This window comes from Tomitella biformata AHU 1821, from assembly GCF_000524475.1.
GTDB lineage: Bacteria > Actinomycetota > Actinomycetes > Mycobacteriales > Mycobacteriaceae > Tomitella > Tomitella biformata.
Window position 1 is genome coordinate 1 of sequence record NZ_BAVQ01000006.1, and the last position, 54,935, is coordinate 54,935.

58 protein-coding genes, 1 tRNA gene, 1 other RNA gene, 1 pseudogene and 1 riboswitch (1 of these 62 running past the window's edge) are annotated in these 54,935 nt (G+C 67.1%); of the genes and pseudogenes, 28 read left to right on the top strand and 33 right to left on the bottom strand.

Annotation, left to right across the window (positions count from 1 at the left end):
* Positions 1 to 533: 533 nt before the first annotated feature.
* A complete protein-coding gene (locus tag TBIF_RS04030; RefSeq protein ID WP_024793579.1) occupies positions 534 to 1,520 on the top strand; it encodes an NAD(P)/FAD-dependent oxidoreductase in 987 nt (328 codons plus the stop codon).
* 93 nt (positions 1,521 to 1,613) lie between these two features.
* Here the strand turns inward: TBIF_RS04030 and TBIF_RS04035 are convergent, their stop codons facing one another.
* Together TBIF_RS04035 and TBIF_RS04040 are read right to left on the bottom strand one after the other, a co-directional pair.
* Positions 1,614 to 2,468, bottom strand: coding sequence for an alpha/beta fold hydrolase (locus TBIF_RS04035; protein ID WP_038169745.1), 855 nt, complete (start codon positions 2,466 to 2,468; stop codon positions 1,614 to 1,616).
* 2 nt (positions 2,469 to 2,470) lie between these two features.
* Entirely contained in the window at positions 2,471 to 2,950 is a 480-nt protein-coding gene (locus TBIF_RS04040; protein ID WP_024793581.1) for a cupin domain-containing protein, read from the bottom strand.
* Between the two features lie 126 nt (positions 2,951 to 3,076).
* Here TBIF_RS04040 and TBIF_RS04045 point away from each other — a divergent pair, with 126 nt between their 5' ends.
* Positions 3,077 to 3,541: a cupin domain-containing protein gene (locus TBIF_RS04045; RefSeq protein WP_038169783.1), complete on the top strand. Its 465-nt coding sequence runs from the start codon at positions 3,077 to 3,079 to the stop codon at positions 3,539 to 3,541.
* 140 nt (positions 3,542 to 3,681) lie between these two features.
* Here the strand turns inward: TBIF_RS04045 and TBIF_RS04050 are convergent, their stop codons facing one another.
* From TBIF_RS04050 to TBIF_RS22820, 5 genes are all read right to left on the bottom strand, one after another.
* On the bottom strand, positions 3,682 to 4,929 hold the full coding sequence (locus TBIF_RS04050; protein ID WP_024793583.1) for an ABC transporter substrate-binding protein: 1,248 nt from the start codon (positions 4,927 to 4,929) through the stop codon (positions 3,682 to 3,684).
* A 62-nt stretch (positions 4,930 to 4,991) separates the two neighbouring features.
* Complete coding sequence (locus tag TBIF_RS04055; RefSeq protein ID WP_024793584.1) at positions 4,992 to 5,744, bottom strand: SDR family NAD(P)-dependent oxidoreductase; 753 nt, start codon at positions 5,742 to 5,744, stop codon at positions 4,992 to 4,994.
* Positions 5,745 to 5,808: 64 nt separating this feature from the next.
* Positions 5,809 to 6,120 (bottom strand): hypothetical protein, encoded by a 312-nt coding sequence (locus TBIF_RS25615; protein WP_158506312.1) that lies wholly within the window; start codon positions 6,118 to 6,120, stop codon positions 5,809 to 5,811.
* On the bottom strand, positions 6,120 to 7,358 hold the full coding sequence (locus TBIF_RS04060; protein ID WP_024793585.1) for a CaiB/BaiF CoA transferase family protein: 1,239 nt from the start codon (positions 7,356 to 7,358) through the stop codon (positions 6,120 to 6,122). The genes TBIF_RS25615 and TBIF_RS04060 overlap by 1 nt, the downstream gene beginning before the upstream one ends.
* Complete coding sequence (locus TBIF_RS22820) at positions 7,355 to 7,879, bottom strand: gamma carbonic anhydrase family protein (protein WP_024793586.1); 525 nt, start codon at positions 7,877 to 7,879, stop codon at positions 7,355 to 7,357. Before TBIF_RS22820 ends, TBIF_RS04060 begins: the two co-directional genes overlap by 4 nt.
* Positions 7,880 to 8,050: 171 nt before the next feature.
* On the opposite strand from TBIF_RS22820, the gene TBIF_RS04070 reads away from it, so the two are divergent.
* Positions 8,051 to 8,662: a TetR/AcrR family transcriptional regulator gene (locus TBIF_RS04070; RefSeq protein WP_024793587.1), complete on the top strand. Its 612-nt coding sequence runs from the start codon at positions 8,051 to 8,053 to the stop codon at positions 8,660 to 8,662.
* Between the two features lie 156 nt (positions 8,663 to 8,818).
* Here the strand turns inward: TBIF_RS04070 and TBIF_RS04075 are convergent, their stop codons facing one another.
* Together TBIF_RS04075 and TBIF_RS04080 are read right to left on the bottom strand one after the other, a co-directional pair.
* Positions 8,819 to 9,583, bottom strand: a complete 765-nt coding sequence (locus tag TBIF_RS04075; RefSeq protein ID WP_024793588.1) for an ABC transporter ATP-binding protein — start codon at positions 9,581 to 9,583, stop codon at positions 8,819 to 8,821.
* A complete protein-coding gene (locus TBIF_RS04080; RefSeq protein WP_024793589.1) occupies positions 9,580 to 12,348 on the bottom strand; it encodes a branched-chain amino acid ABC transporter permease/ATP-binding protein in 2,769 nt (922 codons plus the stop codon). The genes TBIF_RS04075 and TBIF_RS04080 overlap by 4 nt, the downstream gene beginning before the upstream one ends.
* A 910-nt stretch (positions 12,349 to 13,258) precedes the next feature.
* Here TBIF_RS04080 and TBIF_RS04085 point away from each other — a divergent pair.
* From TBIF_RS04085 to TBIF_RS04100, 4 genes are all read left to right on the top strand, one after another.
* Positions 13,259 to 14,329 (top strand): ABC transporter substrate-binding protein, encoded by a 1,071-nt coding sequence (locus TBIF_RS04085; protein ID WP_307810585.1) that lies wholly within the window; start codon positions 13,259 to 13,261, stop codon positions 14,327 to 14,329.
* Between the two features lie 308 nt (positions 14,330 to 14,637).
* The gene (locus TBIF_RS04090) at positions 14,638 to 15,099 is read left to right on the top strand and encodes a VOC family protein (protein WP_024793591.1); all 462 of its coding nucleotides are present in this window, start codon (positions 14,638 to 14,640) and stop codon (positions 15,097 to 15,099) included.
* A 171-nt stretch (positions 15,100 to 15,270) separates the two neighbouring features.
* A complete protein-coding gene (locus TBIF_RS25280; protein ID WP_148302153.1) occupies positions 15,271 to 15,789 on the top strand; it encodes a hypothetical protein in 519 nt (172 codons plus the stop codon).
* A 5-nt stretch (positions 15,790 to 15,794) separates the two neighbouring features.
* Positions 15,795 to 16,262: a nuclear transport factor 2 family protein gene (locus tag TBIF_RS04100; protein ID WP_024793593.1), complete on the top strand. Its 468-nt coding sequence runs from the start codon at positions 15,795 to 15,797 to the stop codon at positions 16,260 to 16,262.
* A 98-nt stretch (positions 16,263 to 16,360) separates the two neighbouring features.
* Here the strand turns inward: TBIF_RS04100 and TBIF_RS04105 are convergent, their stop codons facing one another.
* From TBIF_RS04105 to TBIF_RS04115, 3 genes are read right to left on the bottom strand one after another with little or no spacing between them, the layout of a single operon-like run.
* Entirely contained in the window at positions 16,361 to 18,604 is a 2,244-nt protein-coding gene (locus TBIF_RS04105) for a heavy metal translocating P-type ATPase (protein ID WP_024793594.1), read from the bottom strand.
* A gap of 31 nt (positions 18,605 to 18,635) precedes the next feature.
* Entirely contained in the window at positions 18,636 to 18,851 is a 216-nt protein-coding gene (locus TBIF_RS04110; protein ID WP_024793595.1) for a heavy-metal-associated domain-containing protein, read from the bottom strand.
* Between the two features lie 33 nt (positions 18,852 to 18,884).
* Complete coding sequence (locus TBIF_RS04115; RefSeq protein ID WP_148302154.1) at positions 18,885 to 19,226, bottom strand: metal-sensitive transcriptional regulator; 342 nt, start codon at positions 19,224 to 19,226, stop codon at positions 18,885 to 18,887.
* A gap of 428 nt (positions 19,227 to 19,654) precedes the next feature.
* Between TBIF_RS04115 and TBIF_RS04120 the strand changes: the two genes are divergently transcribed.
* A complete protein-coding gene (locus TBIF_RS04120) occupies positions 19,655 to 20,494 on the top strand; it encodes an SDR family oxidoreductase (protein ID WP_024793597.1) in 840 nt (279 codons plus the stop codon).
* 132 nt (positions 20,495 to 20,626) lie between these two features.
* Here TBIF_RS04120 and TBIF_RS04125 read toward each other — a convergent pair whose 3' ends face one another.
* From TBIF_RS04125 to TBIF_RS04135, 3 genes are read right to left on the bottom strand one after another with little or no spacing between them, the layout of a single operon-like run.
* Positions 20,627 to 21,028: a DUF302 domain-containing protein gene (locus TBIF_RS04125; protein ID WP_024793598.1), complete on the bottom strand. Its 402-nt coding sequence runs from the start codon at positions 21,026 to 21,028 to the stop codon at positions 20,627 to 20,629.
* 11 nt (positions 21,029 to 21,039) lie between these two features.
* Positions 21,040 to 21,309: a metal-sensitive transcriptional regulator gene (locus TBIF_RS04130; RefSeq protein ID WP_024793599.1), complete on the bottom strand. Its 270-nt coding sequence runs from the start codon at positions 21,307 to 21,309 to the stop codon at positions 21,040 to 21,042.
* A gap of 50 nt (positions 21,310 to 21,359) precedes the next feature.
* Positions 21,360 to 23,480: an MMPL family transporter gene (locus TBIF_RS04135; RefSeq protein ID WP_024793600.1), complete on the bottom strand. Its 2,121-nt coding sequence runs from the start codon at positions 23,478 to 23,480 to the stop codon at positions 21,360 to 21,362.
* Between the two features lie 114 nt (positions 23,481 to 23,594).
* Here TBIF_RS04135 and tgt point away from each other — a divergent pair, with 114 nt between their 5' ends.
* Together tgt and TBIF_RS24780 are read left to right on the top strand one after the other, a co-directional pair.
* A complete protein-coding gene (tgt, locus tag TBIF_RS04140) occupies positions 23,595 to 24,860 on the top strand; it encodes a tRNA guanosine(34) transglycosylase Tgt (RefSeq protein WP_024793601.1) in 1,266 nt (421 codons plus the stop codon).
* Positions 24,861 to 25,019: 159 nt separating this feature from the next.
* Positions 25,020 to 25,373: a response regulator transcription factor gene (locus TBIF_RS24780; protein ID WP_235174487.1), complete on the top strand. Its 354-nt coding sequence runs from the start codon at positions 25,020 to 25,022 to the stop codon at positions 25,371 to 25,373.
* Here the strand turns inward: TBIF_RS24780 and TBIF_RS04150 are convergent.
* On the bottom strand, positions 25,370 to 26,092 hold the full coding sequence (locus TBIF_RS04150) for a queuosine precursor transporter (RefSeq protein ID WP_038169788.1): 723 nt from the start codon (positions 26,090 to 26,092) through the stop codon (positions 25,370 to 25,372). The two genes, TBIF_RS24780 and TBIF_RS04150, sit on opposite strands and share 4 nt — an antisense overlap.
* Positions 26,093 to 26,213: 121 nt before the next feature.
* On the opposite strand from TBIF_RS04150, the gene TBIF_RS22825 reads away from it, so the two are divergent.
* Both TBIF_RS22825 and TBIF_RS26415 read left to right on the top strand, forming a co-directional pair.
* The gene (locus TBIF_RS22825; protein WP_024793604.1) at positions 26,214 to 26,612 is read left to right on the top strand and encodes a DUF4190 domain-containing protein; all 399 of its coding nucleotides are present in this window, start codon (positions 26,214 to 26,216) and stop codon (positions 26,610 to 26,612) included.
* Positions 26,613 to 26,725: 113 nt separating this feature from the next.
* Positions 26,726 to 27,124 (top strand): DUF4190 domain-containing protein, encoded by a 399-nt coding sequence (locus TBIF_RS26415; RefSeq protein ID WP_024793605.1) that lies wholly within the window; start codon positions 26,726 to 26,728, stop codon positions 27,122 to 27,124.
* A gap of 110 nt (positions 27,125 to 27,234) precedes the next feature.
* On the opposite strand, the gene gluQRS is transcribed toward TBIF_RS26415, so the two are convergent.
* Positions 27,235 to 28,176, bottom strand: a complete 942-nt coding sequence (gluQRS, locus tag TBIF_RS04165; protein WP_024793606.1) for a tRNA glutamyl-Q(34) synthetase GluQRS — start codon at positions 28,174 to 28,176, stop codon at positions 27,235 to 27,237.
* A gap of 165 nt (positions 28,177 to 28,341) precedes the next feature.
* Between gluQRS and TBIF_RS04170 the strand changes: the two genes are divergently transcribed.
* Positions 28,342 to 29,106, top strand: coding sequence for an aquaporin (locus TBIF_RS04170; protein WP_024793607.1), 765 nt, complete (start codon positions 28,342 to 28,344; stop codon positions 29,104 to 29,106).
* 68 nt (positions 29,107 to 29,174) lie between these two features.
* Here the strand turns inward: TBIF_RS04170 and TBIF_RS04175 are convergent, their stop codons facing one another.
* Entirely contained in the window at positions 29,175 to 30,752 is a 1,578-nt protein-coding gene (locus tag TBIF_RS04175) for a long-chain-fatty-acid--CoA ligase (protein ID WP_024793608.1), read from the bottom strand.
* A gap of 49 nt (positions 30,753 to 30,801) precedes the next feature.
* Complete coding sequence (locus TBIF_RS04180; protein ID WP_024793609.1) at positions 30,802 to 32,076, bottom strand: glycoside hydrolase family 183 protein; 1,275 nt, start codon at positions 32,074 to 32,076, stop codon at positions 30,802 to 30,804.
* Positions 32,077 to 32,109: 33 nt separating this feature from the next.
* Between TBIF_RS04180 and TBIF_RS04185 the strand changes: the two genes are divergently transcribed.
* Positions 32,110 to 32,547 (top strand): hypothetical protein, encoded by a 438-nt coding sequence (locus TBIF_RS04185; protein ID WP_024793610.1) that lies wholly within the window; start codon positions 32,110 to 32,112, stop codon positions 32,545 to 32,547.
* A 59-nt stretch (positions 32,548 to 32,606) separates the two neighbouring features.
* Here TBIF_RS04185 and TBIF_RS04190 read toward each other — a convergent pair.
* A tRNA-Ser gene (locus TBIF_RS04190) sits at positions 32,607 to 32,694 on the bottom strand.
* Between the two features lie 191 nt (positions 32,695 to 32,885).
* Between TBIF_RS04190 and ffs the strand changes: the two genes are divergently transcribed.
* Positions 32,886 to 32,982, top strand: an RNA gene (ffs, locus tag TBIF_RS24785) — signal recognition particle sRNA small type.
* 29 nt (positions 32,983 to 33,011) lie between these two features.
* Complete coding sequence (locus TBIF_RS04195; RefSeq protein ID WP_024793611.1) at positions 33,012 to 34,289, top strand: aspartate aminotransferase type Ic; 1,278 nt, start codon at positions 33,012 to 33,014, stop codon at positions 34,287 to 34,289.
* 4 nt (positions 34,290 to 34,293) lie between these two features.
* Here TBIF_RS04195 and TBIF_RS04200 read toward each other — a convergent pair whose 3' ends face one another.
* Complete coding sequence (locus tag TBIF_RS04200; RefSeq protein WP_024793612.1) at positions 34,294 to 34,512, bottom strand: hypothetical protein; 219 nt, start codon at positions 34,510 to 34,512, stop codon at positions 34,294 to 34,296.
* Between the two features lie 188 nt (positions 34,513 to 34,700).
* On the opposite strand from TBIF_RS04200, the gene TBIF_RS04205 reads away from it, so the two are divergent.
* Positions 34,701 to 35,924, top strand: a complete 1,224-nt coding sequence (locus TBIF_RS04205) for a L,D-transpeptidase (RefSeq protein WP_024793613.1) — start codon at positions 34,701 to 34,703, stop codon at positions 35,922 to 35,924.
* 22 nt (positions 35,925 to 35,946) lie between these two features.
* Here TBIF_RS04205 and TBIF_RS04210 read toward each other — a convergent pair whose 3' ends face one another.
* Together TBIF_RS04210 and TBIF_RS04215 are read right to left on the bottom strand one after the other, a co-directional pair.
* Positions 35,947 to 37,341 carry an amidohydrolase family protein gene (locus TBIF_RS04210; protein WP_024793614.1) on the bottom strand — a complete coding sequence of 465 codons (1,395 nt, stop codon included), beginning with the start codon at positions 37,339 to 37,341 and terminating at the stop codon, positions 35,947 to 35,949.
* Positions 37,338 to 38,513: a CoA transferase gene (locus TBIF_RS04215; protein WP_024793615.1), complete on the bottom strand. Its 1,176-nt coding sequence runs from the start codon at positions 38,511 to 38,513 to the stop codon at positions 37,338 to 37,340. Before TBIF_RS04215 ends, TBIF_RS04210 begins: the two co-directional genes overlap by 4 nt.
* Before the next feature lie 84 nt (positions 38,514 to 38,597).
* Between TBIF_RS04215 and TBIF_RS04220 the strand changes: the two genes are divergently transcribed.
* Positions 38,598 to 39,620 carry an enoyl-CoA hydratase/isomerase family protein gene (locus TBIF_RS04220; RefSeq protein ID WP_024793616.1) on the top strand — a complete coding sequence of 341 codons (1,023 nt, stop codon included), beginning with the start codon at positions 38,598 to 38,600 and terminating at the stop codon, positions 39,618 to 39,620.
* A 12-nt stretch (positions 39,621 to 39,632) separates the two neighbouring features.
* On the opposite strand, the gene TBIF_RS04225 is transcribed toward TBIF_RS04220, so the two are convergent.
* Together TBIF_RS04225 and TBIF_RS04230 are read right to left on the bottom strand one after the other, a co-directional pair.
* Positions 39,633 to 40,628, bottom strand: coding sequence for a MaoC family dehydratase (locus TBIF_RS04225; protein ID WP_038169751.1), 996 nt, complete (start codon positions 40,626 to 40,628; stop codon positions 39,633 to 39,635).
* A 2-nt stretch (positions 40,629 to 40,630) separates the two neighbouring features.
* A complete protein-coding gene (locus TBIF_RS04230; RefSeq protein WP_024793618.1) occupies positions 40,631 to 41,479 on the bottom strand; it encodes an HpcH/HpaI aldolase/citrate lyase family protein in 849 nt (282 codons plus the stop codon).
* Between the two features lie 111 nt (positions 41,480 to 41,590).
* On the opposite strand from TBIF_RS04230, the gene TBIF_RS04235 reads away from it, so the two are divergent.
* The 3 genes from TBIF_RS04235 to TBIF_RS04245 are packed head-to-tail and all read left to right on the top strand — an operon-like array spanning position 41,591 to position 43,957.
* Positions 41,591 to 42,742: an acyl-CoA dehydrogenase family protein gene (locus TBIF_RS04235; RefSeq protein ID WP_024793619.1), complete on the top strand. Its 1,152-nt coding sequence runs from the start codon at positions 41,591 to 41,593 to the stop codon at positions 42,740 to 42,742.
* A gap of 10 nt (positions 42,743 to 42,752) precedes the next feature.
* The gene (locus TBIF_RS04240; protein ID WP_024793620.1) at positions 42,753 to 43,487 is read left to right on the top strand and encodes a GntR family transcriptional regulator; all 735 of its coding nucleotides are present in this window, start codon (positions 42,753 to 42,755) and stop codon (positions 43,485 to 43,487) included.
* A 17-nt stretch (positions 43,488 to 43,504) separates the two neighbouring features.
* On the top strand, positions 43,505 to 43,957 hold the full coding sequence (locus tag TBIF_RS04245) for a MaoC family dehydratase (RefSeq protein WP_024793621.1): 453 nt from the start codon (positions 43,505 to 43,507) through the stop codon (positions 43,955 to 43,957).
* 135 nt (positions 43,958 to 44,092) lie between these two features.
* On the opposite strand, the gene TBIF_RS04250 is transcribed toward TBIF_RS04245, so the two are convergent.
* The 7 genes and pseudogenes from TBIF_RS04250 to TBIF_RS26130 all read right to left on the bottom strand — a co-directional run.
* Positions 44,093 to 44,593 carry a hypothetical protein gene (locus TBIF_RS04250; RefSeq protein WP_038169753.1) on the bottom strand — a complete coding sequence of 167 codons (501 nt, stop codon included), beginning with the start codon at positions 44,591 to 44,593 and terminating at the stop codon, positions 44,093 to 44,095.
* A gap of 112 nt (positions 44,594 to 44,705) precedes the next feature.
* A complete protein-coding gene (locus TBIF_RS04255) occupies positions 44,706 to 45,206 on the bottom strand; it encodes a cyclophilin-like fold protein (RefSeq protein ID WP_200182788.1) in 501 nt (166 codons plus the stop codon).
* Positions 45,207 to 45,353: 147 nt separating this feature from the next.
* On the bottom strand, positions 45,354 to 46,580 hold the full coding sequence (locus TBIF_RS04260) for an MFS transporter (protein WP_200182789.1): 1,227 nt from the start codon (positions 46,578 to 46,580) through the stop codon (positions 45,354 to 45,356).
* Positions 46,581 to 46,647: 67 nt separating this feature from the next.
* On the bottom strand, positions 46,648 to 47,721 hold the full coding sequence (locus TBIF_RS04265) for an alkene reductase (protein ID WP_024793625.1): 1,074 nt from the start codon (positions 47,719 to 47,721) through the stop codon (positions 46,648 to 46,650).
* Between the two features lie 40 nt (positions 47,722 to 47,761).
* Positions 47,762 to 48,535: a glucose 1-dehydrogenase gene (locus TBIF_RS04270; protein ID WP_024793626.1), complete on the bottom strand. Its 774-nt coding sequence runs from the start codon at positions 48,533 to 48,535 to the stop codon at positions 47,762 to 47,764.
* Between the two features lie 44 nt (positions 48,536 to 48,579).
* The gene (locus TBIF_RS04275) at positions 48,580 to 49,353 is read right to left on the bottom strand and encodes an SDR family NAD(P)-dependent oxidoreductase (RefSeq protein ID WP_024793627.1); all 774 of its coding nucleotides are present in this window, start codon (positions 49,351 to 49,353) and stop codon (positions 48,580 to 48,582) included.
* 52 nt (positions 49,354 to 49,405) lie between these two features.
* Positions 49,406 to 49,601: pseudogene (locus TBIF_RS26130) on the bottom strand (IMP dehydrogenase); the annotation flags it as partial.
* Between the two features lie 159 nt (positions 49,602 to 49,760).
* Between TBIF_RS26130 and TBIF_RS04285 the strand changes: the two are divergent.
* The 3 genes from TBIF_RS04285 (at position 49,761) to TBIF_RS04295 (ending at position 52,018) form a co-directional block, all read left to right on the top strand.
* Positions 49,761 to 50,657: a helix-turn-helix transcriptional regulator gene (locus TBIF_RS04285; protein ID WP_024793629.1), complete on the top strand. Its 897-nt coding sequence runs from the start codon at positions 49,761 to 49,763 to the stop codon at positions 50,655 to 50,657.
* A 23-nt stretch (positions 50,658 to 50,680) separates the two neighbouring features.
* The gene (locus TBIF_RS04290) at positions 50,681 to 51,040 is read left to right on the top strand and encodes a cyclophilin-like fold protein (protein WP_024793630.1); all 360 of its coding nucleotides are present in this window, start codon (positions 50,681 to 50,683) and stop codon (positions 51,038 to 51,040) included.
* A gap of 81 nt (positions 51,041 to 51,121) precedes the next feature.
* The gene (locus TBIF_RS04295) at positions 51,122 to 52,018 is read left to right on the top strand and encodes an LLM class flavin-dependent oxidoreductase (protein WP_024793631.1); all 897 of its coding nucleotides are present in this window, start codon (positions 51,122 to 51,124) and stop codon (positions 52,016 to 52,018) included.
* 71 nt (positions 52,019 to 52,089) lie between these two features.
* Here TBIF_RS04295 and TBIF_RS04300 read toward each other — a convergent pair whose 3' ends face one another.
* Entirely contained in the window at positions 52,090 to 52,596 is a 507-nt protein-coding gene (locus tag TBIF_RS04300; RefSeq protein ID WP_148302156.1) for a DUF3293 domain-containing protein, read from the bottom strand.
* 132 nt (positions 52,597 to 52,728) lie between these two features.
* Positions 52,729 to 52,843, top strand: a riboswitch (SAM riboswitch).
* 111 nt (positions 52,844 to 52,954) lie between these two features.
* Here TBIF_RS04300 and TBIF_RS04305 point away from each other — a divergent pair.
* The 4 genes from TBIF_RS04305 to TBIF_RS04320 all read left to right on the top strand — a co-directional run.
* Positions 52,955 to 53,335, top strand: a complete 381-nt coding sequence (locus TBIF_RS04305) for a hypothetical protein (protein ID WP_024793633.1) — start codon at positions 52,955 to 52,957, stop codon at positions 53,333 to 53,335.
* A 22-nt stretch (positions 53,336 to 53,357) separates the two neighbouring features.
* Entirely contained in the window at positions 53,358 to 53,999 is a 642-nt protein-coding gene (locus TBIF_RS04310) for a vWA domain-containing protein (protein ID WP_024793634.1), read from the top strand.
* A 199-nt stretch (positions 54,000 to 54,198) separates the two neighbouring features.
* Positions 54,199 to 54,426, top strand: coding sequence for a hypothetical protein (locus TBIF_RS04315; RefSeq protein ID WP_148302157.1), 228 nt, complete (start codon positions 54,199 to 54,201; stop codon positions 54,424 to 54,426).
* Positions 54,427 to 54,444: 18 nt separating this feature from the next.
* Positions 54,445 to 54,935, top strand: partial view of an arginase family protein gene (locus TBIF_RS04320; protein WP_024793636.1) — the 5' portion only. It continues 457 nt past the right edge of the window; the window shows 491 of its 948 coding nt (coding positions 1-491); it begins with the start codon at positions 54,445 to 54,447; the stop codon falls past the right edge of the window.

Sequence of the window (54,935 nt, forward strand, 5' to 3'; positions counted from 1 at the left end):
AAACCGTCACCGGTGCACAAATCATGTTCAATCCACACCCGAACTTCATCACTCATCCGACTTGCCTTCCTCATTCATGGAAACTATCTCGAATTAAAGCCCTAATACTGTGTTCTGGTGGCGCCTTTCCGCTCAAGTGGAATAGTTGAGTCGGCATAGGTGAACTGTTTTGGAACGCGTCGTAGGGGTTTCTCTACGGCGATATGATTCGCCCGTTTGAAAGTGGGCATTCGTCGCTGCCAGAGGCATCCGCCATCGATTCTGAAATCTACTATTCGCGAACTGTTTAACAGTGTCCACGTGCGATTCCATCAAGCGGAACCTCCGCTGACCGGATGCGGGGGAGAGGATCTAGGGTTGAAACATCACAACCGATAGCTGCCAGGTCACGCCCTCCGGCGAAGTCTCGAGCGGCTATCGGGAGCCCTCGCAACCGCGCGATCACCGTATGGCCGCGGTGCCTCGGCGGCGTCTCCGGCGACGTCCTCGCGGCGGGTCGGGCGTTCCCACCACAATTCTTAGGAGGTCGGCCAATGGCCGAGACCGTGACCACAGACATCCTCATCGTCGGCGCGGGCCCCACCGGGCTCTTCGGCGCCTACTGCGCGGGCTTCCGGGGACTGCAGACCGTCGTCGTAGACGCGTTGCCGCAGTGTGGTGGACAGATCGCCGCGCTGTACCCGGAGAAGGAGATCCGGGATATCGCGGCGGTCCCCGGTGCCCGCGGCCGCGACGTCGTGAAGGCCCTCAAGGAGCAGGCCGACACCTATTCTCCGACCTATCTGCTGGGCCGGCAGGCGGTCGAGTTCCGGCACTCGCCGGAGGGCCGGCCCCAGGTGACGCTCTCCGATGGCACGGTGATCGACGCGGGCGCGGTGGTGTTGACCGCGGGGATCGGCACCTTCACCGCTCGGGCGTTGCCGGCGGGCGAGGAATACCTTGGCCGGGGCCTGAGCTACTTCGTTCCCGATCCCACCGAGTACGCCGATCGCGACGTGCTGGTGGTGGGCGGTGGGGACAGCGCGGTCGACTGGGTGCTCGCCCTGAAGTCGATCGCGCGCTCCGTCACGCTGGTCCACCGGCGGAGCGCGTTCCGGGCGCACGCGGCGAGCGTCCGGGAGGTCCACGAGGGCGGGGCCGAGATCATCACGGACGCGCAGGTCTCCGCGCTGGTGGGGGATGGGGACTCGATCCTCGAGGCACACGTGAGGGTGGACGGCGAGGACGAGGCGCGGGTGCTCAAGGTGAACGCGGTGGTCGCCGCACTCGGCTTCATCAGCAACCTGGGGCCCCTGGTCGGCTGGGGCATCGAACTCGAGCGGCGCACCATCGTCGTCGACACCCGCATGCGCACCAACGTCGAGCACGTCTACGCGGCCGGCGACGTCACCGCCTACCCCGGCAAGGTCCGGCTCATGGCTGTCGGCTTCGGCGAGGTCGCCTCCGCGATCAACAACGCGGCCGTCGACCTGGACCCGACGCTCTCCCTGTTCCCGGGGCACTCGACCGACTTGGAATGATCGGCTCGGTTGCGAATGGTAGTGGTGTGAACGGTCTTGCCCCGGTGATCCACAGGATCGCCGGGGCAAGACCGTCAAGTTGAAAGTTGAGCGCTAGCGGTCGCGGAGCAGGTAGGACAGCACGACGCTCTCGAACTCGTTCTTGCGCTCGATCATGGCCCAGTGCCCGCAGTCGTAGAACACGTGCAGCTCGCACTTCGGGATCAGCCGCATCGGGACCAGCGCACTGTCGAGCGGGGTCACTCGGTCATCGCGGCCGAACGTGATGAGGGTGGGCGCCTGGATCTTGGTCAGCAACTCCACCTGCTGGGGGGCGGAGGCGGCCCGGTTGCGCATCCCGGCCAGCGACTGGGAGTTGAACAGCTTCTTGATGTCGGCGAGGGCCCCCGGATCGGTCGCAGCTTGCCACCGCATCTCGACGAACTCCTCGGTCAGGATGGCGGGGTCGTAGACCATGGACTCCATCCAGGCCATCAGCCGCTCCCGGGTGGGGTCCTCCACGAACTGCACGAGCAGCTTGATGCCCTCGGGGGGCGAGGGACTGAAGACGGGGATCCCCACGCCGCCGATCGTGACCAGGCGCGAGACGCGCTCGGGATGCTTGGCGGCCAGGTTCGCCGCGACGCTGCCGCCCATGGAGTTACCCCCGACCGGCACGGACCCGAGGGCCAGGCCGTCGAGGAAGTCGAGGACGGCGGGCAGCGCGGCGATCATCGGATTGCTGTCGCACGAGTAGCTCTTGCCGAAGCCGGGGAAGTCCAGGACATAGGTGGTGAAGTGCGGGGCGAAGGCTGGCAGGTTGTCGCGGTAGTTCGCCCAACCGCTCACCCCGGGGCCGGATCCGTGCAGCAGCAGGAGGGGCGGGCCCTCGCCGGCCTGGTGGTAGTGGAGCTCGCCGCGGGGCGTCTGCAGTGTCCTGGTGGTGGCCTCGTACGTCAGGTCTCCCATGGTCACGCCTGCCCTTCCTTGCGGTGAGTCCAGCCGAAGTCGTGCCAGAACGTCTCGAGCTCGGTGACGGACCGGGGCCACGTCTCGATGTAGGTGACGCCCTCGGGGCCGGCGGTCATCGTGTAGGCCGTGCCCGCGCGGCTGATGAAGAACTCGCCCGGTCGCACCTTGGCGGTGCGCAACTCGTCGCCCTCGTCATACTCGATGCTGTATTCGCCAGCCAGGACGAAGAGCATCTCGTCCATGTTGTGGTGGTGGCGGGGCACAACGAAGCCCGGCAGCACGCGCAGCGGATTCCGATTGAACCGGGACATTTCGATGGGCTTGGTTGTCACAAACATGTTCCCGCTGAAAGTTGCCACGAAATCAACGGGCGAGTCGGCCAGCGTGCCGCCGTCGTTCCAGTAGTAACTTGGTAGCACGTTGAGGCCGATCGGGACCCAGTCCGAATCGTCTACCAGGTCACCAAAAATAAGTGTCATGCCAAAATCGTAGGTGCCGCTCGTTCCTGGCGTCGCCGCGCGATTCCGCTTGATGGAATGAACGTCCTTTCCGGACAACGGAATCCGCTGAAGACAGCGCAGGCTGCGTTCGACAGGCTGAAGACTATGGCAATCGAATACTTCAACCTGCTGGCGGCAGAAGAGGGATGGGGCGACCTCTCGGTAGACCCGACCATGCCCAGTTACCTCTGGAACGACGGCGGTTCGCTTGCCGACGCCCCTGTGGATATGGAAAAGACCTTCAAGGGCAACATGCGGGTGTGCAGACAGGTTGACAGCGATTTCAACCTGAACGGTCTGCGCTGCGCCCCGGGTTTCTCGGTGCCCCGCCACCACCACAATCTTGATGAGCTCATCATCGTCCTTGGCGGTGAGTTTCATGTGGCCTGGGGTAAAGATGGGGAAGAGGGCAGCAAGACCATCGGCGCGGGCGAGTTCTGGATCAGCAGGGCCGGCACCCCGTACATCATGACGGCGGGCCCCGAGGGCGTCACCTACCTGGAGACCTGGCCCTCACCCATGTCGGAACTCTCGACGTCGTGGCACGACGAGGGTTGGGCACACCGCTAGAACCTGTGTCCTTGTGGCTGTAGCCAGAGGATGATCTACCTCCGCATGGCCCTGACATAGTCGGGGCCTTGCCCTACGACACGACCGGATTTCCGGTCGTGTCGTAGGGCAAGGTGGAGTTGGATCAGTAGAGCAGGGCTTTATCCGATGCCAACCGTCGATGGTTCTACTTGGTTGCTGTCTTCCATCGTCATGGTAACCAGGCCGTCTCCGCAGATCGAGGTGTATCCGGGGGCGGACTTGCCGTCGCAGGTGAAGGTCAATCCGCCTGCTGCCGGCAGTACGGCATCCGTCGTGGACTTGATCGCCGCGTCCAAGGCTTCAGAGGAGGTGTCAGTCCCCTGAACGGACTGGGTAGCCCGCACGAACCCCAGCATTGCCTGGTAGCCGGTGACGGCATAACCTTCGGTGGGGGTCCCAGGGGTGTACGTGTTCATGATGGCGCGGTAGAGCACGCTTTCGGGATGATCTGATGACGTGTCAGCTGAGCTGAAGATTTTCGTGCCGTCCATGCCTGATCCAAGGGACTGGATTACCTCAGGATCGGCGCATGCCTGCGTAGTCAGGTTCTCGGCTTCCGAGCCCAACGCGGCAAGTGATTTCATGACTGAGATACATACGGTGGAGTCTCCGTAGATGATGACGCCCTCAGGATTCGTATCCAGACCGGCGAATACCTGTGGTGTCGCGTCCGGGGTGCCGAGCGGGATAGGCACAATATTGAGATTGACACCCTTCGTCTCGAAGGCAGGCCCGCCAATGGATTTGAGTGCGCCCGTGGCGGCAGGGACGTCGATGGCGTACGCGGTCACATTTTTCATGCCGGCGTCCGCGGCATAGGTGGCCATTGCCAGAGAAGAGAGTGAGCCCGCGGTCCAGACGTAGACTTTGTCAGCGCTGACTTCGGCCACGCTGCCCGCGATAGCGGTGACGTACGGGATGCCGGCGCCGGTAATGATGGGGGCCATGATGTTGCCGAACCCAGTGCCGGTGACAACGACGACGGGCACCTTCGCCTCGACCATCTGGTTCGCGCAGTCTCTCGCGGACACTGGCTCTTCCAGAGAGTTGCAGCTGACTACTTCGATTGGTCGGCCGCCAAGTCCGCCGAGATTCTCGTTCGCGTACTTTACGACGGCCTCGGCGGCCTCCCGGCTCTCCGGCTGGGAGATCGTCGTGCCACCTACATTGGCGATGAGGCCGATCTTCACACTCTCGCCGGAAGCGGATTGTCCGGGAAAGGCATCAGACGGTAGTCCCGAAGTGGACGTGAGGTCCACACTGGGGCCGTCGCTACTGCTACTACAGGCGGTCAGCGTTGTCAGGGCGATAATCGAGGCAATTGCGGCGATCCCCCCTGCGGTTCGCAGGGCATGGGTGGTTTTCATCGGATGTCCTAATCTTCATTTGTGAGCGAGTCTGATGGATTATTCGGTTGGTCCAGGTGTCATTACCCGCCCACCATGAGCAGGCCGCCGTCCACGGAATGGAACTGACCTGTGATGAATTTGGAGCCGTCACTGGAAAGGAACACGAGGACGGGCCCAAGGTCGACGAGGGGGTCACCGAGTTTGCCGCCGAGTGGAATCGCGGACTTCAATTGCTCGTCGATCATCGCGCCTGCATCGGGGCCCAGGAACTTGCGCAATTTGTCGGCTCCCGGAGTTTGGACCGCCGGTGCGATGGTGTTTACGGTGACGTTGTCCACTGCCCAGGATTTAGCTGCGGATCGCGTCCAAGAGTGCACCGCGGCCTTCGATGCTGCATAGGTCGCCGAGACCGGGCTACCGGTGACACCCTCACTGGACCCGAAGTTGATGATCCTTCCGCCGCTGCCCCGCATCGCTGCATGGGCAGCCTGATTCGTCAGAACTGTTCCACTGAAATTGATGTTCATCATCTTGTGGAGGTTCTCGGTGCCGATATTTCCGGGGATGCCGGCCTCCCACAGTCCGGCCGCGTGGATCAGGACGTCCAGGCCACCGAGTTCTTTGATGGCTTCGGCGAAGGCAGCGTCGACAGAATCGGGATCTGTGACGTCACAGCGGACCCATGATGCGCCAAATTCGTTCGCAGGTTCAGTGTTGTTGAAAGTCGCGGCGACTTTGGCACCGGCTAGGGTAAGTGCCTCGACTGTGGCCGCACCGATGCCGGTGGCAGCACCGGTGACAAGGATTCTTTTGTTGTGGAGTGACTGGACCATTCTTGGCTTCTTTCCCTGAGAGCTAAGGTCTGCGACAGAGTTGGGGGAGCTGAAAATCCCTTCCCTAGTCTGACGCGGGGAGAGGTTTGGCTTGGGTCACCAAATCCATTGGTGCGCCGTCGAGTTGGAGTTTTCCGGTGCCCTGGCGGACGCACAACACTTCGACGGACGTGTCTGCGCATCGGTATCGTTTACCGAGAACGATCAGCCCTTCGCCATCGATTGCAGTGTGTTGCGGGTTGCCTAGAACCTCGGCATCGGCGGCTAGCATCGGGACGCCCCCGCACGTGATGACTCCGTGTCCACCCCTAGTGACGATCACTTGTGCGGCGCTTTCGGTACTGCCAAGCCGTGAACCCGGCTTGAGTTTGGTCATCAGATGACCTTGAGTTCACGAAGCGCCGTAATCTCGTCCCAGTCCATCTTGAGTACCTCAAGCAGGATCGTTTCCGTGTGCTCGCCATACTCGGGTGCCGGATAGCGGATGCTGGCGGGGGTTTCGGACAGGGTGATCGGGAAGCCTGGCACGCGAAGGGGACCGACCGCCGGATGGTCGAACGATGTCACGTACTCGTTCGCAATCGCCTGCGGATCATTCGCGGCGTCCGCGGTGGAGTTGATTCCGGTGATGGGGAGATCACCTACCTCGCGGAACCGGGATAGCCACTCCGCGCGGGGACGAGTGGCAAATATCTCGTCGAGCAACGGAACGCAGGCGCCGGCGTTCTGGCAGCGGACAACGTGGTCGGTGAATCTCGGATCAGCGGTCAGCGTTTCTGGGTTTCCGAGGGCTTTCAGGAAGTCCGACCAGTGTGGGTCGGACTGCACCATCGCCAGCGTGATCCAGGAATCGTCTGCGCAGAGATAGTGGTTCCATAACGGATTCCCCGGTTCCAGACGGTTTGCGATTGCTCCCCCGGAGTGCTGGATGAACGGCATCGGAGCCTCGACACCATCTACCGTCATAATCGCCCGAGCGAGCGGGAGTGCCCGCAGGGCGAGCATGCTGCCGAACAGTGACGTGTCGACACGCTGGCCCACACCATGTCGTTCCTTTGCCACCACGGCTGCGAGCACGCCGTAGGCGAGCATGATGGCACCCATCTGATCCGCCAGGCCACCGTCGGGAACCGTCAGTTCGTTAGTGCCGGGTGCGAGCAGAATCCCAGACCGTGCCTGCCCGAGCAGATCGTATGCGCGAGAGGTTCGCTCGGGTCCCTTGTGCCCGTAGGCACTGGCCGAACCGTAGATCAATCCGGGGTTCTCGGCGCGCAGAGTGTCGTAATCCAGACCCAGGCTCTCGGCGATGGTGGGCCGGAAGTTTTGGATGAACACATCCGATTCCGCGATCAGCTTCTTGAGAAGGTCCACACCCTCGGGCTTCTTGAGGTCAATAGTGATACCTCGTTTGTTCCGATTGTTGACCTCGAAATACGGCGACGGGCCGTTCTCGAAGGCGAGCATCGCTCGTCCGGAGTCCCCGCCGTTGCGCGACTCGACCTTAATGACGTCGGCACCGAGGTCGCCGAGCATTGCGCCGGCGACCGGTCCCTGCTGCCACACTGTCCAGTCGATGACACGAAGGCCGGAGAGAGGGCCAACCTTGGTGGTCATGCCCGGCTCCAAATGCCCTGTGCCCGATAGGACTCGAGGAGCTGCACCATGCCTTCGAGATAGGGGCCCACCGTCCGCATGGCATGGTCGGGGTTGTCGACCTCAATCTTCGAATGGACTTTTGCCGGGGAGCCCACCGCGAAGGAGTATTCCGGTATTTCCTTTCCATCGAGGATTACCGATCCGGCGGCAAGGGTGCTGTAGGCGCCGATCCGCGACATCGGCATCAGTGCGGCGGTGTTCCCGATCAGGGTGTCGTGGCCGACGAAGCCCTCAATGGTGCAGCTATGGCCGATCATCACGTTGTCCTCGATGTGCGCGGCAGTGTGCAGCACCGTGTTGTCTTCGATGTGCACATTGTTGCCAATGTAGATCGGTGTGGTATCCGATCGGATGACCACTCCGGGCCAGATGGTGCAGTTCTCGCCGATGACCACGTCACCGATGAGATAGACGTTGTCGGCTACCAGTGCGGATGCGGCCACCTGGGGCGACTTTCCGTTGTACGAAAGCGTGATCACGGTGGATTCCTCGATTCATAGTGCGGGATACCCCACAAGAAGGTTTACTAAGTGAGCTGCATCACTCACGACTATGACACTAGTGCCATACTGGGTGAGAGGTCAAGGGCTTGGTCAGAAGTGGCGTTGCACGCTGCAGCGTTGACGACACGAAGCGGCTATTGTCGTCGTGTGCAGACAAATCCGACCCGTGAGCGAGACCCGGGTGCCAAAGTTGCGCGAATAGTCGACGCTGCCCTCGACCTTTTCCAGCGGCAGGGATTCCGCGAAACAACTGTGGATCAGATAGCGGAGGTCGCCAGCGTTGGCCGGCGTACTTTTTTCCACCACTTTCCCTCCAAGGAAGCGGTCTTGTTTGACCACCTGCGCGTCCGGCGGGAGACGGCGATAGAACTACTGCGGGGGAGGCCGGTCGACGAACCTCCGCTGACCAGCTTGTACATGGTGTTCCGAGAGCAGGCTGAAAAAGGCTACGAGCCACGCGTACTCAATACGATCCGCACCGTGATCGCGGCGCAGCCACAGCTGGCGAATCAGCAATTTTGGACCGGTACCCGCGCCTTCGAGACGAATCTGGCTGCGGTGCTGGCTGAGCGAGGTGTCTCCGAGCTGTCGGAGCTGGAGACCCTCGCGCTCACACAGATGGCCGTCGCCTGGTTCACCACTGCTGGACAGACATATCTGATCGAGGGCCAGGGATCTCTGCTGGAATGCTTCGATGAGGTTGTCGGGGCCTGTGGTCGGGCGAGCGTGCGGGAGTTTCCCGGCTGGCAAGAGGATTGATCGTGGTCCCACCGGGGTGTTCGCGGAGGTAGTGGCGAGCGCTCGATTCGGCCCATCATGTCAATGGGCCTGATTGGAAAGGCATGTGCCTCCGTGGTGCCGCGCACGTTGCGCGGCACCACGGAGGCAGGCCCTGATCTGGCGGTAATGCCCTGGTCAGGCGATAAGACCCTGGGCAGGGGCGCCGTCGGGCACGGCCGCGGCATCGTGCGCGCCCAGGTAGGCCTCCTCGACCAAGCGGGGGTTCTCGGCCAGTTCGGCCGCAGCCCCGCGCAGCGCGATGGATCCGTGTCGCAGCACGATGGCGGTGTCGGCCACCGCGAGTGCGAGCTGCACATGCTGCTCGACGAAGACCACCGCCGTGCCAGTGTCATCGGCGACGGTCCGCAGCACGGGCAGAAGCCGTTCCACGATAGCGGGGGCCAGCCCCATGCTGAGCTCGTCGATGAGCAGGACCTTGGGGTGCTGGGCCAGCGCGCGGCCGATCGCCAGCATCTGCTGCTCACCGCCAGAAAGAGCCCCGGCTTGGACCTTTAGCCGCTCGCGCAGCGACGGGAAGTGACCGAGGATGGAGTCGCGTTCGGCGGACCAGGCCTTGCGGGAGTTGACCGCCAGTCGGAGGTTCTCCTCCACGGTCAGGCTGGTGAACAGCGATCGGTCGTCAGGCACCAGCGCCAGTCCCGCGTTCGCGGCGGCGCAGCCGTCGCCGGTCCGCACGGCCTTTCCCGCGATCTCCACCGTTCCGCCCAGTGTGGGCAGGAAGCCGGCGAGGGTGAGGAGCACGGTGGTCTTGCCCGCGCCGTTGGGGCCGAGAAGGGTGAGTACCTCACCCTCGCGGACGTCCAGGTTGAAATCGCGGACGCACGGCCGGCCCCGGGTGTAGCCGGCGTCCACCTCGCTGCAGTTCAAGATGCTTGTCATGCGTTCAATTCCTGTCCCGTGTGGGTGGTGCCGAGGTATGCCCGGGTGACGGCCGGGTTCTTGCGGATCTCGTCAGGGGTGCCGATCGCGATCACCTTGCCGAGGTCGAGGACGACAATCCGGTCGCAGACCGTGAGCACCAGCTCCATGTCGTGGTCGACCATCACCACGGTGGTGCCGGAGTCGCGGATCGCGCGGAGGCGGTCGCCCAGCCACAGGCTCTCGTTGCTGTCGAGGCCGGCGGCGGGCTCGTCGAGCAGGACCACGCGCGGCCGGCCAGCGAGGGCTCGGGCGACGGAGACGAGCTGACGCTGCCCCTGCGAGAGTTCCTTGACGGGTCGATCGGCCACGCCGTCCAGGTGCAGCGTGTGGAACAGCTTGTCCATCCCGGCCGGGTCGATCGGCGGCTGGTCCGGGCCGCGGCCCAGGGATGCGGTGGCCCCGACCGAGACGTTCTCGCGCACAGAGAGGTCGTCGTAGAGGTCGATGCCCTGGAAGGTGCGGCCCAGTCCGGATCGGCTGCGCTGGTAAGCCTTTCGACCGTCGAGGCTCATGTCCTCGAGCAGCACCTGGCCGGTTGCGTCGGCGAATCCGCTGATCGCGTCGATGAAGGTGGTCTTGCCGGCACCGTTGGGGCCGATCAGACCGATGATCTCGCCGTCGCGTACGTCGAAGGAGACATCGTCGAGCGCGGTGATGCCGCCATAGCGGACGCCGATTCCCTGGGCGGACAGGATGACCTCGCCCAGCTCCCGTGCCGGGCCGGCATAGGGGGCGGTGTCATCGAGGCTGAACTCGCCGACGCCCGCGCGGTGGTCGTCACCGGTCCGCGTGATCTTCCGTCGGACCTTGTCCACCAGCTTGTGGAGCTCGGAGATGATGCCCTCCGGGTTCATGATGATGGTGATGACCAGGGCGACGCCGGTGATCACCGCGTAGTAGTCGCCGAGGTCGACCACCCGGTCGAAGAAGATGAACACGATGCCGCCCGCGCCCATGATGCCGGCGAGGATGCCGCCGGAGACGGAGGTGACGCCGGCAAGGTAGACCATGGCGAACAGCGCGATCCCGCCCATTGCGGTGAACGACTCCGGCACGGCCAGCGTCTGCTGGTACGCCATCAGGGAGCCGCCGATCCCGGCGATGAACGCCCCGATCGCGAACGCGATCAACTTGGTGCGGGAGACGTTGATGCCAGAGGCTGCGGCGGAGCGTTCGTTGGCCCGCACCGCCAACATGGACGCGCCGAGCCGGCTGGTGCGCAGTTTGGCTGTCGTGAGGCCGATGATGACGAGCACGATCAGGCACATGATGCCGAAGTTGATGTTCGGGAAGGAGGTGCCGGAGCCGATACCTAGGTCGATGCCGAACAGGGAAGCGTCCTTGACCTTGGCCCCGTCGATACCGCCGTTGAGGTCATTGTTGCGGAACCAGAACATCTCGAGGAATACCGCGAGGCTGAGCGTGACCACCGCGACCGGCAAGCCCCTGATCCGCAGGGCTGGAAGTCCGACGATGATGCCCACGACTGTGGCGACCAACGCCGCGAGGATGGGCGCGATGGGGAAGGGAATGTCCCATTCGACGGTGAATCGGCTCAGCATGAAGGCGGCTACGCCTGCGAGGGTCAGCTGGGCGAGGGAGATCTGCCCGGCGAATCCCGTGACCACCACCTGGGAAAGCCCGACGATCGCCAGGGTCAGGGTCATGATGATCGCACCCCGGTAGCCGCCGTGGGTGAACACGAGGAAGCCCAAGGCAATCACGCTGAAGGTGACGGTGGGGACGAGCAGGCCCTTGGGCCGGGGCGCGGCACCGAGAGTGTTCTGGATGATGGCCCCGCGGGAGGGGAGCGGCCTGCCGCGCAAGACGAGGAAGCCGAGGATCAGGGCCAGCGGGATCAGTTCCGCCATGCCGGTCTGGGGGAGCCAGCTCACCGTGGTCTGCAGGTGCGTCATTTCCGACTGCAACACGCCGATGCCCAGCCCTGCCGCCACGGCCGGCCCGATGGAGCTGAAATTGCCGACCAGTGCGGCGGCGAGCGCCGGGACGATGAACAGGGTGTAGGAGATGGGTAGCAGCGGCACGATCGGCGCGATGAGGATACCGCTGAGACCGGCGATCATGGTGCTCAGCGCCCAGTTGGCGTAGGCGATCTTCTCGGGGGAGAGGCCGGTGACGATCGCACCCTTCTCCGATTCGGCCGCGGCCCGGGTGGCCAGACCGAAGCGGGTAAGCCGGAAAAGCACCGCGAGCAGGATCGTCAGCAGGATGATGATGGCGGCGAACCACAGGCGGTCGGCAGGAATGCGCATGCCGGCGATCTCGACGACGTTGGTGGGGAGGATGGCCTTCACCGATACGGGGGTGGTGCCCACCCGGGCGGCGAGCAGGGCTTGGACGGCGAGCATCAAGGCGATGGACGCGACGGCCTTGGCGGCGGCGGGGGCGGTCTTGAGCAGCCGGAATATGGAGAAGTAGATCAAGACGCCTAGGGCAGCGGCGATCACCATCGCGATGGCCATCGCGGGGATCAGCCCGAGTGGGCCGCCCAGGCTCACGGTCTTGGGCAGGCCCGGTATGGGTATGAGGAGCTCGCCTTTCCGCAGGAACGCGTAGGTATAGGCGACGTAGAGCGCGATGGCACCGGTGGCGAAGTTCACCACGCCCGAGCTGCGGTACGTCATGACCAACGCCAGGGCGAGCGCCGCGTACACGGCGCCGTTGCCCAGCCCGAGGAACAAGAACTGGAAGTCTTGGGTCATCACTGGATCTTTCGGTTCGAAAGGGGAGGGTGGCTGGTCAGGTGACAGCGCTGCCAAGAACTGGCAGCGGGGAGGGTGTGGTGATGCGGACGCGCCCGCCCTTAGTTGCGTCGGCTATGGGTGGCACGAACAGTCGGTGCTGACGACCATTGCCGCGGCATGTTCTGCCGACCGGTTATCAGATGGTTCATCGAGTGTCCTTCGTGGATGGTGCGACAACCATGGACCTCTGGACGGAGCCCAACGCTCGTGGAGCAGGGCTCTCCAGCTGTGATGGACGACACCCGATCGGCAGTCTGAAGTCACTATGGCACAGATCTATGCCGTGTGTCACTAAGTTGTCGGGGTGTGATAGCGGATCGCCTGGTACGGGCCATTCCTATTGGACCTCCGACTAGTTCACTGCGGTAGCCCGCGCGCAATCGTCAAGGCTGGGCCGCTTGGGTTCGATTGCATGCAAGCGGGAGAGTGGGCCTGGACCTGGGTGGATGATGATCTCGGCTCGGTTCGCTGGGGGTTTGGGCCGGTGAATTCCTGGTGGATGAAATCCATGAGGTAAAACTAGTGACATAGATCACTAGGTGTGCAATAGTGATCACGCCGCTCGATCTGCCGAGCGCCCGGAGTCGGTACTCGGGTGGCGTCAGCTGTCGGCCTGCATATAGCCCCATCCCGCCCGGGATCTCTGCGGCGGCCAACACTATCGAAATGAAAGGGACCTCCCATGAAATCATTGGATGGCCCGCGTACCGCACAATTTGTGGTGGCGTCCATTGCAGTCCTCGCGCTCACCGCGTTGACTGGCTGCAGCAGTAGCGGCGCAGATGAGAGCTCCAACTCCTCATCGTCGTCTTCCGCGGCGGAACTGCCGGCGGGGGCGTTCCCCGGGACTGCCGCCAAGGGCGATGCTGTGAAGATCGGGCTGATCAACAACGAAGGTGGCCAGGCCATCTCGCAGCCTGAGAACCGGGAGGCGGCCGAGGCCGTCGTTAAATATGCGAACGAGCAGCTCGGGGGCATCGGCGGGCACCCCATTGAACTGGTGATCTGCAAGAACCAGGAGGAGCCCGTCTCCGCGCGCGACTGCGCAAACCAGATGGTGGAGGCGAAGGTCTCGACCGTCGTCGTCACCTCCACCGGTCTCGGCCAGCTCATCGCACCGGTGATCACCGAGGCGGGCATCCCTTACGTCTCGGCCGTCGGTGGCAGCGTGGCGGAGACCACCGGCGCCGGCGCCTATATGTGGACCGCGGGCTCCAATACCTCCCAGGCGATGGCCCAGTATGCCGGGGATCAGGGCATGAAGAACGTTGTCGCGTACACCATTGACGTGCCGGCTGCGACGGCATCGCTGGAGATGCTCGGTGTGCCCGCCTTCGAGGCCAATGGCTCCAATCTCAAGATCGTGCCTATCCCGTACGGCTCGCCGGACGCGACGCCGCAGGTTAGCGCAGGCCTGGGCGGTAACCCGGATGGTGTGATCATCTACGGGGAATCGGCGGTGTGCAGTTCGGTGCTGAAGTCGCTGTCGACGCTCGGTAATACGGCGGAGATGATGACCGTGCAGGCCTGCGCGGCGCCTGAGGTTGTCGACGCTGTGGGCGCCGGCATGGACGGACTCAAGATCTTCAGCTCGGGCGACACGTCATCAGATTCCCCCGAGAGCGTGCTGTTCCGAGAGATCATGGCAAAGTACTCGCCCAGCACCAGCACTGAGGGCCAAGCCGTGGTCGGGTATCAAGGGATGCTCGGCCTGGTTCGGGCTTTGGAAGGCCTTTCGGGTGCCGATACTTCACCGGCAGCGTTGGGGGCGGCGATCCAAGCAGCCAAGGACGTTGTCCTGCCGGCAGGCGATGGATTGACCTTCACCTGTAACGGCGAGGCGCTGGCAGGATTCCCGTCGGTCTGCGGAAATGGGCTGATTATGCTGACCATGCAAGACGGCCAGCAGATCGATCCGACAACGGTCATCATCAAATAACTGAACGCTGGGCCTCCACCTCGCGGAGGCCTAGGGATGCGCCGCCCCTGCCGCTTGCAAATGGGCATGGGTGGCGCCGTTCGGCCGTCAGGCCTGCGATTGCGCGACATCGTCAGCTATTCGAGATCTGATGGTTGACGAGTAACTATAGGACAACTAGGTTAGATATGTGATTGGGCATGTCGTTGCCCGGCGCGGCGTCCGATGGGAATGATGGCGGCCCGCGGTTAACGCAGGGCCGCTTCCTGGCAAAAGATGTCAATGACGAGGAGTGGAGATCTCATGTTTGCTTCCCCCAAGGTGTTCGAGTGAAGGCCGCCGATCTATTCCACGTGGGAATCGTGGCTGATGATCCGCAGAAGAAGATGCAGGAGCTGACGGAGCTCTTCGGCTACGAGTGGGGCGACGTGATGGGCGGAGCCCAGCCGGTCACCTTGCCGTCCGGCGACACGGTCGTCGAACTCCTGGCGTGGTATTCGCTTAACGGGCCCCGTCTGGAGATTGTGCAGAGCGTGCCTGGGACGATTTGGGTGCCGGCCGAGGGGTCCGGAATCCACCATCTCGGGTACTGGGCAGACGACATCGAAGCGGAGTCCGCCAAGCTTGAGGAGCAAGGTTACGCCGTCGAGGCCGTAGGGCAGCTTGGTGACGGAAAGTCTTACTGGGCATATCACTTGAGCCCGGAAGGCCCGCGTATCGAGATCGTCAGCAGCCAGCTGCGGCCGATGGTGGAGCAGTACTTCGAGACCGGAACATTGCCCATGCCGTAGTGGGCATTCGGCGTGGCCTCGCCGGTGCCCGCGCGGCGCCGGCGAGGTGTCGAGCGCACCCCCCAAGGCAGAGTTCTCGATAATGGAGTGCCGCTAGAAGCGGAGATCGCCATTCCGAAGAGTGGAAATTCCGACGTTGGTTCGACTGCGGAATCAATAATATTTATCAGCATGGAAGAGAAAATGCAGAACCTTGAAGATTTGTCGGCCTTCAAGTATTCCGAGGCGGAACGAGAGCGACTATTCGAATTGCAGGACGAGTGCACGGTCTCCTGGACAAATAAAGCCGGTTGGCCTGTCTCGATGCCGCATTCCTTCGTGTGGTCGGAAGGTAAATTCTGGGTCCACACGACAACCAATCGACTGCGGGTGCGAGCTTTGCGTGCGCGCCCGCAGAGTTGCATTGTAGTCTCTGCTTTAGGTACGGAATTGAATGCAGGCATGGTCACGGCCAAGACGATGGCGACCGTTCACGATGGGGATCGCGACCTAGTGCGTTGGCTTTTGCCGCTATTTTTGAAGCGGGTAGGTAAAGGTGCTGACGAAGAGGCAATGAAACAGCAGATGACGCTGCTCGATACGCCCGCCCGCGTGGTCCTCGAATTTGATCCTGTCGATTTCTTTTCCTATAATTCGCAGGCGCTTAGAAAGTCTATATCGTCGAATGGCTATGATAAGTGGGATGGCTAAAAATCATGGACGATATCACCGCCATTCAGCAACTGAAATATCGATATATCCGTGCCATCGACACCAAGGCGTGGGAGGTCCTGGCAGGGACCCTCACCGAGGACGCCATCGGCAACTACGGAGAAGAGGGGCACCAGGGCGGACGGATCACGCTTGCCACCCGCGACTCGCTGGTGGAGTTCATGCGCTCATCTCTTGACTCTTCTATCGTGACCGATCATCTGGTCAACCACCCGGTGATAACGGTGGCCGGTGACGAGGCGAGTGGAAGTTGGTATTTGCAGGATCGCGTCATCATGTCGGAGTCGAACATGATGTTGATCGGAGCTGCCTACTACACGGACTGCTACCGGCGAACTAGCGAGGGCTGGAAGATCAGTTCCACAGGGTTCGACCGCACCTACGAGGCCACCGTCAACCTTGGTGACGTGCCCAGCTTTGTGATGAAAAAGGGTGCCGCACTGAGGCTTTAGGCTAGCCCTCTGCCAGAGATCGGTGCCTGCAATAGAAGAGCTGGCCTGGGTGGTCGCGCTGTCGACCGCCCAGCCAGTTCTTTCTCACGAGGGCGACACTAGGCCGGCTTGAACCGGCGCAGCCGCAGGCTGTTCGAGACCACGAACACCGAGCTGAACGCCATCGCCGCGCCCGCGATCAGCGGGTTCAGCAGGCCCACCGCGGCCAGCGGGATCGCGGCGGTGTTGTAGGCGAAGGCCCAGAACAGGTTGCCCTTGATGGTGCGTAAGGTGGCCCGCGAGAGCCGGATCGCGTCGGCGGCGCTGGTCAGGTCCCCGCGCACGAGGGTCAGGTCCGAGGCCTCGATGGCGACGTCGCTGCCGGTGCCCATCGCCAGGCCCAGGTCGGCGGTGGCCAAGGCGGCGGCGTCGTTCACGCCGTCGCCGACCATCGCGACGATCTTGCCCTCGGCCTGCAGGCGCGCCACGGTGGCGACCTTCTCGGACGGCAGGACCTCGGCGAACACGTCCTCGGGGGCGATGCCCACCTTGGCAGCCACTGCCTTCGCCGCACGCTCGTTGTCGCCGGTGAGCAGGATGGGGCGCAGGCCCATGGCCTTGAACTGGGCGATCGCGGCGGCGGAGGTCTCCTTGATGGTGTCCGCCACGATGACGACGCCGCGGATCGCGGAGTCCCACGCGACCCAGACGGGGGTCTGGCCGAGGGATTCGGCGGCGTGCACAATCTCCTGCAGGTCCTGCGGGACATCCGCGCCCAATGCCTCCACGAGCCAGGCCCGGCGGCCCACGTAGACCTCGCGGCCGTCCACCGTGCCGGAGACTCCGCGGCCCTCGTGGTTGGAGAAGTCGGAGACAGGGGCCAAGGAGCCAGCGGCGGCGGCGATGGCCTGGGCGATGGGGTGCTCGGAGGCGTGCTCGACGGCCCCGGCCAGCCGCAGGACCTCGGCCTCGTCGGCGACTGCGTGGACCGCGATCAGGCCCATCTCGCCGGTGGTGACGGTGCCGGTCTTGTCGAGGACGATGGTGTCGACCCGGCGGGTGGACTCGAGCACCTGCGGGCCCTTGATGATGATGCCGAGCTGCGCGCCGCGGCCGGTGCCGACCATCAGCGCGGTCGGCGTGGCCAGGCCCAAAGCGCACGGGCACGCGATGATCAGCACGGCGACGGCGGCGGTGAACGCGGCGGCCACGGAGCTGCCGACGATCAGCCACACGATCAGCGTCGCGATGGCAATAACGATGACGATCGGCACGAAGATCGCGGAGATCCGGTCGGCGAGGCGCTGCACAGGGGCCTTGCCCGTCTGGGCCTGCTCGACCAGTGTGGCCATCTGTGCCAGTTGGGTGTCCGCGCCGATTCGGGTGGCGCGCACTACGAGTCGTCCGCCGGAGTTCACGGTGGCGCCGACGACGGCGTCGCCCGCCTCCACCTCCACCGGCACGGACTCGCCGGTGAGCATCGAGGAGTCGACGGCGGAGCGGCCGTCGACGACCACACCGTCGGTGGCGATCTTCTCGCCGGGGCGGACCACGAACTCGTCGCCCACCGCGAGCTGGCCGACGGGGATGCGGTGCTCGACCCCGTCGCGCAGCACCGCGACGTCCTTGGCGCCCATGTCCATCAGCGCGCGCAGGGCCGCGCCGGAGCGGGTCTTGGCGCGCTCCTCGAAGTAGCGCCCGGCGAGGATGAACACGGTGACGGCGGCGGCGACCTCGAGGTAGATGTGATCGCCGGAGCTGCCGGCCGCGGGGAGCAGGTCGAAGCCCATCTTCATATGCGGGTGGCCCGCGTCGCCGAGGAACAGCGCCCACAGCGACCACAGGAACGCGGCCGTCACGCCGACGGAGACCAGGGTGTCCATGGTCGCGGCGCGGTGGCGGGCGTTGAGCAGCGCGGCCCGGTGGAAGGGGAGCGCGCCCCAAACGACGACGGGCGCGGTGAGCGTCAGCGCCAACCACTGCCAGTTGTTGAACTGGAACAGCGGCACCATCGAGAGCAGCACCACCGGCAGCGTGAGCGCGGCCGAGACGAGCGTGCGGGTGCGGAGCTGGTCGAGGTAGGGCTCGCGCGCAGTGGTCGGGTTGTCGGGCTCCGGCGGCTTCGGCAGCGCGGCCGAGTAGCCCGTCGCCTCGATGGTGGCCAGCAGCTGATCGGCGGAGATGTCGGCGGTGTGCTCCACCTGCGCCTTGCCCGTCGCGTAGTTGACGGTGGCGGTGACGCCGTCCATCTTGTTCAGCTTCTTCTCGATGCGGGCCGAGCACGAGGTGCACGTCATGCCCTCGATGTCGATCTGCACGGAGTTCGTCGGCGTCTGGCCGAGTAGTTCCTCGGTGGTGCGCATTCTCATCATCCTTCGGTGGCCGGGCGGGGCCCTATGCCAATTGGTAGTTGCCGGCCTCGTCGAGTGCGGCGGCGACCTGAGCGGCGGTCACGGGCTGCGCGGCGGTCACCGTGATGATGGACGCGCCGCCCTTGACGAGCTCGACCTGGACGTCGCTGACGCCGTCGATCGCCGTGATCTCCTCGGTGACGGCGCCAACGCAGTGCCCGCAGGTGAGGCCGGTGGCAGAGAAGGTGTTCGCAGACATATTGGGGTCCTTTGCTCGAGGTGGGGGTGGAGTTTAGGAACGGACTAGGCGCTTGATCGCGGCGGAGGCCTCGTCGATCTTGGCGGCCGCGTCCTCGCCGCCGTTGGCGATGGCGCCGGCCACACAGTGGTGCAGGTGGTCGTCGAGCATCGCCAGGGCGACGGACTGCAGCGCGCTGTTCACAGCGGAGATCTGGGTGAGGACGTCGATGCAGTAGGTGTCCTCGTCGATCATGCGCTGCAGGCCGCGGACCTGCCCTTCGATGCGGCGGAGCCGGGTGTGCAGCTTCGCCTTGTCGGCGGTGTAACCGTGGTTGGCCGGGGCCCTGGCCGAGTCGTCGGCGATGTCATCGGCGGGGGTGGCTGCGGGGCACATGGTGGTTCCTTTCGGGGGTTCGGGATCGAGTGTATACCCCCCATGCGTATTTGTATACCAATAGGGGGTATAGGTATAAGGGGCGGGATCGACGCAGGTTCATGGCGTCGACGGCAACGCGAGCCGTCCGACTCGAAAGCGCGGGCCTTCCGGCGAAACGCGAGCGCTGCAACGCCTGCGTCTCACCTCAAGGCCTGCGAAACTCAAGGCCTGCGAAATGGGGGAGGCGGCCTGAGCGCAGGAAAACCTAGAGCGCCGAGATGCTAGAGCGCCGAGATGGCCGCGCGCGGCCTCGCCTCGCCTCCGCCCGGCTCCTGTGGTCTGTGCCGTCATCATCCGCTCGACGCTCGTACTGTGGAGTCACCCGCGCGTGGCGAATTCGGCAACCGGGCGTCTTCTCCGGCCGGGCCAGATGCGGAGGAGCCGAAATGAATCGAATCGCCCTCGTCACCGGCAGCTCGTCGGGAATCGGGTTAGCCAGCGCGGTGGGACTGGCGAAGGCCGGCTGCCGCGTCGTCGCCACGGTGCGGGACCCCTCCCGCGCCGACGCGCTCGAGGCCGCGCGCGGCAGCGGGGCCGACCTGGAGATCCGCCGGCTCGACGTCACGGACCCGGACGCGATCAACGCCTGCGTCGCCGGGGTGCTCGGCGATCACGGCCGGATAGACGCGCTGGTCAACAACGCCGGGGCCGGGGTGCGGGGCACCCTCGAGCAGCTCGACGACCCGACGATCGCGGCCGCGATGGACCTGAATTTCTGGGGGACCCTGCGGTGCGCGCGGGCGGTGATCCCGGCGATGCGCGCCCAGGGGAGCGGCAATATCGTCAGCGTGACCAGCATGAACGGGCTGATCGGCATGCCGTTCAGCGACGCCTACAACGCGTCGAAGTTCGCGGTCGAGGGGCTGATGGAGGGCCTGGCGCCGGTGCTCGCCCAGTTCGGCATCGGGGTCTCCGTGATAGAGCCGGGGCCCGTGAACACGGGGTTCACCGCGAACGTGCGCAGGGTCGAGGCGCAGTCGGAGGACGGATACGCGGAGCTGTCCGCGGCCTACGAGGACCGGCTGCGCGGGCTGTTCTCGGGCGGGCAGACTCCCGAGGAGGTTGCCGCCGTGGTCGTCGAGGCGGCGATGTCGGCCAGTCCGCACCTGCGCTACCAATCCTCGTTGGCCGCGAGCGCGATGGCGGCGCGGAAGCTCGTCGACACCACCGGCGACTCGGTGCTGGCGGCGACCTCCGCGCTGATCGGCGCGGCGCCGGCGCGATGACGTCAGGGGGACCGGGTCGCGCCACGTCGAAACGCGGGCCTTCCGTCAAGACGCGGGCTCTGCAGGGCATGCGAATCACCGGAAGGCCCGCGAATCGGGGTCGAGGAGAGCCGTAGGGCGGGGGGCGAGAGGCTAGACCGTCAGCGACGCGATCGCTGCGCGGAGCCTGGCCCCGGCCTCGTCGGCGACTCCCTGCAGGGCCGCGTCCTCCGCGACCTGCACCATGAGCTGCGGATTCATCGCCTCGACGATCACGTGGCCGGGGCCGGCGGCCAGATCGTCGCGGACGACGACATTGCACGGCAGCAGCAGCCCGAGCTGCTTGTTCGTCTGCACGGCCTGGTGCGCCAGGTGCGGGTTGCACGCGCCGAGGATGAGGTAGCGCTCGACGTCGGCGCCGATCTTGGCCTTGAGCGTGGCCTGCATGTCGATCTCCGTGAGCACCCCGAAGCCCTGCTCGGCGAGGGCGGCGCGGGTGCGGGCGACGGCGTCGTCGAAGCCGCTCTGCAGGGTGGTGGTGATGCCGATGTCCATCATTTTCTCCTTTAGGCGAGGCTGAGGAAGAGCTTCTCGAGTTCGGCTTGGCTCATGGGCTCGCTGCCGTCGGCGGTCTCGCCCGTGATGCAGTCGCGCAGGCCCGACGCGACGATGGCGAACCCGGCCTTGTCCAGCGCGCGCGACACCGCGGAGAGCTGGGTGACGACGTCCTTGCAGGAGCGGCCGTTATCCATCATCGCGATCACGCCGGCGAGCTGGCCGTGGGCGCGCTTGAGCCGATTCATGGTGGCGCGGGCCTCGGCGCTGGTGTTATCCATGGTGGTGCTCCTTCGGTAGATGCCCCCAAGTATACCCTAGGGGGTATAGATCAGCCATGGGAGAAGCTGATCTTCGGCAGGATCCGGTCCAGCCACGCGGGGGTGTGCCAGGCGGCGGCCCCGGTCAGGCGCATGAGCACGGGCAGCAGGACCAGGCGGATCAGAACCGCGTCCAGCAGCACCGCGACGCCCAGGATGATCCCCATCTCCTTCGGCGGCAGCGGCTCCGCGAGGGCGAAGGAGAAGAACACGGCGACCATCACCGCGGCGGCCGCGAAGATCACGCGCCCGGAGTGGGCGAGTCCGCCGATCATCGCGCGCCGCGCATCCCCGTGCTTCTCGAACTGCTCCTTCGCGGTCGATACGAGGAAGACCGTGTAGTCCATCGCGATCGCGAAGATCATCGCGAAGAAGAACACCGGGCCCCAGCCGTTGAGGAAGCCCTGCGGCTCGAATCCGAGCAGGCCGGAGCCGTGCCCGTCCTGGAAGATCAGGCGCGCGACGCCGAAGGTCGCGGCCGTCGACAGCAGGCTCGTGACGGTCCCGAGCAGCGCGATCAGCGGCGCCCGCAACGCGAACAGCAGCAGTAGGAAACCGAGCGCCAGGATGACGGCGATGATGATCGGCAGGTAGTCGTTCAGCGCCTGCTGCAGGTCCAGGTTCTCCGCGGGCGCGCCGCCCACGAGGGCGTCGGCGGGCAGGTCGGCGCGCAGGTCGGCGAGGATCACCGCCATCTGCGGGCTCGACGGGTCCACCGTGGGGATCGCCTGCAGCATCGTCCAGTCCGCGCCGTCGGCGGCCGGCATCGGCGGGGTCACCATCGCGATCCCGTCCGTGCCCGACGCGATCCGCGCCGCCTCGTCCGCCTGGGCGGTGGGCGTGAGGATCTGCAGCGCGCCCGGCGCCCCGTCGCCCATCTGCGCCTGGACCAGCTCGTAGCCCTGGCGGACGGAGGAGTCCTCGGGCACCACCTGGATCGACGGCATCGCGACCTTCAAACCGAGGATCGGGAACGCGAGTGCCAGAAGCAGCGCGATCGAGCCCACCGCGAACGGCCACGGGTGACGGTCCAGCAGCCGGCCCCACTTCGCGAAGCGCTCGGAGCGGTGGCTCTGCTCCTTGGCCCACGGCAGCGCCCCGGCGTTGATCCTCTCGCCGAGCTTGGCGAGCACGGCGGGCAGCAGCGTCAGCGTCGCGGCCAGCACGAACGTCACGGCGAGCATGATGCCGACCGCCATCGTGCGCACGGCCGGCGCGGGGACCAGCAGCACCGCGGACAGGCTGACCAGCACCGTCAGCCCGGACAGCGCGACGGCCTTGCCAGCGGTGTCCATCGTCTCGGCGACGGCCTGGCGCGGGTCGCCCGAGGCGCGGACGGCGGCGCGGAACCGCGAGACCATGAACAGCGCGTAGTCGATGCCCAGGGCGAGGGCGAACATCATCGCGAAGTTCATCGCCCACACGGAGATCGGCGTGACGGTGTTGAGCAGGACCAACCCGCCGGCCGAGGCGACCAGCCCGGCGATGGTCAGCAGCAGCGGCAGTCCGGCCGCCACCAGGGAGCCGAACGCCAGCACCATGATCGCGAGGGTCACGGGCCAGGAGAACAGCTCGGCCTTGATCATCGCGTCGTGGTTGGCGGCGTTGAAGTCGCTCCATAGCGCGGACGCGCCGGTGGGGTAGACCTCGATCCCGTCCGCGGAGAGAGCGGTCAGGGGGCCTTTGAGGTCGTCGACCGCGCGCACCATCTCGTCGGTGTTCGCGTTCGCGCCGGCGATGAGGATGCCGGTGCGCCCGTCGGGGCTCATTGTCATCCCGGGCTGGGGCGCGATGACGTCGCCGATGCGCGGATCCGCGCCGAGCAGGGCCGTCGCCTCGTCGATCACGGCGGTCATCGGCGCGTCGGGCACGGTGTGGGTATCGGAGTGGATGACCACCTGGATGGCCGCCGAGGAGTTGCCGCCGAAGTGCTCCTGCGCGAGCTCACGGGCCTGGACGGAATCGGAGCCGTTGGCCTGCCAGCCGGCGCCGGCGAGCGAGCTGAACACGGACGGCGCGGCGGTGCCCAGCGCGATCAGGACCAGCAGCCAGAGGCCGAGGACCCAGCGCGTGTGGGTGGCGACCGCGAGGCCGAGGCGCCCGAGGGGGCCGCTGCGGGGGGACGTTCTCATGACTCCTCCAAATACGGGTGGGGGTATATGTTCGCTGCCGACATTTATACCCCACCCCGTATTTATCGTGACGCTTTGTGGGGCGGTTCACTGCGTGTTTGGTTGGATGGGCGGGTGACTTCTCCCGATGCCGAGGCCCCTGGGGCCCCCGATCTCTTCAGCGTCAACACCCGGCTCGACGGCCAACTTGGTCGCACCGGGATCCTCCGCACCCCGCACGGCGATATCCAGACCCCGGCGTTCATTGCCGTCGGCACCAAGGCGACCGTGAAAGCGGTGCTGCCGGAAGCGGTCGCAGACCTTGGCGCGCAGGCGGTGCTGGCCAACGCATACCACCTCTATCTGCAGCCGGGATCGGACATCGTGGACGAGGCCGGCGGGCTCGGCAAATTCATGAACTGGCCCGGGCCCACATTCACCGACAGCGGCGGCTTCCAGGTGCTCTCTCTCGGCTCGGGTTTCCGCAAGGTGCTCGCGATGGAGTCGGTGAGCGTGCAGGCGGACGACGTGATCGCGGAGGGCAAGGACCGCCTGGCGCACGTCGACGACGAGGGCGTGACGTTCAAATCCCACCTCGACGGCACCAAGCACCGCTTCACGCCCGAGGTGTCGATGCGCATTCAGCACCAGCTGGGCGCGGACATCATGTTCGCGTTCGATGAGCTGACGACGCTGATGAACTCCCGTGGCTACCAGGAGAGCTCGGTCGAGCGCACCCGGTTGTGGGCGCAGCGCTGCCTGGACGAGCACCGGCGGCAGACAATCGAGCGCGCTGACAAGCCGTACCAGGCGCTCTTCGGCGTGGTCCAAGGCGCGCAGTACGAGGACCTGCGCCGCCAGGCCTCCCGCGGGCTGGAGGCGCTGCGCGATGAGGACGGCCGCGGCTTCGACGGCTACGGCATCGGTGGGGCGTTGGAGAAGGAGAACCTCGGGACCATCGTCGGCTGGGTCAGCTCCGAACTGCCCGAGCACAAGCCGCGGCACCTGCTGGGGATCAGCGAGCCGGACGACCTGTTCGAGGCGGTCGAGGCCGGCGCGGACACCTTCGACTGCGTGCAGCCCTCGCGGGTGGCCCGCAATGCCGCGATCTACACGCCCGACGGCCGGTTCAACATCAACACCGCCCGCAACCGACGCAATTTCGGGCCCATCGACCCAGACTGCGACTGCTACACATGCGCCAACTATTCCCGCGCCTATATCCACCACCTTTTCAAGGCCAAGGAGATGCTCTCCTCGACGCTGTGCACCATCCACAATGAGCGCTTCACGGTGAAGCTCGTCGACGATATTCGGGCCTCGATCGACGCTGGCCGCTATCACGAGTTCAAGACGGAAACGATGGCGCGCTATCGTGCTCGGGGGCCGTTGACCAGCTGATATATCCAGGATACCGGGGCATCGTTCGTAATATGAACGATGCCCCATCTTCTTGGGGCACGTGAATATCCGGCTGTCAAAAGCCGTTTCGCGTTTGTATGGTTAGACCATCAAGCGCCCGCCGGGCGATCCTTTGCATCCGAGAGGATGTGGCTAATCATGACGAGTGCCATGGAGACCCGCGGGCTCGAAGGAAGCCCCACCGAGGCGCGCCTTTTCTCCCCGAATCCCACGCTGTGGCAGGGGCGGGAGATCCCCGCCCCTGCCGTCGGCCCCATGGAGTTGGAGCGTCCGCAATTATCCGCGCGCGAGTGCGAGGTGCTGCGGGTGTGGCTGTACTCGGACTCGAAGCGCGAGATCGCCGCCCAGCTGCACCTGTCCGTGGGCACCGTGAACACGTATCTGACGCGGGTGCGTGGCAAATACGCCGCGATCGGCCGGCCCGCCACGACGAAGTCGGCACTCCTGGCCCGAGCCCTGCAGGACGGGATCGTCAGCATCGACGACTTCTAGCCCGGCTGTCCGGCGGGCTGGTAGCTGGGCTCGCGAGCCTTCACATACGCGATCACGCGGTAGGTGATGGGCATCAGCAAGATCTCCACCGCGGTCTTGTAGACGAACCCGATGGCGACGAACGTGATCAGGTCGTTGGTATCCGTGATGCCGATCGCGCCCGCCGCGATCAGGCAGAACACCAGCGTGTCCGCGAACTCGCCGACCACCGTCGACCCGATGAGGCGCGCCCACAGGTGCTTCTCCTTGGTGAACGCCTTGATGCGCACCAGCACGAACGCGTTGAGCGTCTGCCCCACGAGGTAGCCGGCGAGGCTGGCGAGCAGCACTTGCAGGAAGGCCTGCACGACGGTCTCGAACGCGGCCTGGTTCGGATAGAAGTCGGCGGCGGGCAGCAGCATCGTGAGCCAGAAGGCCAGCGCGCCGATCGAGGCGATCGCGAAGCCCAGGTAGATGGCGCGTCGGGTGGCCTTGAAGCCGTAGACCTCGCTGAGCACGTCGCCCAGCACATAGGCGAGGGGGAAGAGGAAGAATCCGCCATCGGTGATGATCGACCACTCACCGACCACGGGTCCGAACGCGACGCCCTTGGTCGCGCAGATATTGGAGATCAGCAGCAGCGGGGCGAAGATCGCGACGATGGTCGGGTAATACGCGGTGCTGATGGAGGCGAAGGTGGCACCGGCTGTCGCGGGCGCCTGTCCAGAGACGGGCTCGATTGGCTCACTTGTTTTCACACCGTGTATCCAAGCATCCCGCGGCACCAGATCGTGCGTTCGCTGGGAGTGCGGCGGTGTGGAGCGCCGCGGAGCGGGCGACCGCGTTGCTAGGCTACGGCCTGTGACTTACCCTCCGGATCCACATCAGGGCCAGCAGTCAGGCTCCGACACGGGCGGCTACGGCTACTACCCGGTGGGGGGCCAGGACTATCCGCCGGTGGGCCCGGGCTACGGCTACCCGCCGATGGGGCAGTACGGGGCGCAATACCCGTATCCGCCGCCACCGGGCACCAACGGCTTGGCCATCGCGGCGTTGATCACCGCGGTTGCCGGACTGTCGCTCTGCGGGTTCCCGTCGGTGCTAGGCCTGATTTTCGGAATTGTCTCGCTGCAGCAGATCAAGAAGTCCGGGGAGCAAGGACGCGGCATGGCAATCGCGGGCATAGTGGTCGGCGGCATTGCCGCCGCGGTGATCCTCGCCTGGCTCGGGATCATCATTGTGGCGTCGGCCTCGAGCTGATAGCCGAGCCATGTGACCAGGCGATAGCGCGCAACTCCCGGGCGTCATTCCAATGGCGGACAAGGCAATGGCTTGGCTGCGGAATGGGCCTTTGCGTTGATAGGCTCCCGCCCATGACAAATCCCCCATACCCTGGACCCGGCGACGATCCCTTCTCCGGCCAGGGGGATGGGGATGCGGGCGGCTACGGCTATCCGCCGGTGGGCGGCAATCCGGCCCCAGGCTCCTACCCGCCGCCCGGTTCGTACCCTCCAGCCGGCGCGTACCCGCAGCCATATCCGGTCGCCCAGCCCACCAACGGCATGGCCATCGCGTCGCTGGTGGTCTCGTTGGCGTGCTGTGGGCCCATCGGCCTTGTCCTGGGCCTGGTCGCGATGAACCAGATCAAGACCTCGGGCGAGCAGGGGCGCGGGCTGGCGCTGGCTGGCACCATCATCGGCGGGATCAGCATGGCCATCCTCGTCGTGTATTTGGTTATTCTCGTCGCCGCGGCCGGTTCTGGCGCGTACTGACAAATCCACGGCACCATCATCGGGGCGATCGGCGCCGTCGCCTGGATCGCCCTGATCGTGTTCTGGGTGTGGCTCTTCGCCTATTCCGCCAATAATGACGTGAACTACGACTACGGACGTCGGCTTTGGGGCGGCCGAAAGACCCACGGCTCGCGCGGCAGCCGCGCGGGATCGAACCGCGTGAGCAACAGTGGCAGGTCCACGCGCTCGGCGGGGGCGGCGGCCAAGCCCAGGGACGACGCGATAAGCCCCAGCACCGCGGCGGCGTCGCGGCCGTCGGCGGCCAGATCGGCGAGGGTCACCGCGCCGTCGCGCTTGGCCAGTCGCTGCCCCTGGGCGTTGAGCGCCAGGGGCACGTGGGCGTACGACGGGATGGGCAGGCCCAACAGCGCGGCCAGATAGGCCTGTCGGGGCGTGGAGCTGAGCAGGTCGTCCCCGCGCACCACCTGGTCCACCCCCTGGGCAGCGTCGTCGATGACCACCGCCAGGTTGTAGGCGGGCACGCCGTCGCCGCGGCGCAGCACCACGTCGTCGACCTGACTGGTGTACAGGCCCAGCAGCTCGTCGGTGACCTCGAACTCCGCGGCGTCGGCGCGCAATCGCAGCGCCGGCGGCCGGCCGCTCGCGCGTCGGGCAGCGGCCTGCTTGGCCGTGAGGTTCCGGCAGGTGCCGGGGTAGGCGCCGTCGGGGGCGTGCGGGGCCGACGCCGCCCGCAGGATCTCCTTGCGAGTGCAGAAGCACTCATAGACGAGCCCGCGCGCGGACAGGTCGGCGATTGCCGCGTCGTATGCGTAGAGCCGGTCGGTCTGCCGCAGCGGCGGCGCGTCCCAGTCGAGGCCGAGCGCCGCGAGGTCCGCCAGCTGGCGGACCTCCGCGCCGGGGTGCACCCGATCGAGGTCCTCCACCCGCACCAAGAAGCGGCGGTTGGTGGAGCGGGCGAACAGCCAGGCCAACACCGCAGTTCGCAGATTGCCGACGTGCAGATCTCCCGAGGGGCTCGGGGCGAACCGGCCGGCGGGGGTGGTGGCGGGGGCGCTATCTGGCGGGTGCATCGCCAACGATTGTGCCCGCGTGGCGGTGGATGCGGAAATGACAGTGGCCACAACATGGTTCGGCGGTTCTGGATTGCGCGCGTGATCTCCGCGGATAATCAAAAGTCGCGCACACATTGTGGTTCACTTCAGCTAAGTGATGCTTAGGCAACCTAAGGAGAGAATGTGGAACCACGCAAGATTTTCGCGGAGATGCTGGGCACGGGGCTGCTGGTATTCATCGGTGTCGGCGTAGCGACGCTCTCGTTCGGCTTCGGATTCGCCGAGGCGAGCACCTCCGCAGGCGTTGTCGCGACGGCGCTGGCCTTCGGTTTTATCATGCTGATCATGGCGTACGCCATCGGCCCGCTCTCCGGCGCGCACATCAACCCGGCCGTCACGATGGGCTTCCTGGTCTCCGGCCGCATGTCGGCCAAGGACGCCCTCATGTACTGGGGCTCGCAGATCGTCGGCGGCATCATCGGCGCGGGCGTGCTGCGGGCGATCTTCGCGGGGGCCACCGCCTACAACTCGGGCACGGGCCCGGACGCGACAGGCCTGGGCACCAACGGCTGGGGCGATAACTCGATGATCGGCATCAACGTGTGGGGCGCGCTGGCCATCGAGATCGTGCTGACCTTCATCTTCGTCGCCGTCGTGCTGGCCGTGACCACGAAGGTCGCGTCCACCGCGATCTCCGGGCTGGCCATCGGCATCGCCCTGGCCACCGTCCACCTCATGGGCATCCCCATGACCGGCACCTCGGTCAACCCGGCCCGGAGCCTCGGTCCGGCGCTGTTCGCCGGCGGCGACTCGCTGAGCCAGCTGTGGCTGTTCATCGTCGCACCGCTGGTCGGCGGTGCCCTGGCCGCGCTGGTGGTGCGCTACCTCTACCCCAACGCGCCGGAGGAGAACGACCTGAAGGTGCGTGAGCCGAGCGAGCCCGCGTAAGCGGAACCGCCTAGGCGAATGGCCTCGTCTCCCGCTGGTAAGCGGGAGACGAGGCCATTTTTTCGGTATCAGACTTGCGCGGGACGCCCCTCCCAGAACGGCTGGCGCAAGGTGCGCTTGAGGATCTTGCCCGTGGGGTTGCGGGGCAGCTCGTCGAGGAAGTCGACGGTGGCCGGGCACTTGAACTTCGCCAGGTGCTCGCGGCAGTACGCGATCAGCTCTGCCGCAGTGGCGGTCACGCCGGGCTCGAGTACGACGACGGCCTTGATCGCCTCGCCCCACTTGGCGTCCGGGATGCCGATGATGGCGACGTCGGCGACGGCCGGATGCTCGATCAGCACCCGCTCGATCTCCGGCGAGTACACGTTCTCCCCGCCCGTGATGATCATGTCCTTGAGCCGGTCCACGATATAGACGAATCCGCCCTCGTCGGCCCGTCCGATATCGCCGCTGCGCAGCCAGCCGCCGTCGACGATCGCGTCCGCCGTGGCCTCGGGCCGATGCCAATAGCCGGGGGTGGTCTGCTTCGAACGCCACCACATCTCGCCCTCCTCGCCGGGCGCCACGTCCTCGAGAGTGCCCGGGTCGACGATACGGATCTCGACGCCGGGCAGCGGGGTCCCGCCGGACGCCATGCGGGCCTCCTGGGCGGGATCGCGGTGCACATCCGGCAGGAGCGCAGTGATCACGCCGGCCAGCTCCGTCATGCCGTACACCTGGACAAACTCGGTCTTCGGCCAGGCATCGAGCGCCGCGCGTAGCAGCGGCAAGGGCATGGGGGCCGCGCCGTAGATGATGCGGCGCAGCGCGGCGAAGCCGGCGATGGCCTGCTCGCCCGCGGCCAGCACCGCCGCAATCACCGGCGGCACCAGGAAGGCGATGTTGGCGCCCTTCATTAGTGCGCCGAATAGGTTGGCGGCGTCGGCCTCGCGGGTGAACACGGCGGGCTTGCCGGAGTCGAGCCCGATGATGGCGAAGCACGTCCCGCCGACGTGGAATAGCGGCATCGCGACCAGCAGCACGTCGCCGTCGTGGAATGGCAGGACCTCGGCGACGGCGGCGCTGTGCGCGTTGAGGTTGTCGTGGGTCAGGCGCACACCCTTGGGCCGGCCCGTGGTGCCAGAGCTGTAGAGCAGCAGCGCGGTGGCGTCCGCGACCAGGTCTGGCGCGGTGCCCACCGGCTCGGCGGCCGCGAGCCAGCCCTCGAACTCGTCTGAGTGCCCTCCCGCAGCCTCATCTCCCACGATGATGATCCGCTCCACGGTGGGCAGCCGGTCGCGGATCGCGGCGACCTCGCCGGCCAGCTCCGCGCCCACGAACACGATCCGCGCCCGCGAGTCCGTCAGCACGTACGCCAGCTCGTCGCCGGTGAGCCGCCAGTTCGGGATGGCGTTGGCGCCGCCGATAGCGGACACCGCGTAGGTGACCTCGAGGCAGGACAGGTGGTTCTTGTCCACGAACGCGACCGCGTCGCCCGCCCCGATCCCTGCCCCGGCCAGTGCCCCGCTCAGCCGGCGCAGGCGCTCAAGCCACTGCGACCAGGTGAAGGAGACATCGCCGAAGGTGACAACGGTGGCATCGGGCTGACGTTGCGCCCAATGCTCGATGCGGTCGATGAGAATTCCGCTGCTGGCCGTGCCGGACATGAAGCCTCCTGTGATGTGGGTCACCACAGGTTAGCCGAGGGTTGCCCGGTTAATCCTTGAACGGCGCCAGATCCGTGCGCAGGAGCATCACGTTGTAGTTCGACCACGTGGTGCCCACGAAATACAGCTGCCGGTCCCCGGAGGCGTTGGAGACCGGATGCATGAAGCCGCCGTACAGGGTGGGCACCTCGGCCGAGCTGACCAGTGTGTGCGGCTCGGTCCATGGGCCAGTGAGCGAGTTTGCGGTGCGGATTGTGACCCCGGAGTACATTGCGATGTATTTTCCCAGGTAGGCGTTCCAGGCCACCGAAAGCTCGCTGACGGGACCATCGATCACCACCGCGGCACGGGTCGGATCGCCCGCCACCCACCCGCCCCCGTCCCAGTACTCGTAGCGCGCGACATCCAGGACGGCGTCCGGGCGCACGCGGGACAGCCGAGCCGAGCCGCTGCGGCCGGACGGCGTCCCGAACGAGTACACGAAGTTGTCGGCCGGATCGGACGAGCGGGTGAACGCGGCCATCTGGAACTTCTCGTTGCCGGGAGTGTCGCGCCAGCGCACCGAGCCCATGGTGTCGGCATCCCCGGGGGTTGCGGGGCGGTTGCGGGCCGCGGTGAGGGCATCGAAGGTGGGCGCGTGCCAGGTCTCGCCGTTGTCGTCGGAGTAGCCGATCGCGGAGTAGTTGGTGGTCCACTCGCCGGGCTCGTCCCACGAGCGCACGGACATGAAGCTCATGTACTGGCGGACGCCGCTGGGGGTCGGCGCCGAGATGCCGGAGGTGGGGATCACTGTGAACTCGACGCCTGGAACCTTCAGGCTGGGTAGCGCCTCGCGAGCGCGGCCGGGCCGGTCGAGGGGGGCGCTGTCGAAGCGCATGCCGTCGGACAGATTCGTGTCGGTGCTGCGTAGGAGGACGTTGGAGCGCCAGTCGCCGACGAGCCCCTCGCACAGCGGGTCGCTAGTGATTCCGGTGGTGTCGCCGAATGCTGCCAGCGTGCCGCCAAGGCCGTTGTCCCACATGATGCCGAGGTCGGTGCCGGCGACGTTGAACCGGGGGATGGTCTCGTTGGGGCTTTGCAGTCCCGTGATGTGTTCGACGGCCTGGGTGCCCCCGCCCAGATTCGGCAGCAGGCCGCTCTGGCCATTGAGCCAGGGGATCGGGTGGTTGGGCCCGCCGGCGGCGCCGAGTCCTAGGCCCGCGACGCCGGTATTGCTGAGTGCGCAGCCGACCGGATCGGCCAAGGCCAGGGGGCTGGTCGCGAGAAGTGCGGCAGCGGTGGCGGCGGCCGTGGCCGTGGCGGCGGCATTTCGGAGGATGCGCATCAGCGCATCCTATTTCCAAGGCGGCTGTCCAGGATGGGAAACGCAGGAATCAACAATGTCGGTGGCGCGTGGGATGGTGCAAGCCTGCTGCCACAGATGGAGGACATCATGACGAACGCCGTCAACCCGAACGCCTGCTTGCCGCGCTGCTCCGCGGACCACGTCATCGACCAGTTCGCGGCTGACGGGGTCCGGCGCTGCACCATTCACGCGCGGCCGGTCGTGGGGCGCGGCGGCGAGTCCGTGACCCCGTGGGCGGAACGCTCGATCGCTGGGGGCGGAGCGGCTGCTCAGCGCCGGGTCTGGTTGGGCGTCGGTGAGCGGCACATGTCGATTGTCGAGGCCCGCTCCTATGCGCTGGAGCTGCTGCGCATGGTGGGGGATCTGACGGCGGACGAGGTGGCGACGGGCATTCCGACGGTGGCGGATCTGCCGTCCGAGGGGCAGCTTCCAGACCGCCTCACCGCATAGGGATAACGGCATAAAGAAACCCCCGGCGACCCGCATTGCTGCGGGTCGCCGGGGGCTCTTGGCGGAGGATAGGGGATTCGAACCCCTGAGGGCTTGCACCCAACCCGCTTTCCAAGCGAGCGCCATAGGCCACTAGGCGAATCCTCCGAGAGGGAGCTTATAGGTACTGCGCTGGAAATGCACATTGGGCTGCTCAGGGTAGGTTTTTGGCCCAAATTCGGGTGTCGCCGGGCGGCTGTCATACGGGGATCGAGCCGCCGTTGCGCTCCCTGGACGAGTCTCAGAAACGGGGATTCGGATGCGGATTGGGCAGGCAGGCCGCATGCCGTTACACTGCTAATTGGACCCCGCGCGGCGTCCATCCTATGAACTCCCCCAGGGCCGGAAGGCAGCAAGGGTCAATGGGCTCTGGCGGGTGCGCGGGGTCCTCTTACTGTCTTGAGCCTGGGAAAGGCAAGCACCAAATGTGGATCGACTCTCTCGGCCGCGAGGAACTGCTCGCTGAACATGAGCGCCAGACCGCAAACTACGCGCAGCTCAAGGCCGAGAAGCTGTCACTAGACCTGACGCGTGGCAAGCCGTCCCCCGAGCAGTTGGACCTCTCCAATGCGCTGCTGGCTCTGCCGGGCACCACGTACATGGACGCCGCCGGCACGGATTGCCGCAACTACGGCGGGCTCAAGGGCCTGCCCGGCCTGCGCGGAATCTTCGCGGAACTTCTCAACGTTCCCGTCGAGAACCTTGTCGCCGGCAACAACGCCAGCCTTGAGATGATGCACGATCTCATCGTGTTCTCCCTGCTCACAGGAAATCGGGACTCCCCGCGCCCGTGGTCGCAGGAGGAGACCGTCAAGTTCTTGTGCCCCAGCCCCGGCTATGACCGGCACTTCGCCATCACCGAGCAGTACGGCATCGAGATGATCCCCGTGCCGCTGCGCGAGGACGGCCCCGATATGAACGTCATCACGGCGCTGGTGGCAGCGGACCCCGCCATTAAGGGCCTGTGGTCCGTGCCGAACTACGCGAACCCCACGGGCTCGGTGTACTCGGAGGAGATCACGCGGGCACTGGTCGCGATGCCGACCGCCGCACCGGATTTCCGCCTGTTCTGGGATAACGCCTACGCCGTGCACCCGCTGGTGGAGCAGTCCGCGCCGGTGCTCGATGTGCTGGGCCTGGCCGCCGCGGCCGGAAACCCCAATCGCCCATATCTCTTCGCGTCGACCTCCAAGGTCACCTTCGCCGGCGCCGGCGTCGGCTTCTTTGGCGCCTCCACCGCGAACCTGGACTGGTACCTGGGCCTGCTCGGCAAGAAGACGATCGGTCCGGACAAGGTCAACCAGTTGCGCCACGAGCTGTTCTTCGGCGACGCCGACGGCGTGCGCGCGCACATGGCCAAGCACCGCGAGCTCCTGGCGCCGAAGTTCGCGCTGGTGCTGCGCATTCTCGATGGCCGCCTCGGCGCGGCCAAGGCCGCGTCGTGGACGAACCCCGAGGGCGGGTACTTCATCAGCATGGACGTGACTGCCGGCAATGCCAGCCGCGTCATCGCCCTCGCCAAAGAGGCGGGCATCGCGCTGACGGCCGCCGGCTCCGCGTTCCCGTACAAGAACGATCCCGAGGACCGCAACATCCGCCTCGCCCCGAGCTACCCGTCGCTGGCTGAGCTGGAGACGGCGATGGACGGCGTCGCCACCTGCGTGCTGCTGGCCGAGACGGAGCAGGCGCTCCGCAAGTTCTGACCCGCTAACTCTCCAGCGGGTCGACGCGGATGAACATCGATCGGATCCGCAGGAACTCGGACAGGGTGTCGCGGTGCTCGTCGCACGCGACCCAGACCTTCTCGCGGTCGGGCGTGTGAATCTTCGGATTGTTCCAGATCACCGACCATGTCGCGTCCGCTCGGCAGCCTTTCGCGGAGCAGATCGGGGTGTCGGGCGTGGGGCTGTCTGTGGCGTCGGGCATGGGTCCAGTGTGGACTGTGCGGTTTTGGCCGCGCCGGGGCCTGTGGGATTTCCCATCGATGCTTCTCGGCCCTGGGCGCGCGCGGGGGCATTCTGGCCGGTAACCTGGCCCGGTCATAGAATCTATTTGAATTAGCGCGCGCGTGGCGGGAGATCGTTCTCGCGTGGCCAGCAATGCTAGGAGGCGGGATGCGCGCATCTCGACGGATCCTTTTCGGGCTTTTCTGCGCGCTCGTCGCGCTGCTGACAGTGGCGGGCTGCACCACTCCAGGGTCCGGGAGCAACGGTGGCGACTCGCCGGAGTCCCCGCCGGTCAGCTCTGCGCAGATCACCGTCGCGCATTCGGACGGCACGCCGATCAACCCCGTGGACCCCATCGTGGTGACAGTTCAGGGCGGCACCCTCACGGATGTGCAGGTCACCAACCCCGAGGGCGCCGCGGTGCCGGGCGTGCTGACACCGGACAAGGTGAGCTGGAAGACCAACGAGCCGCTTGGCTATGACAGGGCCTACACGGTGGTGGCGACGGCGACAGACAGCGATGGCGTGACCGCGACGGCGACGGAAACGGTCACGACGCTGGAGCCGAGCAACCAGACGAAGGTCTACTTCGAGAACACCGGCGGCAACGCGATCAACCCCGACGCCACGTATGGCGTCGGCATGGTCGTCGCCGCGCACTTCGACGAGCCCATCGTTGACAGGGCCGCCGCGCAGCGCACGCTCACCGTGACCACCACCCCCAACGTCGAGGGCTCGTGGAACTGGGTCAACGACACCACCGCGCACTGGCGCCCCAAGGAGTACTACCCGGCGGGCACACAGGTCTCCATCAGCGCGAAGCTCTACGGAGTGGACGTCGGCGGCGGCATGTACGGCCAGGAGGACGAGTCGATCGCCTTCAATATCGGGGACTCGCACGTGTCCATCGCCGACGACAACACCCACATGGTCACCGTCTACGAGAACGGGCAGCAGGTCCGCACGATGCCCACCTCCATGGGCATGGGCGGCACGCAGGAGGTCGGGGGCCAGACGTTCACGTTCTGGACGCAGCCCGGCGTCTACACGGTCTTGGGCACGGAGAATCCGGTGGTGATGGACTCGTCCACCTATGGCCTGCCGATCAACTCCCGCTTGGGCTACAAAGAGGTCATCAACTGGGCGACCCGGATCTCCAACGACGGCATCTACCTGCACGCGCTGGACTCCACCGTCTGGGCCCAGGGCAACACGAACACCTCGCACGGCTGTCTGAACCTCAGCACCGCCAACGCCGAGTGGTTCTTCAACTTCTCGCAGCCCGGCGACGTGGTCGAGGTGAAGAACACCGGCGGCACGCCCCTGCAGATCTGGCAGAACGGCGACTGGACCGTGTCCTGGGCCGATTGGGTCGCGGGCAGCGCGCTGTAGGCCGTATTCCCCTTCGGGTCTTTTAAGGGGCGGGGTACCGGTGGCCGCCGATGACCGTGAGCCGCACCAACTCGGCCGCCGGCGCGGCCCACGCCTCGGCAACGGGCACGTGCAACAGCACGAGGTCGGCCTCCCCGCCCACGACGATCTGCCGCGCCGGGCCGCCCGGATCCTTGGCGGGGGACAGATAGCCGGCGAGGGCGGCGGCCGCGCTGATCCGCTCGTCGGCGCCGACGACCTCGCCGGTGGGGGCCTCGCGGGCGATGGCGGCCGCCATCACCGCCCACGGGTCCAGGGGGCCGTACGGCGCGTCGCTCGAGAGCGCGAGGGGAACTCCGGCATCGAGCAGTGATCGACACCGGTACAGGTCCGGCAGATCGCGCGGCTCGACCTCCCGCAGGTAGTAGTCGCCGCGATGGGCGAGGAACCCCGGCTGCGTCACCACGCGCAGGCCCAGGCGCGCGAGATCGGCGATTGTTTCACGGGGAACCAGCGCCCCATGCTCGACGCGGTCCCCGGACAGCGTGCCCACCTCGTGGAGCACGGCCAGCAGGATCAGCAGGGACTCGCGGCTGACGCAGTGCGCCGCGACGGGACGGCCGACGGCGTGCGCGGCGCGGATGGCGCCGGCGAGGGCGTCGAGGTCCGGCAGCCCGGAATCAGCCAGCACGATCTTGTACGGGCCGACACTCATCCGAGGATGCAGGGGCGCTCCCGCGAGCGGTGCCCCGAGCAGGTGCACGCGCTGCGGCACCTCGCCCGACGCCACGGCCTCCGCGATCGCCGTCAGCGACCCCGGCCGCAGATCCGGCGTCGCGTCGGTGACGGTGGTGATGCCCAGCCGCGTCAACTCCGCGCCCACGGCGCCGAGCGCCGGCGGACGCCCGGCCGGGAGCCTCTCGCGGAGCCAGTCGTCGGCCCGCCAGATGCGGCCGGTGGGCGCGCCTGACGCATCGCGCTCCACGCCGGGATGGTCGGCGGCGGCAAGTCCGGTGGCGGCGATGGCCGCACTGTTGAGCACCCACATCGCGCCGCTGCGGTGTTGCACACGCACGGGCCTGCGGGCGTGCAGCCTATCCAGCGCGGCGGCGTCCAAGTCGCCAGCGACGGTGTCGATGTAGCCGACCCCGCGGACCCAGCCGTGCTCATCGCCCGGCGCGGACTCGAGGGCGGCGGCGAGAGCGGGGCCGTCGTGGACCTGGGGCGGGCCGCACCGGATGGACACGGAGTCCGCGGCGAGGGCGTGCAGGTGCAGGTGGTGGTCGGTCAATCCGGGGATTAGCGCCCCGCCGCGCGCGTCGACCACCGCAGCAGTGCCCGCCGCGAGACCCCGGCCGATCTCGGTGATCCGGCTGCCGACGATACGCACATCCGTCCCCGGCGTGCTCTCGACCTCCGCGTTCACGATCAGCGTCATGGCAGGCCGATCCCCAACCCGGACAACACTTCCTGGGTGTCCTCGCCGTGGCCGGCCACGCGGCCACGGCCGACGCGTGGCCGGGGCCGGGAGATTTCGAGGCCGCGGACGCCGCCGGCGGGCTCAGCGGTCAACTGCGCGGACACCACCGCGGACATCGCGATATCGCACAGCGCCCCGCCTGCGGGAGCGGACATCGCGGCCACGGCGGCGGTGAGCCCGGTGAGGGGATCCGCGATGGCGTCGCCCACGAACAGCGGCGAGCCGTCCGTGTCGGCCGCGACCAGCCCCGCGCCTGCGGCGACGTCGTCGCCGAACCCCACGCGTTCGCTCCCACGCCCGTGCGCGGTGATCGAGATCCACGTGGTGCCGTTTCGCACCGTGGCCTCGGCGTCCAGGCCGAAGCCGGCGAGGGCTCGGGGCCGCGACGCCTCGATGACGATGTCGGCGGCGTCGACCAATTCGGCCATGGCCCGCCGCCCGCCGGGGGCGGCCGGGTCGAGTGAGACCGCGGAGTGGCCCCCGTGAAGCAGCGCGTAGAAGTCCGCATTGCCGCGCCGGGCCCCGTCGGGGCGGGTGGGGGTCTCGACCTTGACCACCCGCGCGCCGGCGAGGCCGAGCAGGTGCGCGCACAGCGGCCCCGCCCACAGGGCGCTGAAGTCGACGACGAGCAGCCCGTCCACCCGACGTGGATCCGCCAGCGGGGCTGGTGTGACGGGAGTTCTGACGACGGGGCCGGCCGCGAGGCCGAGCATCGTGGACCGCTCGGCGAGCTCTGCGCCGAGATGCCCGCGGACCCAGGCGGCGATGGCGGGCCAGGGGCTGGACTCGTCGATCTCGGCGCCGATCAGTGCGCCGAACAGCGCGGGGTCGTCGGGCCGTGCGCAAGAGACCGCCGCCCAGCCATCGGCGGTGGGCAGCAGCCGGCAGCTGCCCCCGACGGAGACCCTGCCGGTGCGGGTGTGCCCGGTCAGCGCGGCGCGCTCGGAGAGTATTTTCGCGCCGTCGAGCGTGACGGGGTGGGGGGTGTCGGCGGTGGCGGCGGCGATCCACGCGGTCAGCTCTCGGGCTCGCGTGGCGGCGCAGCCGGGCGGGAGGACCGGCGGCCCGTCGGCGCGGCCGGTCAACGCCAGGACGCCGCTCTCGGCCCAGTCTTTGACGGGATCAGACACCGCGTCATGCTACCCCGCGGCCGCGCCGCGAAACCCGGCCTCGCACAGCGGATGCCGGGCTGGAAAGCTGTCGCCATGAGCCTGATGATCACGCCGGAGGAGCTGGCGGCCGGGGCCGCCGCGGCTCCGCTGCTGGCCGCAGACGCCCAAGTGGATGAACCGATGCTGGTGGTGGACCTCGACGCACGGCCGGCCGAGGGGGCGATCGCCGCCGCCCTGGCCTCCGACCGGCTGCTTGTCGGCCTATGCCGCGGCGCGATGACCCCGGCCGCGGCCGCGCTGGCCGAGGCTCTGGACACGACCGTTGGCGCTGAGGGGGAAAACAGAACCGTCGTGGCGGCCCCCGACCCGGTGTCCGCGATCGCGGAGCTGCGGGAGGCGATCACCCACAACGCCCACGCGGCGCTGGTGTTGGGCCAGGTGCTGAAGATCTCGGCGAACCTGCCGGCGCCGGCCGCGATCGACGTGGAGTCCTTCGCGTACTCGACCCTGCTTGGCGCGCCGGAGTTCGCCCGCTGGCTCGTCGCGCGCGGCCCGCGTCCCCTGCCGCCGCCGGCGCCGCAGGAGCCGGTGCTGATCCGCCGCGAGGGCAATGGGCTGGTCATCACCCTGAACCGGCCGGAGCGGCGCAACGCCTACGGCGCCGAGGTGCGTGACGGTCTGGTCGCCGCGCTCGGTCTCGTGGCCGCCGACGACACAATCGAGTCCGTGGTGCTGGACGGCACGGGCCCGTCGTTCTCCGCGGGCGGGGACCTCGACGAGTTCGGCACCACGCCGGACCTGGCCACCGCGCACCTGATCCGGACCCGCGCGGGGGCGGGCCGCCTCGTCGCGCGTTTCGCCGACCGGATCGAGGCGCACGTGCACGGCAGCTGCGTCGGCGCGGGCATCGAGGTGCCCGCGTTCGCCGGCCGCATAGTGGCGCACCCGGGCACGGTGTTCCGGCTCCCCGAGGTCTCCATGGGACTGATCCCCGGGGCCGGCGGCACGGTCAGCGTGCCGCGCCGGATCGGTCGGTGGCGGGCATTCTGGCTGGGTGCCACCGGAGTCGCGCTGGACGCGCAGACCGCGCTCGACTGGGGGCTGGTGGACGAGCTGACCGACTAGGCGACCGATGATCTAGGCCATCAGCGCCGAGAACCGCCAGTCCAGCACGGGGACGTCTTCGGCCCCGGTGGCGACCGCGAACACCCGCGAGCGCAGGTCCAGGACGCCGCCGCCGCCGGGCAGCGGCTCGGCGCGCTCCACCGTGAGCTCGCTGGTCAGCGTGTCGCCCTCGTGGACCGGGCCGGTGTGGTCGCAGGACTGCCAGCCGAGGACGGTCACCAGGTTGGGCAGGGCGCGGGTGGCCTGGGCGAGGGCGAGGCCGATGGTGTGGCCACCGTAGACGAGGCGTCCGGCCGTGCCGACGCGCTCGTCGTGGTGGGTGGCGGCGATGTTGAGCGTCAGCCGGGCGAGTTCGGGGGCGCTGGAGACGACGTCGCCGCTGCTACGCATGATGACACCGGCGAGGTCGGGGGAGAAGTGCGCGCCCGGCACCCGGCCGCGGTAGGCGGCCAGGTCCCAGCCTGCGGGCGCGGTGAAGGGGTCCTGCACCGCCGGTCCAATCGCGGACAGGTCGTCGGCCTTGCGGATCCGGTCCTCGTCGGGGTTCAGCCCCAGCGGCAGCATCGCGCAGCGGTAGAAGTCGAGGACGGTGTTGCCGTCCTGGTCGGCGCACACCATGCGCAGCGCCGCGAGGCCGGTGGGGGCGCGGCCGGGCTTGGCGGAGTTCTCCCGCAGGCCCACCACCTCGGTGCGGGTGGCCAGGGTGTCGCCGAGGAGCGGGAAGCGGTGGAAGCGCAGGCCGCGGTAGAACAGGTTGGCCTTGACGTGGTGTGTGACGAGGGTCGACTGCCCGATGGCGAGGTCGGTCACCAGGCCCGGATTCGCCACCGCCGCAGCAGCTCCCGTGACCGCGGCGCTCAGGTGCGCGTCCAGTGGTAGCCGCAGGCGGTCACCGAGGATGGCCTGGTGGGTGGCCGCGAGGCCGCTGGTGAGGGTGACGGACGGGGCGGTGTCGAATACCTGGCCCACCGTCAGCTCGTCGAAATAGGGTCCGCCGACATAGGTCATGGTCACTGTCCTCCCACTTGTGCGAGCACCCGGCGGGCGGCCACGGCGACCGCCTCGTCGAGCATCTGTCCGTCGAGTTGCGCTGCCCCGGCGCCGTCCTCCTCGGCCACCCGCAGGGCCTCGAGCACCCGGCACGCGTCCTCGATTGCTGCGTCGCTCGGTGTGAAAGCCGTTGTCGCGGAATCGACCTGGGTCGGGTGGATGACCCATTTTCCGTCGAAGCCGAGCGCGCTGGTCCAGTCCGCGGCGCGGCGGAACCGCTCGTCGTCGGCGATGCCGAGGAACGGCCCGTCGACGGCCTGGATGCCCGCGGCACGCGCGGCGATCAGCACGGCGTCTTGGACGGCGAGCCAATGCTCGGGAAGGGCCGAGGGGGAGCGCCCCAGCGCCGCGCCGAGGTCTGCATAGCCGATGATCACCGATTGCAATCTGCTTGTGGCGCGGGTGATCTCGCCGATGTCACGGATGCCCAGCGGCGTCTCGACCAGCGCCTGGACCCCGATGGACGTGCCGGCCAGGATGCGGTCCGCCTCGACGAGATCGTGCACGGACTCCGTCATGGGGAGCACGACGGAGGCCAGTGCGGACCCGAGCTCCGCGCACGCCTCGAGATCTGCTGCGCCCCACGGAGTTCCGAGCGCATTGACGCGGATTGACACTGGACGGGCGCCGGCGTTCTCGTGCACCAGGCGGCATGCGAGGTCGCGGGCGGCGGGTTTGTGGGCGGCGGTGACGGCGTCCTCGAGGTCGAGGACGACCTCGTCGGCCGTCGAGGCGAGCGCCTTGCGGGCCTTGCGCTCGTCGGAGCCGGGGGCGATCAGCACTGCGCGCCTGCGTTGGGGGGTCTGCATTCCACGATGCTGGCAGCAGTTCGGGAGCTGTGTCAATACCAAACGTTGACAAACACCGGCCAATGGCTGAATATGGCCGTACAAAGTTTCCACGCACTGAGGAGTATCTCCATGGGCAAGTTGAGCGGCGAAGAGGCCTACCTGATCGAGACGGTGCGGGCGTTCGTCGACCGCGAGGTCAAGCCGTCGGTGCAAGCCGTCGAGCATGCCAACGAGTACCCCGAGAAGTGGATCGAGCAGATGAAGCAGATCGGGATCTACGGCCTGGCCGTGCCCGAGGAGTACGGCGGTGCCCCGGTGTCGATGCCCTGCTACGCCCGCGTCACCGAGGAGCTCTCCCGCGGCTGGATGAGCCTGGCCGGCGCGATGGGCGGGCACACCGTCGTCGCGAAGCTGCTCACGCTCTACGGCACCGAGGAGCAGAAGCAGAACTATCTGCCGCGGATGGCGACCGGCGAGCTGCGGGCGACGATGGCGCTGACCGAGCCGGGCGGGGGCTCGGACCTGCAGGCGATGGCCACCAATGCCCGCAGCGACGGCGACGACCTCGTCATCAACGGGGCCAAGACCTGGATCACCAACGCGCGGCGCTCCGGCCTGATCGCGCTGCTGTGCAAGACGGACCCCAAGGCCAGCCCGCGGCACGCCGGCATCTCCATCGTCCTCGCCGAGCACGGCCCGGGCCTGACGGTCTCACGGGATCTGCCCAAGCTCGGCTATAAGGGCGTCGAGTCCTGCGAGCTCTCCTTCGACAACTACCGGCTCCCCGCCGCCGCGATCCTCGGCGGCGAGCCGGGGAAGGGGTTCGGGCAGATGATGAAGGGCCTCGAGACCGGCCGCATCCAGGTCGCCAGCCGCGCGCTGGGCGTGGCGACGGCCGCACTCGAGGACTCCCTGGCCTATGCCCAGCAGCGCGAGACGTTCGGCAAGCCGATCTGGAAGCACCAGTCGATCGGGAACTACCTCGCGGACATGGCCACCAAGCTCACCGCGGCCCGCCAGCTGACCTGGCACGCCGCCGAGCGCTATGACAGCGGCGAGCGCTGCGACATGGAGGCCGGCATGGCGAAGCTGTTCGCGTCGGAGACGGCGATGGAGATCGCGCTCAACGCCGTGCGCATCCACGGCGGCTATGGCTACTCCACGGAATATGACGTGGAGCGCTACTTCCGCGACGCACCGCTGATGATCGTCGGCGAAGGCACCAACGAGGTCCAGCGCAACGTCATCGTCGCCCAGCTGGTCGCCCGCGGCGGGCTCTAGTGTTGGGCGCATGAACGTGACCGAGCCGGCCCACCGGATCCTGTCCAACGAGCTGCGCCGCCGAATCGCCGAGGGCGAGTACCGCGGCGGGCTGCGGCTGCCCACCGAGGCCGAGCTCGCAGGCCGCCACGACGTGAGCCGGCAGACCGTGCGGCGCGCGTTCCAGGACCTCGTCGCGGAGGGCATCGTCTACCGGGTCCCCGGCCGGGGAACCTTCGCCACGGAGTCCGACGGCCGCTACCTGCGCCAGCTCGGGTCCATTGAGGACCTGATGAACCTGTCCACGGACACCACCATGGAGGTCGTGTCCGCGCTGCGTCGCCGGGTCGACGTCGAGGCCGCCAGCCGTCTGCGGCTCGAGACGGACCTGGTGGACTCTGTCGTGTTCCGGCGCCTGCACGACGGCGTCCCCTTCGTCCTGACCACCGTGTGGCTGCCTGAGCACATCGCGCGCCACGTGCGGGACGCCCCCGAGCTGGCGGACGGCGCGGCCAGCGCGCACACCATCATCGGGCTCCTCGAGCCGCACCTGGAGAGCCCGATTACCGAAGCGGCGCAATCGATCACCGTCGCGGCTGCGAGTGCGGAGGTCGCGGCCGCGACGGGCTGCGAGCCGGGGCACCCGATGCTGCGGGTGGACCGGCTCTACTCCGACGCCCAGGGCCGGGCCGCCGAGCTGGCGGTCAGCTACTTCCTGCCCGAGCACTACACCTACCGCGTCACGCTCCGGCGTGGCGGACACTGATTGTGAGGAGCTAGACCATGCGCATTTTCAACGGCATCGACGAGATCGAGGCTGCAGTAGGCGAGCACCTCGGCCACAGCGACTGGCTCGAGATCACCCAGGAGCGCGTCAACCTCTTCGCGGACGCCACGGGCGATCACCAGTGGATCCACGTGGACCCCGTGCGCGCGGCGGACGGGCCCTTCGGCGCGACCATCGCGCACGGCTACCTCACGGTCTCGCTGCTGCCGATGTTCGGCGCCCAGCTCATGCGCGTGGACGGCGTGAAGTTGGCGATCAACTACGGCGTCAACAAGATCCGCTTCCCCCAGCCGGTCAGGGTGGGCTCGCGACTGCGGGCCGACGGGCAGATCACGGCCTTCGAGCGGCGGGCCAGCGGCGCGCAGGTGATCGTCACGCACACCATCGAAATCGAGGGCGCGGACAAGCCGGCCTGTGTGGCGGAGACGGTGCGAGTGCTGGTGGGGTGAGCCCCCTTGGACTCACTGAGAGTGGGGGAGTCACCCGGCTGGGGCCGATGATCGTCCGACCACTGATCGGTGTTCATGAGCTGAGGCTCTCACAACGCTCCTCGAAACCGTGGTCCGCTAGGTCGCCGCTGCGGGTCAGCTGTCGCGTCGGGCAAGTAGGTCGGGGTCGACCACTCGCGCGGCTTGGGCCAGGGCGAGGATGAGCAGTCCGTAGATCCACACCGAGTACCCCTTGGGGCTGTGGGTGACCACGGTGATGCGGGGGTCGTCCTTGGTCCAATACGTGCAGCGCACGCCGGCAGGGAACAGTTCATAATCGTGGGACCAGGCGATACTGGGATGGAACGTGCTCACCACGCCTCGGTCTGATGGGAGCCGGTCGGAGGGGAATCCGTCCGGCACGTGCCCGTCGCGCTGGGAGCAGGTATAGCCGGGGTAGTCGTTGAAGTCGTCGATGCTGGCGAATGCGAATACGGCGATCGATCCGCAGATCGACAGGAGCACGGAGGCCGCGGCCGCAGACCTGCGCGCGTTTCGGCCAGCGGCGCTGAAGGACAGCCAGATAATCACGCCCAATAGCGCAAGCAGCAGGCCTACAGGCGACAGGAGCGGCGCGAGGAAGCCCAGCACAGACACCTCCCACCCCGCCGTCGGTTGTTCTCCGGCGCCAGGGTAGTCATCGGAGATGGCGGCGTGGGCCCCTCCCTCTCCGGGGCGAGTGTGGACAATCCGTCGCGACGCGGAGGCCCTACTTGATCACTTCGACGGTGACGTTGTCGCCTTCAAGCTCGGTGAGTTGCTCGGAAGTGGCGTTGTAGGTGCCCAGGTGGATGGTCTGGTCCGAATAGCTGATGCCGTCGGTGTTGTAGTAGAAGACGAGGTTTCCCCATGGCGCGTAATAGCTGAGATCTCCAACCTCTGGTCGGGATCCAGGGGACTGCGCTGTGTCCAGATCGCGAGGCAGGTAGCTGATCTTCTCCCTGCCCCCGTACTCCTCGACCGACAGCGTCAGCGGAAGCATGGACAGGAAGTCCTGGGCCGCGGAGTTGTCGGGTGTGATGGCGACCTCGACAACCGTGTCGCCTGAGGTGAATCGGACGGCAGTCGCTCCTGAGGCAGAGGTTCCCGATTCAGGGCTGTCCGGAGTGGGGGTCGGCGTCGCGGCGGATGGCGCGGACCGGTCCGTGGCCGCAGTGCGGGTGCTGTCGGCGGGGGCGCCGCATCCGGACAGCGCCAGAACCACCGCCATTGACCCTGTGATGAGGAGCTTTCGGCGCATTATTTTTCCGGCCCTTCCTGGTAGGTGCTCTATCTTGAGTCAGACAGCAGCCCGTTGGCGGTTAAATCGCGACCCGGTCGCAGACATCGTGCTGGGTGTTGCAGTGCCGCCGCCGAGCTATCGGCGGGCGGGAAACGCGGTGCGGCGTGCGGTCAGGGCAATTGCGAAAGCCAATGCGGCGAGACCGACCATGAGGACCGGCAGGGCCATTCCGTCGAAGGCGCCGATGAGAACTGCCCCCACCACCCCTGCCGAGAAGATAGCGACGTTGAACGCGACAGCGAGCAGGGAGTTGGCGATATCCGCGTTCTCGCCGCTGGCTTCGCTGATTGCGGTCTGCAATTGGGGTGCCGCGCCGCCGAAGGCGATTCCCCAGAGCACAACGGCGATGAGCACCGCGCCGGACGACTGGCTTGCGACGACGAAGACCACACCAGCGGTGAGGAAGAGGACGAGGCTGACGAGAATCAGGGTCCGCGGGGCGCGGTCGATGAGCACGCCCGTGACCGCGATGCCGACGAGTGCGGAAACCCCGAACACCACCAGAGTCGCGCTCACCGAGATCGCGAGAGTCGTGGTCCGCAGGTAGGACGAGATGTAGGTGTAAACCGTGTTGTGCGCGAGCATCCAGGCAAAGATCACGACGAGGATGGCGGTGACACCGGGGATGGCGAACACCCGCAGCAGCGGGAGACGTGATTCCGCACGTTGCCCAGGGGCGTCGGGAACGATCGCCAGGGCGAGAACCGCAGTGGCCATCGTCAACACGGAGAGGACGCCAAAGGACCAGCGCCAATCGAATGCGGTGCCCAGCCATGAGCCGAAGGGGGTTCCCACCGCCAATCCGAGGGGAACGCCAATCGAGGCGACGGCGAGGGCGCGGCCGGCGAGCTCTGGGGCGGAGATGCGGCGCGCGTATCCCGCGAGCATCCCCCACACCAATCCCGAGAACGCGCCGGCGGCGAACCTCGTGATTAGCGTCAGCGCGATGTCTGAGGAGAACACGGTGATGGTGTTCATGACGAGGAAACCCAGAATTCCGACGAGGAACACCGGCTTGCGCCGCATGCCGCGGGTGAGGGCGATGGCCGGGATCGTGAGGACGACGGTGCCCAGTGCGTAGGCGCTGACCAGCTGTCCCGCGGTTCCCTCAGAAACCCCCAGTCCTCCTGCGATCTGCGGCAAGAGTCCGGCGGGCATGGTTTCCGTGGCGATGAGGATGAATCCCATCAGCGCCATGACGAGCAATGCCGACAGCGGCAGGTGGCCGCCAGCGGCGGGTGCGTCCACAGCGCTGACCGTCGTCGTGTCGACGGTGCCGTCTGGCTCGGTATCTAAAGTCAAGGGGCGTTTCTTCCTAGTAGACGCGGCACCGGATGTCGCAGGCGAAGGTCTGGCTTGCTGCGCTCGATCAGCGCTGCCAGAACGGGTAGTCGGTGTAGCCCTTGTGCCCCTCGGTGTAGAACGTGGTCTGATCGGCTTCATTGAGGGGCAGGCCCTCGCTCCACCTGCGGACCAGGTCCGGGTTCGCCAGCACAGGCCGGCCCACGACGACGGCGTCGCCCCAGCCGTTGCCCGTCACGGCGCGCGCGTCCGCCAGCGTGGTGACCGCGTTGAAGCCGGTGTTCACCAGGACGGGCCCCCCGAACCGGGTCCGGAGGGTCTGCACCAGCTCGCCGGACGGCTCGGTGTGCAGGACGCTCAGGCCGGCCAGGCCCAGCGCGACGATGCCGTCCACCACGGCCAGATACGTGGCGAGGGCGTCGGCGGGATCGGTCTCGAGGGCGTCCTCGATGTTGTGCTGGGGCGAGATGCGCAGCCACGTCTTTCCCGCCCCGATCGCCTGGGCGACGGCGGCGGTTGTCTCGACGGTGAGCCTCGCGCGGTTCTCCGGGGAGCCGCCATAGGCGTCGGTGCGATGGTTCGCGGCGGGGGCGAGGAACTGGTGGAGCAGGTAGCCGTTGGCGCCGTGGACTTCGACGCCGTCGAAGCCCGCTGCGATGGCGTTGCGGGCGGCGCGCACGAACTCGTCGACGATGCCGGGCAGCTCATCGGCCGCCAGGGCCTTCGGGACCTGGTACGGGGCCTTGCCATCGTAGGTGTGGGTGGCGCCGTCGATGGCGATTGCGCTCGGGGCGACGGTGGTGGGAGCGCCGGTGATGTCGGAGTGGGAGACCCGGCCGGCGTGCATGATCTGGGCGATGATGAGCCCGCCCTCGGCGTGGACGGCGTCGGTGACCCGTCGCCACCCGGCGATCTGCGCGTCGGTCACCAAGCCTGGCTGCCGCACAAAACCCTGCCCAGCGAAGCTCGGGTACGTGCCCTCGGTGGTGAGCATCCCCATGGACGCCCGCTGCCGGTAGTACTCCACGACGTCATCGCCGGGCACCCCGTCGCGGCCGGACCGGGATCGGGTGAGGGGGGCCATGACCAGCCGGTTGGGAAGGGTGAGATCGCCGAGGGTGACGGGTGAGAAGAGGCTCACAGATACTCCTGAATTCAGATTCGATGGTGGTTGATCGGTGTTATTGGGCGGTGTAGGCGCCGTCGACGGGGAGTGCGACGCCGGTGACGTAACTGGCGGCGGAACTCGACAGCCACAGGACGGAGGCGGCGATCTCCTCAGCACTGCCCAGCCGCGCCATCGGGATGGCGGCGAGGGCGTCGCCGAGGTCGAGTTCCCCGCCGGCGATCATGCGCTCGACCATGGGGGTGTCGATGGTTCCCGGGCAAATGGCGTTGACCCGGATGCCCAGCGGCGCGTACTCGAGCGCGGCGCTCTTGGTCAGCCCGAGGACGCCGTGCTTGGCGGCGTGGTAGCTCGCCCGGCCGACGCCGCCGACGAGCCCCCCGAGCGATGAGCAGTTCACGATGGCGCCGGAGCCCTGGGTGCGCATCTGCGCCAGCTGATGTTTCATCGACGCCCACACCCCGCGCAGGTTCACCGCGGTCACCTGGTCGAATGCGGCGGCGCTCTCATCGGCGGTGTCGATGGGGGCGCGCATGATGCCGGCGTTGTTGAAGGCCAGGTCCAGGCTCCCGAAGGCGTCCACAGTCTGGCGCACCGCCGCGGCGACCTGCTCCTCGTCGGTGACGTCGGCTTGGATCGCGAGGACCCGATGTCCCTGCTCGCGGAGCTGTGCGGCCACCTGCTCGGCGGCGGCCTGGTTGATATCGACGAGCGCGACGGCGGCGCCGGCCTCGGCGAACGCGCGGGCGGTGGCGGCGCCCATACCGGCGCTGGCTCCGGTGACGAACGCGGTGTGGCCGGTGAAGTCATAGGTGAGCATGTGTGTCATCCAATCTGTGGATTTTGAGGCTGGGGGAGAGGTGGCCGGCCTGGTCAAATGCCGATGGTTTGACCGCCGTCGAGGACGAGGGCGTGGCCGATGGCGAAGCCGCCGAGGTCGGAGCACAGCCAGAGCGCGGCGGCGGCGACCTCTTCCACCGTGCCCATGCGGCCGATGGGCTCCTGCGCGATGACCCGGGCGCGGCCTTCGGGGGTGCCGCCGGAGAAGCGGTCCATCATCGGGGTCTCGATGATGCCCGGGCAGATCGCGTTGATCTGGATCCCGTGGGCGGCGTACTCGAGTGCCGCGGATTTGGTCAGCCCGATCACCCCATGCTTGGAGGCGGCGTAGGCGGCCTGTCCGCGGATGCCGATCACGGCGGCGCCCGAGGCGATATTGACGATGGATCCGGGGTTCTCGCCCATGGCGAGGATCTCGTGTTTCATCGACAGGAACACCCCGCGCAGGTTGGTGCCGATGATGCGGTCCCAGTCCGCATCGCTAGTCTCCGCGAGGGGTGTGGGCGGTTGCTCGACGCCGGCATTGTTGATGGCGATGTCGAGCCTGCCGAAAGTCTCGACCGTGGTGGCGACGGCCGCGGCGACATCCTCGCCGCTGGTGACGTCGCAGGCCACCGCCTCCGCTCGACGGCCCAGCTGGCGGACCATCGACGCTGTCTCCTGGGCGGGCTGGTCGTTGATGTCGGCGACGACCACATCGGCGCCCTGTGCCGCGAAGGCCAGTGCGGTGGCGCGGCCGATGCCGCTGCCGGCGCCGGTGACGAAGACGACCTTGCCGGTGAATGATCCGGTGGTGCTGTGTGCCATGGGACAGCCTTCCGCTTGAGGGGGGCGAGCTTTTGGTCTGCTGCAGACTGTTCTATGGCTGGAGGAGGATCTTGATGGCCCGTCGTTCGTCCATCGCCCGATACGCCTCCGCGGCATCCTCCAGGGGGGAGGGTGAGGTCGAAGACCTTGCCGGGGTTGATCTTGCGATCCCAGATGAGTGCGATCAGCTCCTCGCCGGGCAGTTGCACGTCGTGGGAGACGCCGACATAGCCGACGTGCCCGCCGGGGGCGCGCAGGATGGCTCCACGCATGATGGGCACTCTCCTTAGACTCGACTACTTGCTCGGTTTCCAGGACACCACTAATCGGGGGCGTGTGGGAGTCCCGGCTGATGGTGGTACCGCGAGGGACTCCCACACCGATGGGCCATCGCCTACGGTCGAGGCATGGACAATCGAGCAGAAGTACGGGAGTTCCTCACATCCCGGCGCGCTCGGGTCACCCCCGAGCGGGTCGGCCTGCCCGCCGGCACCAACCGACGGGTCGCCGGGCTACGCCGCAGCGAGGTCGCCACCCTGGCCGGGGTCAGTGTCGAGTACTACACCCGCATCGAGCGCGGGGTGATCAGCGGCGCTTCCCCCGAAGTGCTCGACAGCCTCGCCAAAGCGCTACGCCTAGACGACGCCGAGCGAGCGCACCTGTTCGACCTCGCGCACGCCGCCGGCCCCGTGGCCCGCCGGCCTCGGCGCCGCAGCCCGAAGACCTGGCGAGCGCATGAGAGCCTGCAGTGGGCGCTGGACGCGGTGACCGCCGGTCCCGCATTCGTCCGCAACGGACGCATGGACATCCTCGCAGTCAACCCGCTGGCCCGCGCATTCTACCAGGACGTGTACACCATGCCGGGCCAGCCGCCGAACATCGCCCGGTACACGTTCCTCGACGCCCGGGCCCACGACTTCTACCCCGACTGGGAGCTCTTCGCCGAGGTCACCGTCGCGATTCTGCGCACCGAGGCCGCCCGCGACCCCCACAATAAGGACCTCCACGACCTCATCGGCGAGCTCGGCACGCGCAGCGAGGAGTTCCGGCGACGCTGGAGCGCGCACAACGTCCGCCACCACGGCACCGGCTCCAAAACCTTCCACCATCCCGTAGTCGGCGAGCTGACCCTGGCCTTCGAAGGGTTGGAGATGGCGGCCGAACCCGGCCTGACACTGACCATCTACGCCGCCGAGCCCGGATCGTCCTCCGAGGAGTCCCTGCGGCTGCTCGCCTCGTGGGCGGCCAGCGAATACAGCACCCAGAATCTCTCGACATTGACACCGGAGTCCACCGACCATTGACGCAGCCGGAGAGGGGAATACCCATGCGGATCCAACTGACCATCGGCGGCGAACTGATCAGCGGCGAGCTTTACGATCATCCTGTCGCGCGTGAATTCGCCGCGATGTTGCCGGTCACGCTCACCTTCCAGGACTTCAACGCGGTGGAAAAGCTCGCCCCGCTAGCCCGCGCGCTCACCCTGGACGGTGTTCCGTCGGCGGATGCGCCCGAGCCCGGCGAGATTGGCTACCACGCGCCCTCACAGAACCTGGTCCTCTACTACGACTCTCCCGGAGGCTGGCCCGGCCTGGTGCGCATGGGCCGTTTGGCCTGCGACGTGGACGTTATTCGCGACCTGGCGGATGGCACCGCCGTGCAGATTGAGCACGAGCGGCACCCCTAACCAGTCACACGGATATCTACCGATCAACTGCCGATCCATCCACGCGACGGTGTCCGATCATCCTCCCGAAAGGAATCTCCCATGACTCCCCTCGAGCCAGCGACGACGAGCCCAATCCGCATCGGTGCAGTCTTCAGCCCCTACCAACACCCGCCCCAGGCATTCCGCGCGGCGGTCGAGGCGGCCGAGACCGCCGGCGTGCCAGAACTGTGGATCTGGGAGGACTGCTTCCGCGAGTCCGCGTTTGCTCCCGCCGCAGCCGCGCTCGCCTGGACCGAGAACCTGAAGATCGGCATCGGCATCTCACCGATGCCCCTGCGCAACGTCGCCGTCACCGCGATGGAGATCGCGACGATAGAGCAGATGTTCCCCGGCCGGTTCTACCCCGGCATGGGGCACGGTGTGCTGCCGTGGATGTCGCAGGTCGGCGCGCGCGCCGCGTCCCCGCTCACGCTCATGCGCGAGTACCTGCCCGCGCTGCGATCCCTCCTCGCCGGCGAGGAGGTCACCGTCGCGGGACGGTACGTGCAGCTGGACAAGGTGCGACTCGATTGGCGTCCGGACACCGAGCCACCCGTCTACACCGGCGGCGAGGGACCCAAGACCCTCGCGCTCAGCGGCGAGGTCGCGGACGGCACGATTCTCGTAAATGGTCTGACCCCCGACGAGGTCGCCGACAGGATTCGCCTGGTGCGCAGCGGGCAAGCGCAGTCCGGGCGCACCGACCCCACGGCGATCATCGCGTATGTCACCGCCGCCTTCGGTGATGGTGCTGAGGACCGGGTGCGTGCCGAGCTCGGTGAGCGCGGCCTCGACGGCGACCGCGCAGCATGGGGCGATGTCGACGATGTCGCGGCGGCCGTGCAGCGGTTCGCGGCAGCGGGTGCCGACGACGTCGTCCTCGTCCCCGCCGAGGGGGAGCCCGACTTCGCGGGGTTCCTCCGTGACGTCGGAAAGGTCGCAAAGCTGGTGGCGTAAAGCTCATCCCGCTTTGGGGCCTGCCCAATACTGGTAGCTGGCCGCGCGGCAGACAGCCGCTGCGCGAGGGCTCAGGAGCTGGGATCCCATCGCCATCCGCGATCGGTGCGGCGCTCAGTGGCACACCCGAGCAGCGACCACCGTGGCCCGCTCCAGGCGAAGACCGCGACCTGGCCGAACCACACCCCGAGCGCCCGGGCCTGCGCGTTGTCGAGTCCGAACACCGCCCGACTGTCCTCGCTGTGGGTCCCATCGAAGCTGGACCCGACCGCGCGGATCGAGCGGATGCCCGCATCGTCGAGCTCCTGGTCCAGGACGCCCATCCGGGCCATGATGTCGACGCTGCAGGGCTCGGAATTCGGCTGGACCGCGGTCACCACATGCAACGGGCCCAGTGGCGGCCGGTTCCCGCCGACGGCGCTGTCCACGGGCCATAGCGTCCCGACCTGACCAGCGGCCTCGAACCGCACCCGTGTCTGCAGGTAGTGCTCCCACAGAGTGTCGCAACTGGCCAGGCGCGCAAGATGCTCAGCTGAATCCCACGTGAAATCCTCATGACCGCTCACATTCTGAGTCAACCAGAAATTCCATAAAACGGTCGGCGAGCCCCGGCTCCCACCCCTGCGGAAAGTAGGGGCCGGTTAGCCTCCCCACCAGCGGATCCTATGTGACAGCCAAGAATGTCAGAGGCCTATTTTATACTGATGGGGCTTCACGAGATGCGGTGCCAAGCTCCGACTGGCCGCACACCAACCCCATGGCGTTATGCGGGGTGGTTCGGATGACGAAGCGGCCCCCGCCATCCGGCGGATGGCAAGTCGCCCCGTCCTCGGCGGGCTTCCCCGCAGGAGCATTCCATGACAACCTCCATTTCCCCCATTGCGATCCTAGCTCCGCAGTTACTGCGCATCCGCAGTTTATGCGGTACGGTGGGTCATGTCCAACCACTACGCCCGCATCCGCGCCGCACTAGCCCACGCCGAATCGGCTGACCCCCCCACGGCGCTGGAGCATCTTCGCGTCGTACTCGACGAGGCGAGCCGCCTGCTCGACGAGCAACTCGCCAGCGCGGTCCTCGATCACGATCTCTCGCTGAGATCGGCCGGCGCGAAGGCCGGGCTGACTGAGAACGCTGTCGGCCCGCGCCTGGCCGGCACCCCGATGCTCGCCGCCTACGCCCGACCCGACGGCCGGGTGATGGCCAAGGACATCCAGCGCGCCCGCTACGACAAGCAAACCGGACAGACCGCCACCCCACCGGCTACCGCATCGACGACCAAACCGCCGATGCGGTTCAAGCCCCGCCGCAACACCTGACCCCCCTCGAAAGGTCCTCATCATGGCCAATACCGATCTGACCCGCCTTGTGTTTCTGCTCGACCGCTCCGGCTCGATGCAGTCCATCAAAACCGATGTCGAAGGCGGTTTCGCGGCCTTCATCGAGGACCAGCGAGCCGCTGCCGGCGAGTGCGCGGTGACCCTCGCGCAGTTCGACCACCGCTACGAGGTCGTCTACCAGGGCGTGCCGATCGCCGAGGTGCCGGCGCTGGACCTGCGGCCCCGCGGGCGCACCGCACTGCTCGACGCCATGGGCACGCTCATCACCGACGTCAAAGCCGAACTCGATGCGCTACCCGACGCGGATCGTCCGGGCACGGTGATCGTCTCGATCATGACCGACGGCAAAGAGAACGCCAGCGGTGAATGGACCCACCCCGCCATCAAAGCCCTCGTCGAGCAGCAAACCAACGACCAGGACTGGCAGTTCCTCTATATGGGCGCTGATCAGGATGCGATCGAGGTAGGCGCCCGCCTCGGCGTCAAACGCGACCAGTCCCTGACCTATAGCAAGGAGAAATCGCGCGACGCGATGGCCGCCGCATCGGCCAACATCCGCAGCTACCGCAGCGCCAAAACTGCCAACCCGGCTGCGGCGATGCCCGAGTTCAGCGCCGCGCAGCGAGCGGCGCTCGACGACTGACCGGCACCCCGACCGGTGCAGGCCGGTAGTTCGACCACATTGCCTGACAAGGAGATTCATCCTGGCAGCTATTCCGGGACCACGGTTCCTCGCACACCCTGACGGGGAAGCGAATCACTTCATCGAGCAACTCAAGACGGAGGCGGCAGCGCAGGCAGCGACGTCGCCGCGGTACGTGTGGCGGTCCGGCCGCTGGTGCGTGGTCAAGAACGGCTCCTGGCCGAACGTAACCGGCTGGGCCGAGCAGCGTGAGGGGCAAAGGATCTTCGCGCCGATGCTTGAGCAATTACTGGCTGAAGGCGTGCCGAAGGACGAAGCGTGGCGCCGGGCCAGCGACCATTCGCAGGCCGAGATGTTGGCGCGGACCACCGCGCGGAAGGAGGCCAGCGACCGGCTCTATGCCCAGAACAGGGCCAACGACGACTAAGAAACTGAGGCAACGCCCATGAAACTCTTTTACAGTCCCGACTATGTCGGCTCCGCCTATGGCTTCGACACCACCCGCAAGGCCGCGTGGGTCGCGGACTCTCTGACGTCCAGGCCCATCAGCGGCGTCGAGGTCCTCGCGCCGGCGGCGCAGACCACCGACGACCTCGCGCGCGTTCACGATCCCGGCTATATCCAGGCGGTGCGGACCGGCCAGTCGCGGGACCTCGCGGAATCGCAGGGGTTCGATTGGGATCCGGCGCTGTGGCCGATGGTGCTGGCCTCCAACGGCGGGGTGCTCGCCGCGGCCCGCAGCGCGCTCGGCGACGGCGCCTCCGGGACGCTGTCCTCCGGATTGCATCACGCCAAACGCGATCATGGGGATGGGTTCTGCACGTTCAACGGACTGGTGATCGCCGCGAAGGCCCTCCTCGCCGACGGCACGGTCAGCTCGGTGCTGATCCTTGATCTCGATGCGCACTGCGGCGGCGGAACCGCGCAACTGATCGC

Coding starts and splice junctions, on each gene's coding strand:
- TBIF_RS04305 (WP_024793633.1), top strand. CDS start 52,955: ATGTCCAACCACTACGCCCGCATCCGCGCCGCACTAGCCCACGCCGAA.
- TBIF_RS04200 (WP_024793612.1), bottom strand. CDS start 34,512: ATGCCCGACGCCACAGACAGCCCCACGCCCGACACCCCGATCTGCTCC.
- TBIF_RS04220 (WP_024793616.1), top strand. CDS start 38,598: ATGATCACGCCGGAGGAGCTGGCGGCCGGGGCCGCCGCGGCTCCGCTG.
- TBIF_RS04285 (WP_024793629.1), top strand. CDS start 49,761: ATGGACAATCGAGCAGAAGTACGGGAGTTCCTCACATCCCGGCGCGCT.
- TBIF_RS24780 (WP_235174487.1), top strand. CDS start 25,020: ATGACGAGTGCCATGGAGACCCGCGGGCTCGAAGGAAGCCCCACCGAG.
- TBIF_RS04045 (WP_038169783.1), top strand. CDS start 3,077: ATGGCAATCGAATACTTCAACCTGCTGGCGGCAGAAGAGGGATGGGGC.
- TBIF_RS25615 (WP_158506312.1), bottom strand. CDS start 6,120: ATGACCAAACTCAAGCCGGGTTCACGGCTTGGCAGTACCGAAAGCGCC.
- TBIF_RS04310 (WP_024793634.1), top strand. CDS start 53,358: ATGGCCAATACCGATCTGACCCGCCTTGTGTTTCTGCTCGACCGCTCC.
- TBIF_RS04120 (WP_024793597.1), top strand. CDS start 19,655: ATGAATCGAATCGCCCTCGTCACCGGCAGCTCGTCGGGAATCGGGTTA.
- TBIF_RS04275 (WP_024793627.1), bottom strand. CDS start 49,353: ATGGCACACAGCACCACCGGATCATTCACCGGCAAGGTCGTCTTCGTC.
- TBIF_RS04180 (WP_024793609.1), bottom strand. CDS start 32,076: ATGCGCATCCTCCGAAATGCCGCCGCCACGGCCACGGCCGCCGCCACC.
- TBIF_RS04055 (WP_024793584.1), bottom strand. CDS start 5,744: ATGGTCCAGTCACTCCACAACAAAAGAATCCTTGTCACCGGTGCTGCC.
- TBIF_RS04295 (WP_024793631.1), top strand. CDS start 51,122: ATGACTCCCCTCGAGCCAGCGACGACGAGCCCAATCCGCATCGGTGCA.
- TBIF_RS04050 (WP_024793583.1), bottom strand. CDS start 4,929: ATGAAAACCACCCATGCCCTGCGAACCGCAGGGGGGATCGCCGCAATT.
- TBIF_RS04230 (WP_024793618.1), bottom strand. CDS start 41,479: ATGCAGACCCCCCAACGCAGGCGCGCAGTGCTGATCGCCCCCGGCTCC.
- TBIF_RS04080 (WP_024793589.1), bottom strand. CDS start 12,348: ATGACCCAAGACTTCCAGTTCTTGTTCCTCGGGCTGGGCAACGGCGCC.
- TBIF_RS04185 (WP_024793610.1), top strand. CDS start 32,110: ATGGGAAACGCAGGAATCAACAATGTCGGTGGCGCGTGGGATGGTGCA.
- TBIF_RS04245 (WP_024793621.1), top strand. CDS start 43,505: ATGCGCATTTTCAACGGCATCGACGAGATCGAGGCTGCAGTAGGCGAG.
- TBIF_RS04110 (WP_024793595.1), bottom strand. CDS start 18,851: ATGTCTGCGAACACCTTCTCTGCCACCGGCCTCACCTGCGGGCACTGC.
- TBIF_RS04195 (WP_024793611.1), top strand. CDS start 33,012: ATGTGGATCGACTCTCTCGGCCGCGAGGAACTGCTCGCTGAACATGAG.
- TBIF_RS04040 (WP_024793581.1), bottom strand. CDS start 2,950: ATGACACTTATTTTTGGTGACCTGGTAGACGATTCGGACTGGGTCCCG.
- TBIF_RS04075 (WP_024793588.1), bottom strand. CDS start 9,583: ATGACAAGCATCTTGAACTGCAGCGAGGTGGACGCCGGCTACACCCGG.
- TBIF_RS04225 (WP_038169751.1), bottom strand. CDS start 40,628: ATGACCTATGTCGGCGGACCCTATTTCGACGAGCTGACGGTGGGCCAG.
- TBIF_RS04100 (WP_024793593.1), top strand. CDS start 15,795: ATGGACGATATCACCGCCATTCAGCAACTGAAATATCGATATATCCGT.
- TBIF_RS04235 (WP_024793619.1), top strand. CDS start 41,591: ATGGGCAAGTTGAGCGGCGAAGAGGCCTACCTGATCGAGACGGTGCGG.
- TBIF_RS04240 (WP_024793620.1), top strand. CDS start 42,753: ATGAACGTGACCGAGCCGGCCCACCGGATCCTGTCCAACGAGCTGCGC.
- gluQRS (WP_024793606.1), bottom strand. CDS start 28,176: ATGCACCCGCCAGATAGCGCCCCCGCCACCACCCCCGCCGGCCGGTTC.
- TBIF_RS26415 (WP_024793605.1), top strand. CDS start 26,726: ATGACAAATCCCCCATACCCTGGACCCGGCGACGATCCCTTCTCCGGC.
- TBIF_RS04255 (WP_200182788.1), bottom strand. CDS start 45,206: ATGGCGGTGGTTCTGGCGCTGTCCGGATGCGGCGCCCCCGCCGACAGC.
- TBIF_RS04205 (WP_024793613.1), top strand. CDS start 34,701: ATGCGCGCATCTCGACGGATCCTTTTCGGGCTTTTCTGCGCGCTCGTC.
- TBIF_RS04270 (WP_024793626.1), bottom strand. CDS start 48,535: ATGACACACATGCTCACCTATGACTTCACCGGCCACACCGCGTTCGTC.
- TBIF_RS04035 (WP_038169745.1), bottom strand. CDS start 2,468: ATGGGAGACCTGACGTACGAGGCCACCACCAGGACACTGCAGACGCCC.
- TBIF_RS04030 (WP_024793579.1), top strand. CDS start 534: ATGGCCGAGACCGTGACCACAGACATCCTCATCGTCGGCGCGGGCCCC.
- TBIF_RS04115 (WP_148302154.1), bottom strand. CDS start 19,226: ATGTGCCCCGCAGCCACCCCCGCCGATGACATCGCCGACGACTCGGCC.
- TBIF_RS04135 (WP_024793600.1), bottom strand. CDS start 23,480: ATGAGAACGTCCCCCCGCAGCGGCCCCCTCGGGCGCCTCGGCCTCGCG.
- TBIF_RS04175 (WP_024793608.1), bottom strand. CDS start 30,752: ATGTCCGGCACGGCCAGCAGCGGAATTCTCATCGACCGCATCGAGCAT.
- TBIF_RS04290 (WP_024793630.1), top strand. CDS start 50,681: ATGCGGATCCAACTGACCATCGGCGGCGAACTGATCAGCGGCGAGCTT.
- TBIF_RS04125 (WP_024793598.1), bottom strand. CDS start 21,028: ATGGACATCGGCATCACCACCACCCTGCAGAGCGGCTTCGACGACGCC.
- TBIF_RS25280 (WP_148302153.1), top strand. CDS start 15,271: ATGGAAGAGAAAATGCAGAACCTTGAAGATTTGTCGGCCTTCAAGTAT.
- TBIF_RS04060 (WP_024793585.1), bottom strand. CDS start 7,358: ATGACCACCAAGGTTGGCCCTCTCTCCGGCCTTCGTGTCATCGACTGG.
- TBIF_RS04130 (WP_024793599.1), bottom strand. CDS start 21,309: ATGGATAACACCAGCGCCGAGGCCCGCGCCACCATGAATCGGCTCAAG.
- TBIF_RS04105 (WP_024793594.1), bottom strand. CDS start 18,604: ATGCGCACCACCGAGGAACTACTCGGCCAGACGCCGACGAACTCCGTG.
- TBIF_RS04210 (WP_024793614.1), bottom strand. CDS start 37,341: ATGACGCTGATCGTGAACGCGGAGGTCGAGAGCACGCCGGGGACGGAT.